The sequence below is a fragment of the Mesorhizobium sp. M0938 genome (genome assembly GCF_040319125.1).
Classification (GTDB): Bacteria; Pseudomonadota; Alphaproteobacteria; order Rhizobiales; family Rhizobiaceae; genus Mesorhizobium; species Mesorhizobium robiniae.
This window is the reverse complement of record NZ_JAMYNS010000002.1, coordinates 222,405-277,106: the sequence shown is the minus strand read 5'-3', so window position 1 is coordinate 277,106 and position 54,702 is coordinate 222,405. Positions and strand designations below refer to the sequence as shown.

The following is a 54,702-nucleotide window of genomic DNA, read 5'->3' as shown; positions in this document are numbered from 1 at the left end:
CGGTCACGTTTGCCTTTACAGCCCTCGCCCAAGCCCGGCCGGACACCCGCACCATGACCTGCCAACAGACGCAGGCGCTGATCCAGAGCCACGGCTCGGCGGTGCTGACCACCGGCCCGAACACCTATGCTCTCTATATCAGCCGCCAGCACAGCAACCTGTGCGACTGGTCGGAAATCCCAGCGGTAGCGTTTGTGCCGACGCGCGACGGCCAGTGCTTGGTTCATCGATGTAGAGAGCCGCTCTTCACTCCTCGCAGCTGACGGTGATGAGCGCCTGCGAAGCGCGTCTCGACGCGTTCATCACGACGTCGGCGTGCCGACCCTAATCAGGGAGCAATCGTGCGATTGGGGCTGACGCCTCGACCTGCCAAATGGGGAAGAAAGCGGGAAGGCTGCCGAAATTCTAAAATTGTTAGTGGAATATGAGAATGGCGGAGAGGGAGGGATTCGAACCCCCGATGGGCTTGCACCCATGCCGCATTTCGAGTGCGGTGCATTCGACCACTCTGCCACCTCTCCGCGGTCATGGTCCGCCGTTGCCGGCGCGGCGCACTAGATAACGGCTGGGCGGACAGGTTACAAGGGCCAATCTGCCCGTCGATCCGGCTTCTTGTCGGACTTGCCGTGCCGCTCCGTGGTGTGGCGCTTGGCTTGAATGCTTTCGTGGCCCGCGTGCCGGCCGCTTGCCTTGACTTGCGCTCAACCTTCGGGTAGGGACAGCGCGCAATCGGCGTGGAGGGTTCTTCCGCGCCGCTTGTTTTTTGAACCCGCAGACTGACAAAAAGACGGCCGAACCGCCTGAAGCGGTTCATCAAGGCCGACCGAACAGCGAAAGGCAAAAAATGTTCGCAGTCATCAAAACGGGCGGCAAGCAGTATCGCGTCGCCGCCAACGATCTCTTGAAGATCGAAAAAGTCGAAGGCCAGGTCGGCGATATCGTCGAGATCGGCCACGTGCTCGCGCATGGCGAGGGCGAGAATGTGACGTTCGGCGCACCGTTCGTCGACGGCGCCTTGGTCACCGCCGAAGTCGTCGAACAGGGCAAGAATCGCACCGTCATCGCCTTCAAGAAGCGCCGCCGGCAGAATTCGCGCCGCAAGATCGGCCATCGCCAGCTTTTGACCACCGTGCGGATCGCCGAGATCCTGCTGGATGGTGCCAAGCCGACGAAGAAGGCCGCGGCCAAGACAGAGGCAAAGGCTGCTCCGAAGAAGGAAGCCAAGGCAGAGGCTGCGCCGAAGGAAACCGAGGCCAAGGCAACCGAGGCCAAGGCAACCGAAACCGCCGCTCCGCTGTTCAAGGCGCCGAAGGGCGAACCGGACGACCTGACCGTGATCAAGGGCATCGGCCCGGTTGCGGCCGGCCAGCTGAACGAGCAGGGCATCACGACCTTTGCCCAGATCGCCAAGCTGTCCGACAAGGATGTCGCCAAGATCGACGAACATATGCCGTTCAGCGCCGACCAGATCACGGACTGGCGCGAGCAGGCCAAGGAATTGGCGAAGAAGTAAAGCGAGCCGGCAATCGTCGCCGGATCGGACTTGAAACGGAACGCGAACGCGTTCATAAGACCTTTTAAGCGCCCTTGCGGCGCATCGGAGTTAGTTACATGGCACACAAGAAAGCTGGCGGTTCGTCGCGCAATGGTCGCGACTCCCATTCCAAGCGGCTCGGCGTGAAGAAGTTCGGCGGCGAAGCCGTGATTCCGGGCAACATCATTATTCGTCAGCGCGGCACGACGTGGCATCCCGGCGTCAATGTCGGCATTGGCACGGATCACACGCTGTTTGCGCTCGAAGCTGGCGCAGTCACCTTCAACAAAAAAGCCAATGGCCGAACCTACGTATCGGTGAACCCGATGACGAAGGCCGCGGAGTAGCCGGTTCCGTACGAGAACACCGGCACCCATCTCGGGAACCGGTGTCTGGCCAAGCCAGGAAATGGATCAGGGGAGATGGGTTTCCATCTCTCCCCTTTTTCTTGTGCCTGGAGGACTGACATGGTTGCCGAAGCGGAAGACACAGACGGTGAAAGTTACGCGATAGATTGCCCGGTCGTGATGACCGAGCGCCTGGTCCTGCGGGCGCCGCGCGAAAGCGATATCGAGCAATTGGTGGTGCTCGCCGACAACCGCCATGTCGCCGAAATGCTGGCCCGCATGCCGCACCCCTACGGCGCGGCCGAGGCACGCGCCTTCCTCGCGATGACGGCATCGCGCCGGGCCGGGATTGCCTATGCCTTGACGCTGGCCGGTACAGAAACCTTCGTCGGCTGCGCCGGCCTCAACACCACCGACCGCGGGCTGGAGCTTGGCTACTGGATCGGCGAGCCCTATTGGAAGCGCGGCTATGCGACGGAGGCAGCACACGCGCTGGTCGACCTCGCCTTCCAGAAGACGTCGATCCAGGTGCTGCATGCCTCGACGCGGGTCATCAATCCGGCCTCGCGCCGGGTCATCCACAAATGCGGCTTCCAATATGCCGGCCAGGGCATGCTGAACTCGATCGTCGCCGGCCAGGTGCCGGTCGAGCGCTACCGTCTCGACCGCAAGACCTGGACGAGCCTGCGGAACTGGGTGCATTTCTAGGCGTGTCGATATTCAGGTGAGGCCGGCCTGCAAATGGCGGTTTCCTGCGCTTCCGGTGCTCACGTACTTGAGTACGCTCCGCTCCGGTTCTCGGAAACCGTCATTTTCGACTCGGCCTCACCTGAATCTCAACACACCTCGGCGCATGGCCTCGAACCAAAGGTTCCGAAAGGATCGTTGTGAATTCGAAAGTCAGTTGCGAACCAAACTCCGGATCAGGCTAACTCGACCCAGACCGGGAGGTGGTCCGAGCCGACCGCATGCCGGTCGACCCACAGGCGCTTCAGCGATTTGGCGAGCGAGGCGCTGGTGAAGACGTAGTCGATGCGCTTGTGGCGGCTGATGTCGTCAGGCCGCTTGGGGTCGACCCAGGTGATGAGATCGGCGCCTGTAGCGGCGAGGCGCGCGGCTGCATCGACGGCAAGATCGGCAGTCACCGGCATGCCGAATTCGTGATCCGGGTGGCCGGCGAGTTCGACATATTCCGGCGATCCGGCCAGCATGTTGAAGTCGCCCATGACGACGAAGGCTTCGGGACAAGGCAGGTCCGGCAGGCCCACCTCGGCGACGCCGGACAGCGCGCCGCCTTCGATTGCATAGTTCAACAGGCGCTGGCGCAGAAACCGGAGCTGGCTCAAGCGTTCGACCGGGCTGCGATGATCGAGATGGGTGGAATAGAAGCGGATGAAACCAAGCGGCGTCTCGATGAGCGCCTCCAGCGCGCCGCGCTGGAAGTTCATCACTTCGAAGCTGCGGCTGCGCGGTAAGAGGAGATTGCGCGACAGATGAACGGGCGTTTTCGACAGCACCATATTGCCGAGTTGGAAGGTGGTGGTGACGGCGCGGCCGTTTTCCAGACGCGAGCCGACATTGGCCTCGAAATTGCTGCCGTAGACGGCGAAGTATTCGGGCAGAGCCTCGCCGAGCTCGGCCACCATGTCACGGCCGCCATTGTTGGGATTGTTGCGCGAAACCTCCTGCAGCGCGATCACGTCGGCGCCGCGCACGGCATCGGCAATGCGGTCGACATCGTAGCGCCCGTCGAGGCCGACGCCGTAGTGGATGTTGTAGGTTACGAGCTTCATTGCGACTCCGGCCATGCCCATAAACAGCCCTCGCCCTTCGCCCCGCCTTGGTTTAGAGCAGTGCCAAAGGTTTAGAGCAATGCCGCAAGGCCACTAGCAGAAACTCAGCAATCCGATGAAATTTCTCGATCAAGCCAAGGTTTATATCCGCTCCGGCGACGGCGGCGCCGGTTCGGTGTCGTTCCGGCGCGAAAAATTTATCGAGTTCGGCGGTCCCGATGGCGGCGACGGCGGCCGCGGCGGCGATGTCTGGGTGGAGGCGGTCGATGGGCTGAACACGCTGATCGACTATCGCTACCAGCAGCATTTCAAGGCCAAGACTGGCACGCACGGCATGGGTCGTAACATGACCGGCGCCAAGGGCGCCGACGTTACGCTGAAAGTGCCGGCGGGAACGCAGGTCTTTGCCGAGGACAATGAGACGCTGATCTGTGACCTGACCGTCGTCGGCCAACGCTTCCTGCTGGCCAAGGGCGGCAATGGCGGCTTCGGCAACCAGCACTTCAAGACCTCGACCAACCAGGCGCCGCGCCGCGCCAACCCCGGGCTGCCGGGCGAAGAGCTCAACATCTGGCTCAGGCTCAAGCTGATCGCCGACGCCGGCCTGGTTGGGCTGCCCAATGCCGGCAAGTCGACTTTTCTGGCCGCCGTGACAGCAGCCAAACCGAAGATCGCCGATTATCCGTTCACCACGCTGCATCCGGGCCTGGGTGTGGCCCGCATCGACGGGCGCGAGTTCGTCATCGCCGACGTTCCGGGCTTGATCGAAGGCGCCCATGAAGGCGTCGGCATCGGCGACCGTTTCCTCGGACATGTCGAACGCACGCGCGTCCTTCTGCACCTGGTCTCCGCGCAGGAAGAAAATCCGGGGAAGGCCTACAAGACCGTGCGCACCGAACTCGACGCCTATGGCCATGGCCTGATCGAGAAGGTCGAGATCGTCGCACTTTCCCAGGTCGACACGCTCGACGCCGACGCACGCAAGAAGAAAGTCGCTTCGCTGAAACGCGCCGCCGGCCGCGCGCCGATGCTGTTGTCCGCGGTCACCGGCGAAGGGGTCGAAGCGGTTCTGCGGGCGCTGATGGCGGTTGTGGCCGAGGCCCGCGAAGCTGCCGCGACGCCGGTCGAGACGCGCTGGAACAGATAGCCATGGCCGCGCAGTCGCTGAGAAAATACCGGCGCATTACCGTCAAGATCGGCTCGGCGCTGCTTGTCGACCGCACGACGGGCCTGAAGCGCGACTGGCTGGCTTCGCTTGCCCAAGACATCGCCGTGCTGGCTGAAGGCGGCGCCGAAATCCTCGTCGTGTCGTCCGGCGCGATTGCGCTGGGCCGCACCATTCTCGGCCTCGGCAAGCGGGCGCTGAAGCTCGAGGAGAGCCAGGCTGCGGCCGCGGTCGGGCAGATCGCGCTGGCCGGCGCCTGGTCGGATGCGCTCGGCAAGGGCGGCCTGAGATCGGGCCAGATCCTGCTGACGCTCGGCGACACCGAAGAGCGCCGCCGCTATCTCAATGCGCGGGCGACGATCTCGACGCTGCTCAAGATGAAGGCGGTGCCGGTCATCAACGAGAACGACACGGTGGCGACCTCCGAAATCCGCTATGGCGACAATGACCGGCTGGCCGCGCGGGTGGCGACGATGATGGGCGCCGACCTCCTGGTGCTGCTCTCCGACATTGACGGGCTGTATACGGCGCCGCCGGCCAAAGACCCCAGCGCAAAGTTCATTCCGGTCGTCGACCGCATCACCCCTGATATCGAGGCGATGGCCGGTGCGGCGGCGTCCGAATTGTCGCGCGGCGGCATGCGGACAAAACTCGACGCCGGCAAAATCGCCACCGCCGCCGGCACTGCCATGATCATCACATCAGGCACACGGTTATCGCCGCTAATGGCGATCGAGCGCGGCGAGCGGGCGACTTTCTTCCGGCCGAGCGCCAATCCGGTCAAAGGCTACAAGACGTGGATCGCCGGGCAGCTCGAACCGGCTGGCCGGCTGACTGTTGACGCCGGCGCCATCGGTGCATTGTTGTCGGGCAAGTCGCTGCTGCCGGCGGGCGTCAAGCTGGTCAGCGGCAATTTCTCGCGCGGCGACACGGTGGCGATCCTGTCGTCCGAAGGTCGCGAGATCGCGCGCGGACTGGTTGCCTACGATGCCGCCGATGCCGTAAGGATCGCTGGCCTGAAGACGGCCGAAATCGAAACCGTGCTTGGCTACGAAGCGCGATCGGCAATGATCCACCGCGACGACCTTGTGGTGAGCCATTCCGGTGACCAAGTACGGGCCGGTGACCAAGTAGGGACCGGTGACCAGGTAATCGGTGACCAGGTACATAGCGGAGGATGAGCCATGCTGAAGCTGCATGAAAAATCCCGGGACGACACTGCCGCGCTGATGGCCGATATCGGCCGTCGTGCCCGCGCTGCTGCCCGACCGCTGGCCATCGCCATGACCGCCGCCAAGAACGTCGCCCTTGCCGCCATGGCGGAGGCGATTATCGCTCGTGAGCAGGATATTCTCGATGCCAATGCCGTCGATATCTCGAACGGCCGCGAGTCGGGGCTTTCCGCCTCGTCCATGGACCGGCTGAGGCTTGATCCAGCGCGGATCCACGCCATGGCCGACGGCATCCGCGAGATCGCCGAACTCAGCGATCCGGTCGGCGACGTCATCGCCGCATGGGATCGCCCGAACGGCTTGAATATCGAGCGCGTGCGCACGCCGCTCGGCGTCGTCGGTGTCATCTATGAGAGCCGGCCAAACGTGACGGCAGATGCCGGCGCGCTCTGCCTCAAGGCCGGCAATCCGGTGATCCTGCGCGGTGGTTCGGATTCGCTCAATTCCTCCGCCGCGATCCATGCCTGCTTGGTCGAGGGGCTGAAGGCGGCCGGTCTGCCGCAGGATGCCATCCAACTGGTGCCAACCGCCGACCGCACCGCCGTCGGCGAAATGCTGAAAGGCCTCGGCGGCAATCTCGACGTGATCATTCCTCGCGGTGGTCGCAGCCTGGTCGAGCGTGTGCAGAACGAAGCTCGGGTGCCGGTCTTTGCCCATCTCGAAGGCATCTGCCATCTCTATGTCGACCGTTCGGCCGATCTCGACATGGCGGTCAAGATCGCCGTCAATGCGAAGATGCGGCGCACCGGAGTCTGCGGTGCGGCCGAAACGCTTTTGGTCGACCGCGCCGTCGCTTCCACCCATCTGGTGCCGATCCTTGACGCATTGCGCGCGGCCGGATGCGAGATCCATGCCGACGCCGAAGTGCTGAAGCTGTTCTTAGACGCCAGTCCGGCAACCGATGCCGACTGGATCACCGAATATCTCGACGCGATCATAGCGGTGAAGCTGGTCGATGGCGTTGCGGGCGCGATCGAGCATGTCGAGACGTTTTCCTCGCACCACACCGAGGCAATCATTGCGGAGGATGCCCAAGCAGTCGAACGTTTCTTCAGCGAGATCGATTCGGCGATCCTTCTGCACAATGCCTCGACGCAATTCGCCGATGGCGGCGAGTTCGGCATGGGCGCCGAGATCGGCATTGCCACCGGCAAGATGCACGCGCGCGGTCCGGTCGGCGTCGAACAGTTGACGTCGTTCAAGTACCGCGTGCGCGGGTCGGGACAGGTGCGGCCTTGACGCTATTTGTCGTTAGAGCCTGAGGCATGCTTTCGCAGTCCGAACAGCTCGTTCCCTCCCGCTACCTCAAAATGCCGCATGCCGAAAAGGGCCTGGCTGTCGGCCTGTTCGGCGGTTCGTTCAATCCGCCGCATGCCGGCCATGCGCTGGTCGCCGAGATTGCGCTCAGGCGCCTGGCGCTCGACCAGCTGTGGTGGATGGTGACGCCGGGCAATCCGCTCAAGAGCGCACGGGAGCTGGCGCCGCTGACTGAGCGGCTTCGCCAGTCCGAGCAGATCGCCAGGAATCCGAAGGTCAAGGTCACCGCCTTCGAGGCGACCCATCACGTCCGCTTCACCGCCGACACGCTGGCCCTGGTCAAGGCGCGCAACCCGGGCGTCGACTTCGTCTGGATCATGGGCGCCGATTCGCTTCGCGATTTCCACCGCTGGCAGCGCTGGCGCCAGATCGTCATGACGTTCCCGATCGCGGTGATCGACCGTCCGGGCGCGACGCTGTCCTTCCTGTCCTCGGTCGTCGCCAAGACCTTCGATTACGCACGTGTCGACGAGGGCGACGCGCCGCGGCTGGCCCGCATGAAGGCGCCGGCCTGGACCTTCATCCACGGCCCGCGCTCGTCGCTGTCGTCGACCGCGATCCGCAAGATGGCGAAGGGATAGGAGTCTCCCTTTTCCCACAACAAGGGGATAGGGGAAGCTCACTGATGTCGCTTTTGCGGCGGCCTTTCGCCGTCGGGTAGGCGATCCTGCGCGGGCATGACGATTATCGAGCAAAACCAGACCAGACCCGATCCGGCGCAGGGCAGCCCACCAGCCCCGATGATCGCCATTGCCAGCGTCGTCCTGTCGATGGCGCTTGTGGCGGTCGGCAACGGACTGATGTTCGCCTATATCCCGGTCCGGCTCGGCGCCGACGGCTTCGATCCGACCTGGGCCGGGCTGATCGTCACCGGCCTTTCGGCTGGCGGTCTGGCGGGCTGCATCCTGACCGGTCCGCTGGTACGGCGCGTCGGCCATGCTCGCGCATTCATGGTGCTGTCGGCGTTGATCGTGTTGTCGAACGCCGCCGTCGGGGCCGGGCCGCACCCGCTGTCGTGGATCGCGGCACGCGCTCTTTATGGCTTTGCCATATGCGGCCTGTTCATCGTCGCGCAGAGCTGGCTAAACGATGCCGTCGCCAACGCCATTCGCGGCAGGGTCATGGCGGTGTTCTATGTCGCCTATGTCGCCGGGCTCGGCGTCGGCTATGCCACGCTGGCACTGATCGACATAAGGGCGGCGGACGCGCCTTTGATCGGCATTGCGTTCACGGCGCTTTCGATCCTTCCGGTTGGACTGACGCGCCTCGCCCAGCCGCCGGCACCGCAAGCGGCATCGGTGGCAATTGTCCGGGCGTGGCGGATTTCGCCGGTGGGCGTTGCCGGCATGCTCGCGGTCGGCGGCCTGTCGATGACCATTTCGGGGTTCGCGCCGATCCATGCCACGGCCAAGGGTTACAGCCAGGCGGATGTGGCGCTGCTTTTGTCGGCGATGCCGGTCGGCACGCTGATCCTGCAGATCCCGCTTGGCTGGATTTCCGATCGCACCGACCGGCGTTATGTGCTGATTGCCGCCTCGGCGCTGGCCCTGGCGGCGGGCCTATTTGCTCTCGGCTTCGACAGCGGTGCGCTGGCGGCGCTCGTCGTCATCTACATAATCTGGGACGGTGCCTCGGAATCGATCTATTCACTGGCCAGCGCGCATGCCGCCGACCGCGCCGGCAAGGACGACATGGTGGCGCTGTCCAGTTCGCTTCTGTTTGCATGGTCGCTGGCGGGCTTCGTCGTGCCCGCCATCGTGACCGGGCTTTCCGCTGTCTATGGAACGCAGGCCTTCATCTTTGTGGCCATTCTCATTGCCGCTGCCTTCTGCCTATTCGTGGTGTGGCGCGTGATGACGACGGTGGCCGTTCCAGCGGCCGAGACCGGCAATTTCGCGCCGATGAGCGCGCAGGCGCCGCTGCCGGTGGAGCTGGCGTTTCCGTCCGAAGAGCAGCGCCGTGCGGACCAATAGACCTACGCTGGGAACAGATCATCTCACTGTCTGGTGGCAACTTCCTGCCGTGGCGCTTCCGGTGGCGGCGCGGGTATAGAAATGCCTTCGCTGTCGAACGCCTGCTTGGCGCGTTTGGTGAGATCGATCTGGGTGGCGAAGAAATCCGCGGCCGAGGTCCAGTAGCGCAAGGTGATGGCGACATTGCTGTCGCCGACGGTCGCCACAAAGGCAATCGGCGCTGGCTGCCGCCTGACGCGTCGTTCGGTGGCGGCAACGCCAAGCATGGTCTTCTGCGCCAGATCGATATCGTTCCAGGAACCGATGGTGAGCGTGATGTCGCCACGGCGGACGCCGTTGCGCGTATAGTTGCGAACCGGCAGGTTCCACAGCGTCGAATTGGGCGCGAGGACGTAGACGCCTTCGACAGTCCGCAGCTGCGTGGCGAAGAGTCCTATTTCCTCGATGGTCCCTGAGATAACGCCGACCTCGACATATTCGCCGATGCGGAATGGCCGTAGCGCCAGCAACATGATGCCGGCGGCAATGTTCTGCAGCGTGCCTTGCAGCGCCAGGCCGATGGCCAAGCCGACGGCGCCGATGGCGGCAATGATCGAGGCCGTCTGGACGCCGAACTGGCCGAGCACCATGATAACGACGAGGATCAGTATTGCGTAGCGGGTGATCCTCGAGAAGAAATGGCGCAGCGTCGCGTCGAAGCCATGGATATGGCCGAGGCCGGCGTAGATCGAGCGCTGCGCGAGGCCGGCAACGATGTAGCCGAGGACCAGCAGGATGACGGCCCCAATGGCCGAGAATGAGTAGGAGACGATCAGCGTACTGAGCTGTGCAAGCCCGGCCTGCACGGTGACAACGGCGTCCTGGGGATCGATCGGCATGGCGGGGGGATCCGATTGGTCAATGCGCCGATAACCCCGGCACGGCGGCAAGAGTTCCGTTTTTTCTTCAACTGCGGAGCAGCAAGAAACGACACTTCGCTGGCCACCGTGCGGTTGCCGTCTTGAAACTGCAACCTAACTCTGCCTATCTAAGGAGTGTCACCTGCTTTGAAGGGTGATTTGGTTGTTCTTGCTGCGAAAGGAAATACACTGAGAACAGCACTTCGGAAGAAGGCCGACATCGTGCCTTCGCCGGCCGGGATCAGCGTAAACGACGCCGTGTCCCGCGCCATCAACACAGTCCTTGTCAGTCTGGAAGACTCCAAGGCCGAAAACATCGTCTCAATCGACATTCAGGGAAAATCGAGCCTCGGTGACTATATGGTCATCGCGTCCGGCCGATCGCACCGTCATGTCTCGGCTGTTGCCGATCATCTCCTCAAGGCGCTCAAGGATGCCGGTCTCGGCACGGCGCGCGTCGAGGGACTGGCCGGCGCCGACTGGGTCCTGATCGATTCGGGCGATATCATCGTCCATGTCTTCCGCCCTGAAGTCCGCGATTTCTACAATCTCGAAAAGATGTGGCAAGCGCCGGACCTCGACGGGGAGACGCTCCACTGAGTCGCATTTGGTTGATGCATGTCGTTTCCCAAGACCGGTGACCACTTTTGGTGACATGCATTAGCGGCTCTTCGAGGCAGGGATGAAAATTACCGTTCATGCCGTGGGCCGGATGAAAGCCGGCCCCGAGAAGCAGCTCGCCGACCGATATTTCGAGCGCTTCGCCAAGAGCGGGCAGGCTGTGGGGCTCGAATTCTCGGGTGTTGTCGAGATTCCGGAGGGCCGCGCCCAGACCGCCAATGAGCGCCGGCGTGAGGAAGGCCAGAAACTGCAGACGCAGTTGCAGCCTGGTACCGCGCTGATGCTGCTGGACGAACGCGGCAGGAACTTTTCCTCCGAGGATTTCGCCGGCCGCATCGGCTTGTTGCGCGACGGCGGCCGCAAGGCACTTGTGATTGCTATCGGCGGTGCCGACGGTCACGACCAGTCGCTGCGCGATCAGTCCGATCTGATGGTGTCGTTCGGCGCGCTGACATGGCCGCACCAGCTGGTCCGTGTCATGTTGGGCGAACAGCTTTACCGGACGGCGACGATCCTGTTGGGCCACCCCTATCATCGCTCGTGAGTTTTGCAGTTTCCAATCCGAAACCGGTGGATCGGCGTGAGCCGCCCGGATTTTCGCCTCAATGCGTCACGAGGCTGTTTGCGGTCGGCGGGGCTCTCGAACATGGTTGATGGTTCGTTAACGAAGCCACACATAGAGTCGGGCTTCAATGTCTGAAGGTTGGAAATCGCGAACGGGCTTTTGGCGCCTGCGCTGCGGCTTGGCAGCGGCGGCGCTTGCGCTGTCGCTCGGTGCCGTGCGGGCACAGGACAGGATCGACATGGCGCCCGATCCGGACCAGAGCCGGGCCGAATACGAACGCGTGTCGAAGGAGATCACGCTGTCGTCCGAGCGGCTGGCCAAGCTTGCCGCCGACATGGCGACCGTCAAGAAGGATCATGCCTCGATTACCGCTGCGCTGATCCAGTCGGCGATGACCGAGCAGAAGCTCGGCCAGGACATCGAGGATATCGGCGCCAAGCTGGAAGGGCTGAAGGGGGAGGAGCAGAAAATCCGCGCGTCGCTGGCCGCGAGACGCGACGTTCTGGCCGAGGTGCTGGCCGCGCTGCAGCGCATGGGGCTCAATCCGCCGCCGGCCATCCTGGTCAAGCCGGAGGACGCTCTGTCCTCGGTGCGCAGCGCCATCCTGCTCGGCGCCGTGGTGCCGGAACTGCGCCAGCAAACCGAGATATTGCTGGCGGATCTCAAGGAGCAGTCGCGGGTGACGGCTTCGATCGAGGCGGAGCGGGGGCGGTTGACGGCTGCGGTCGGCGAGCAGGCGGCGGAAAAGAAGCGGCTCGGCATGCTGCTCGAAGCCAAGCAGAAGCTCGAGGCCGAGACGGAGACGGCGCTGTCCGCTGAAAAGCAGCGGTCCGCAGCTCTGGCGGCAAAGGCCGGCAGTTTGAAGGAACTGATCGCCTCGCTCGAGGCTGACAAGGCCCGCAAGGCGGCGAACGCGGCGAAGGCAGCCGAGCAGAAGGCCGCGGACGCCGACAAGGTCCCGGCACAGGATACCCCGGCACAGACGGAACTGGCGGCCCTGCCGGTCCCGGAAGCCAACCGGCTCACCGCCGCCGCGCCGTTTTCGGCGCTCCAGGGGCAGATCGCACTGCCTGTAATCGGCAAGATCAAGCGGCGGTTCGGGGCCAGCGACAGTAACGGCGCAGTGATGCTCGGTGACATGGTTGCGACACAATCGGGAGCCATCGTCACCGCGCCAGCAGACGGAAATGTGCTTTATGCGGGACCTTTTCGCTCCTATGGTCAACTCTTGATCCTGAACGCGGGTGACGGCTATCATGTCGTTCTGGCGGGGATGAGCAGAATCAGCGTCGCGTCTGGCCAGTCAGTGCTCGCAGGAGAGCCGGTTGGCGCGATGGGAGAGGCCCGGGTGGCGAGCACCTCGGCATCGAAGAATGGAAATGCCACGCCGGAGCTCTATGTTGAGTTCCGCAAGGATGGAAAACCCGTCGATCCGACCCCATGGTGGGCGGACCGTTTCTCTGGAAGGACGTGAGATGATGCGGAAACTGTCGCTTCTGTTTGCCGGTGCGCTGATGGGCGCATCCGCGATGAGCCTGGTCTATGGCGCGCCCGGCTCTACGGCGAACGCTGCGGGCTCCGAGACCTACAAGCAACTGGCGATCTTTGGTGACATCTTCGAGCGGGTGCGGGCCCAGTATGTGACGCCGCCCGACGACAAGTCGCTGGTCGAAAACGCCATCAACGGCATGCTTACCTCGCTCGACCCGCACTCCTCCTACATGAACGCCGAAGAGGCGCAGGATATGCGCGTGCAGACCAAGGGCGAGTTCGGCGGCCTCGGCATCGAGGTCACGATGGAGAACGATCTGGTCAAGGTGATCACGCCGATCGACGATACGCCGGCCGCCAAGGCGGGTGTGCTTGCTGGCGACTATATCGCCAAGATCGACGGCGAGGAGGTTCGCGGCCTGAGCCTCAACGACGCGGTCGAGAAGATGCGCGGACTGGTCAACACGCCGATCAAGCTGACCATCCTGCGCCAGGGCGCCGACAAGCCGATCGAGCTGACGGTGGTGCGCGACATCATCAAGGTCAAGGCTGTCAAGTTCCGGGTCGAGAACGACGTCGGTTACATGAAGATCACCTCCTTCACCGAAAAGACCCATGACGATCTCGAGAACGCAATCGAGACCATCAAGAAGCAGGTGCCGAAGGAAAAGCTCAAGGGCTACGTGCTCGATCTCAGGCTCAATCCGGGCGGGCTGCTCGACCAAGCGGTGAGCGTGTCCGACGCCTTCCTCGACCGTGGCGAAATCGTCTCGACACGCGGCCGCGATCCGAAAGACGTCACCCGCTTCGACGCCCGGCCCGGCGACGACATCGACGGCAAGCCGCTTGTCGTGCTCGTCAATGGCGGCTCGGCTAGTGCGTCCGAAATCGTCGCCGGCGCGCTGCAGGACCTGCGCCGCGCCACGGTGGTCGGCACGCAGTCCTTCGGCAAGGGTTCGGTGCAGACCATCGTCCCGCTCGGCGAGAACGGCGCGCTGCGCCTGACGACGGCGCTCTATTACACGCCGTCCGGCAAGTCGATCCAGGGCAAGGGCATCACCCCCGACATCAAGGTCGATCAGCCGTTGCCGCCGGAACTGCAGGGCAGGGACCTGACGCGCGGCGAGTCGGACCTCAAGGGCCACATCAAGGGCTCCGACGAGGGCGACACCGGTTCGGGCTCGGCAGCCTATGTGCCGCCGGAGCCGAAAGACGACCTGCAGCTCATCTTTGCCGAGCAGTTGCTGCGCGGCGAGAAGACCGATCCGGCGTTCCCGCCAAATCCGGACAAGGCTGTTTTGAACCAGTAAAGGTCGATCAGCCGGACAACAGGTCTGGCTGCCCGATCGAAGCGATGCAATGCTGCCGGGGCCGCAAGGCCTCGGCAGTTTGATTCGGGGGAACCGCGGCTGGGGATGCGGCTTGGCTGACATCGGCAACGACATCGAACGCCCACTCGGGCAAACCGTCCGACCGCAGCATGCGGCCGGCCGGATCAGTGCCGGCACGGTCGCGGCCACTCTCCTGGTGCTGGCCGTGATCGGCGTCTCGGGCGCGATCGCATTGCGTGAAAAGCCGTTTCGAAAGCTGGAAGAAGTCGCCGTTTCGACACCGAAGACGACAGCGATGGTCGAATCCGCGGCGCCGGCCACTGAGCCTGCGCCGCCATCGAAGGCGCAAACTACACCCGAGACGAGCGCGTCCACGACGGGCGGGCCGCAGATCATCCATATGCAGACCGAACAGGACGGGGGTCCACCCAGGGCGGCCATCGTCATCCGCGACCCTTCGACGGTCGGCCAGAACCTGAGGGTCGCGCATATACCCGACAGGGCGCTGATCGAGAACGGCGAGACCGGCCCATTGCCGGTTCGCGCCGCCGACGGAAGGCGGCCGTTCGATGTCTATGCCCGACCGTGGTCCGGCGCGCGCGGCGCGCGCGTGGCGATCGTTATCGGCGGGCTTGCGGTGTCGCAGACCGGCACGCAGGCGGCAATCGCCAAGCTGCCGGCGGAAGTGACGCTGGGCTTTGCGCCGCAGGGCAACAGCATCGGCCGCTGGATGCAGGCGGCGCGGCAGAGGGGCCATGAGATCGTCATGCAGGTGCCGCTCGAACCGTTCGACTATCCGAACGTCAATCCGGGTCGCAACACGCTGACGGTCGCGGCGACGCCGGACGAGAACTTGAAGAATTTGCATTGGGCGCTGTCGCGGACGACCAACTACACGGGCGTCATGAATTATATGGGCGCACGTTTTTCGGCTGATGCGGCGGCGATGGGGCCACTTATGGCCGAGCTTGGCAAGCGCGGCCTGGCTTATGTCGACGACGGTTCGTCGGCGCGCAGCATCGCGCCCGATCTGGCGCTGAAGGACGGCGTGCCCTTCGTTGCCGGCGACACCTCAATCGATGCGGTGCGGGACCGCGGCGCCATACTGAAGAAGCTGGACGAGCTGGAAGCCACCGCGCGGGCGAGAGGCTTTGCTGTCGGTATCGGCTCGGCTTTCGACCTGACGGTCGACACCGTGTCGGCCTGGGTGATCGAGGCCAAGAAACGCGGTATCGAGATCGTGCCGATTTCGGCGGTGGCGGTCGATCCGGAAAAAGGCTAGCAGCTGCCTTGAAACCCGCTCCACGGCTGGAAAGACCGAGTGATGGCAACAAAAAATATCGATCCCGAGACGCTGCCTTATCGTCCCTGTGTCGGACTGATGGTCCTCAACGGCGACGGCCTGGTCTGGGTCGGCCGTCGCATTGCCGAGGCGGATAGCGAATTCGCCGGTACGACACAGCTCTGGCAGATGCCGCAGGGCGGCATCGACAAGGGCGAAGAGCCGCTGCAGGCGGCGGAGCGTGAGCTCTACGAAGAGACCGGCATGCGCAGCGTCTCGTTGCTGGATGAGGCACCGAACTGGATATATTACGACCTGCCGGCCCATCTGGTCGGCATCGCCTTCAAAGGGCGATATCGCGGCCAGACGCAAAAATGGTTTGCCTTCCGCTTTCACGGCGACGAAAGCGAGATCCAGATCAATCCGCCTCCGGGCGGCCATACAGCCGAGTTCGATCAATGGAGCTGGCGGCCGATGCACGAACTGCCCGACCTGATCGTGCCGTTCAAGCGCAAGGTCTATGAGGACGTGGTGGCGGCGTTCCGGCATCTGGCGGCATGACATGCGACCAGACGCCAATGTTGCGACCCGCATGATCTATCCTTACTGATAGGCTGATCCGCCAGAAATCGGGACTGGCCAGAACTCAGGTGCTGGCCAGAATTTAGGGGGTGGCCGGAATTTAGGGACTGGCCGGAATTTAGGGGCTGGGATGAACAGCGCGTCCGGAAAATCGCCGCGTCGAACGGATCAGACCAGTTCGCAGCCCGTCAGCGAAGCGGCGGCGGGCGCCATATTGACCATCGATCTCGGCGCCATCCGCGAGAACTACCGTCGCCTGAAAGCCCAGTTGGGGGGCGCGCGTTGCGCCGGCGTCGTCAAGGCCGACGGATATGGGCTTGGCGCCGGGCAGGTAGCAACGGCGCTGATAGCCGAGGGCTGCGATACTTTCTTTGTTGCGCATCTGACGGAAGGCGCCTTGTTGCGCCAGGCGCTCGGCTCAGCTGTGACGATCTATGTCTTGAATGGCATCCCGCCGGGCGCCGAAGCCGAAGCAGTCGAAGCAGGGCTAGTGGCGGTCATAAATAGCGCCGGCCAGCTCGCCGCCTGGCGGGCGGCGGCTGAGCGTTCAGGCCGCACGCTGATAGCCGCGATCCAGGTCGACAGCGGCATGTCGCGGCTCGGCATGGCGGCGGTGGAGGTGGAAGCCGTCACTGCTGATCCACGGGCTTTCGACGGCATCGACGTCGCTCTCGTGATGAGCCATCTCGCCGGTGCCGACGAGCCCGAGCATCCGGCCAACGAACAGCAGCGGCTTGAGTTTGAACGGCTGCGAAGGGTGCTGCCGAAGGCGCCGGCCTCGCTCGCCAATTCCTCCGGCATCTCTCTTGGCCATCCTTTTTGCTACGACCTCGCCCGGCCCGGTGCGGCGCTCTACGGCATCAATCCGACGCCGGGCAAGCCTAACCCGATGCTGCCGGTGGTGCGGTTGGAAGCCAAGGTAATCCAGACGCGGATGCTGAAGGCCGGCGCCGGCGTCGGCTACGGCCATGCCTTTCATGCGCCGGCCCCGCTGGCTGCCGCGACGATCTCGCTCGGCTATGCCGATGGCTGGCATCGACGCGCCTCGGCGGCGGCGTTTTTCGATGGTGTGCGACTGCCCTTCCTCGGACGCGTATCGATGGACTCGATCATCCTCGACATTTCGGCGCTGCCGCCCGACCGGCTGAAGGCGGGCGACCTCGTCGAACTGATCGGGCCGTCGCAGACGGTCGACCAGGCGGCAGGCCATGCCGGCACCATCGGCTACGAAATCCTGACCAGCCTCGGGCATCGTTTCCACCGGCGCTATGTCGGCGGTTGAGCGGTTTCGCCGCGCTTGACAAGCGAGGGCTTCTCGGCAAGGCTTCGTGCATGAGCAACCTCGCCCATATCAGAAGCTGTTTCAGGGTCTGCCCCATCGCGGGAGCGTAGCCCCGGGACGGCTGCCGTTGGCGGCCGCCTGAATCGGGGCATTTAAATCACGGACATCATCATCGAGCCTTCAGCACATTGCGGCTGCCGGCTCTTCATTCGGCCGTCGCTGACCCGACGGCAGCGCGCATTCGTTCAATGCGCCAAGTTCACGAGGTTTGCCATGCAACATGCAACGACACGGCCTGGTCCGCGAAGCCGGATTGTGGTCAGCGACGCCGATTACGACCGGCTGACCGGCTTGGCCAGAGCCTATCTGGAGCGCGCACCCGCCATGGCCGAAGAGCTGCTGGCGGAAATGGATCGAGCCAGGATCACGAGGGCGGCAGCGATGCCGGCAGGCGTGGTGCGAATGGGTTCGACGGTGACGATCCTCGGAAATGACGGGAGCACGCAACGCATTACGCTGGTCTATCCGGGCGAAGCCGACATTACCGAGAGCAGGATTTCGGTGTTGACGCCGCTCGGGACGGCTCTCATCGGAGCAGCCGCCGGCCAGGTTGTGAGCTGGCGAAGCCGTGACGGCAGAGACCTGTCGGTAACCATCGACGCTGTCGAGGCGCTCTCATCCGCCCGACTGCCTTGATCGGAGATTTTCATGACAAGCATTTCCATGACAGGCACAAGCTGTCGCCTGACGATAAAGGATTTCTCCGTGCTTGAAGCAATTCTGGCACGTCGGCGAGCATTCGCCGACCCGATCGTGCCGATGCTTGAACACAAGCTCTCGCACGCCCGCATCGTCCCGATCGATTCGGTCGAGCCCAATGTCGTGACGCTGAACAGCAGGGTGGTCTTCCGCATCGATTCCGGGCCGTCGGAGACGCGAACGCTGGTGCAAAACGAAATGCGCGGGCCGGTCGGATCCAGCTTGCCGGTTACAACCAGGCGGGGGCTTTGCATGCTCGGCATGGCACAGGGTGAGACTGCGCTTGTCGAGCAGCCGGACGGCAGGCGGGAATTGATGCTGATCGACACCGTGCTTTATCAGCCTGAAGCAGCGCGGCGAGCGGCAGAGGAAAAGCGGATGGGTGGGTGGCGGCCGCACAAACTCACCCTTGTCCATAGCGCCGCAGCCAACGACAGGCCACTTGGCGAAATGGGTAAAATCCGGCAGACAGGGGAGGACGATCCCGGCCCCTCGGCGGCGTGATCGGCCTTTAAGGAGCGAGCGATGAAGATCTTCGTGCTGGGCGGTGGCGTCATCGGGGTGACCACCGCCTACTATCTTGCCGAGGCCGGCCATGAAGTGACCGTCATCGATCGCCAAAAGGGGCCTGCGCTGGAAACCAGCTTTGCCAATGCCGGCGAAATCTCCCCCGGCTACGCCTCGCCCTGGGCCGGCCCCGGCGTCCCGCTGAAGGCGGTCAAATGGCTGTTGATGAAGCATGGTCCGCTGGTGGTGCGACCGACATTCGATCCGCATATGTGGATATGGCTGGTCAGGATGCTGCGCAACTGCACGGCCGAGCGCTATGCGGTGAACAAGGCGCGCATGGTGCCTTTGGCCGAATACAGCCGCGACACGCTGAAAGCGCTGCGCGAGGCGACCGGCATCGCGTATGACGAGCGCGCCAAGGGAACGCTGCAGCTGTTTCGCACGCAGCAGCAGCTTGACGGCACGTCAGGCGATGTCGAGGTGCTGAAGACCTATGGCGTTCCTTACGAGATACTCGATCCCGACGGCTGCATCGCGGCCGAGCCGGGGCTGGCAGGGGTGCGTGAAAAATTCGTCGGCGGCCTGCGGCTGCCGGGTGACGAAACGGGCGACTGCAAGATGTTTACCGACCGCCTGGCGGAGCTCTGCGTGGCGCGCGGCGTTACCTTCGAATACGACACGTTGATCAGGCGCATCATCCGCAAGCGCAACAGTATCGCCAATATCAATACCAACAAGGGTTGGAAGAAAGCCGACGCCTACGTGATGGCGATGGGCAGCTATTCGGCCAAGTTCATGCGCATGCTGAGGCGGTCCATACCGGTCTATCCGGTCAAGGGCTATTCGATCACCCTGCCGATCAAGGATGCTGCCGCAGCACCGGTGTCGACGGTGATGGACGAGACCTACAAGGTGGCGATCACCAGGCTCGGCGACCGCATCCGGGTTGGTGGCACGGCGGAGATTTCCGGCTTCGACATGAGGCTGCATGAATCACGGCGCCGCACGCTCGAACATTCGGTCGGCGATCTTTTTCCCGGCAGCGGCGACATGCGGTCGGCCAGCTTCTGGTGCGGATTGCGGCCGATGACGCCGGACGGGCCGCCGCTGATCGGCCGCACCGAGTTTTCCAACCTCTATCTCAACACCGGCCACGGCACGCTCGGCTGGACCATGGCCTGCGGCTCGGCCAGGGTGCTGGCCGACATCGTCTCCAACCGGGTGCCCGACATCAATGTCCGCGATCTCGGGCCGGAGCGATACCAGCGGTAGAAGGCTTCTTTCATCGAGCCTTTGAAGGCGGTGACTTCGCGCGCCGGTCAGTCTCGTCAGACGAATAATCCCCGTTCCCGTTCCACCGCCTTGGTGATGAAGCTGGCGACGATCTGGACGCGGCGCAGCGGCCTGACCGATTCATGATAGACCAGCCAGTAGGCGCGGCGGATGGGCGCGACGATGTCGACAGCCACCAGTTCGGGCATCGAACGGGCGACGAAGGTGTGCAGGATGCCGATGCCGGCGCCGGAGCGCACCGCTTCGGCCTGGCCGAGTGCCGAGGAGATGGCGAAGCTGGTGCGCCAGTCGGCGCTGAACTCGGCCGCATAGTCGAGCGACGGGCTGACGATGAGGTCCGGCACGTAGCCGATCAGCGTGTGCCGGCCAAGCTCGGCAGGCGTCTCAGGCAGGCCATGCGCGTCGGCATAGGCGCGGGACGCGAACAGGCCGAGCGTGTAGTCGACCAGCTTGCCCGCCACCAGCCGGCCTTCGGTCGGTCGCTCCACGGTAATAGCGATGTCGGCCTCGCGCCGCGACAGCGAAAAGGAACGCGGTACCGGCACCAGCTGGATGGTGAGTTCGCGGTGAAGCGCCGTCAGTGCGCCGAGGCGCTTGGCCAGGAAGGCAACACCGAAACCGTCAGGCGCGCCGATGCGAACGGTGCCGGAGACATCGTCGCCTTCGCCCGCCACGGTCGAGCGCGCGGCGATCATGTCGCCCTCCATGCGCTCCGCGATGTCGAGGAAGCGCTCGCCCGCCGGCGTCAGCTCGCTGCCGGTGGTAAGCCGGCGAAAGAGTTTTGCGCGCAGCACATCCTCGAGCGCAGCGATGCGGCGCGAGACAGTAGCGTGGTTGAGCTCCAACCGCTTGGCCGCGCCGAGGATCTGGCCGGCCCGCGCCACGGCGAGGAAGATGCGGACGTCATCCCAGTTCATGGGGATTGTCCGGATGGCGACGATTACGGAAGCGCTCCACGGCGCCCCCCTCTGTCCTGCCGGACATCTCCCCCTCAAGGGGGGAGATTGGCGGTTTTGCCGCAGGCGTCTCTCTTGCTGCGGTGAAGATTTGCGAAGGCGGGCGTGACAGCCGATCTCCCCCCTTGAGGGGGAGATGTCCGGCAGGACAGAGGGGGGCGGTGAAGGAACTCAATCTCAATCCATGTATCTGCAACCACACCCATTTTGCGAGAATTGATGCGCGGCCGTCAACGGTTATCTATTTTCCGCACAACGGTTGCGTTTTCGCTCGCGTTGCCATTCGTAGCGCAAAGGCGGACAATGCTGCATCACAAATACAGGGAGAGAAACCATGATCGAATACGGTCATTTCATCGGCGGCAAGCGTGTCGCCGGAACCAGCGGCCGCAAGCAGGACGTCATGCAGCCGATGGACGGCACGGTGCGCGGCACGGTGGCGCTGGCTTCGCAGGCGGAACTGCGGGCGGCGGTGGAAAACGCCAAGGCGGCGCAGCCCGGCTGGGCGGCGACCAACCCGCAACGGCGCGTGCGCGTCTTGATGAAATTTCTCGAACTGGTCGCCAGGGAGTATGATTCGCTGGCCGACATTCTGGCGCGTGAGCACGGCAAAACCATCGCCGACGCCAAGGGCGACATCCAGCGCGGGCTGGAAGTGGTCGAGGTCTGCATCGGCGCGCCGCATATGATGAAGGGCGAGTTCACCGACGGCGCCGGCCCCGGCATCGACGTCTATTCGATGCGCCAACCGCTCGGCGTCGTTGCCGGCATCACGCCGTTCAATTTTCCGGCGATGATCCCATTGTGGAAGATCGCGCCGGCCATCGCCTGCGGCAACGCTTTCATCCTGAAGCCTTCGGAGCGCGACCCGGGCGTGCCGCTGCGCATCGCCGAGCTGTTCATCGAGGCCGGCCTGCCGGCGGGCATCCTCAACGTCGTCAACGGCGACAAGGAGGCGGTCGACGCCATCCTCGACGACCCTGATATCAAGGCTATCGGTTTCGTCGGCTCGACGCCGATCGCCCACTATATCTATTCGCGCGGTACCGCCTCGGGCAAGCGCGTGCAGTGCTTCGGCGGCGCCAAGAACCACATGATCATCATGCCCGACGCCGACATGGACCAGACCGTCGACGCGCTGATCGGTGCCGGCTACGGCTCGGCCGGCGAGCGCTGCATGGCGATCTCAGTGGCTGTTCCGGTCGGCAACGACACCGCCAACCGGCTGATGGAAAAGCTGGTGCCGCGTGTCGAAAGCCTGAAAGTCGGTCCGTCGACGGATTCATCCGCCGATTTCGGACCGCTGGTGACGGCGCAGGCGCTGGAGCGGGTCAAGGGTTACGTCGACATTGGCGTCAAGGAGGGCGCCAAGCTGGTCGTCGACGGCCGCGGCTTCTCGATGCAGGGTTACGAGAACGGCTACTATATGGGCGGCTGCCTGTTCGACAACGTGACATCTGACATGCGCATCTACAAGGAAGAGATCTTTGGGCCGGTGCTCTCGGTGGTGCGCGCGCCGACGTACGAGAACGCGATCAAGCTCGCCAACGACCACGAAATGGGCAACGGCGTCGCCATCTTCACCCGCGATGGCGATGCGGCCCGCGATTTCGCCTCGAGGGTCCAGGTCGGCATGGTCGGTGTCAATGTGCCAATCCCGGTGCCGATCGCCTATTATACGTTCGGCGGCTGGAAAGCGTCTTCCTTCGGCGACCTCAACCAGCATGGGCCGGACGCGTTCCGTTTCTACACCAAGACCAAGACGGTGACCTCGCGTTGGCCGTCCGGCGTCAAGGACGGCGCCGAGTTCGTCATCCCGACGATGAATTAGCCGGACGGTTCCTTGTTTGCGCGTCCTCGCCTTTGGCTGCGGGCGCGCGGGCGGGCGTCAAGGACGGCGCCGAGTTCGTCATTGCGACGATGACTTAGCCGCACCATTACTGATCCAGGTTAAGACTGAAAACGGAAAGGTCCGGCCAAAAACCGGGCCTTTTTTGCCGGCCTGTCGTGGCCTGTATATTCCTGAACGCTAATGTGATGGAACCAGGCGGGCAGCGGACGTCTTAACTTGCAATCCTGCCGCGAAGGACGCGCGGCAGATCAACCAACGGCGCTGGCGACAGCTCGGGGGATCGGTCGGCGCAAGGAGGTGTCAGATGACACGTCTTATGGTGACGACACTTTGCGCCGCGGTTGCGGCGTTTTCCGCAGCCCCGGCAATGGCGGCCGAACAATGTGCGGCCCGAGCCGACATGATCAAGGCGCTCGGCGAGAAGTTCCACGAAAGTCCGACCGCGCTCGGTGTCGTCAATCCGAATGTGATCGTTGAAGTCTTCGTGTCCGATCAGGGCACCTGGACCATTCTCGCCAGCGACACGCGCGGTCAAAGCTGCGTGGTTTCGGTGGGTGAAGGCTGGGAGAGCGGACTGACGACAGCGGCGCTGCCAGGTACGTGAGCCGCTTGGAGCGGGACGGGTCCGCATTTCTGCGACGCCAAGTGATTCCACTTGGCTGCAAATGCTAGCGCGTGGCGGCCGTCTCGGCGTGGCCGCGGAGCAGCGCCATCAGGCGCTTGGCATCCTTGGCGGCGGCATCTTCGTCACCGGCGAGGATCGAGCGGATCAGCGCGACGTGGTGCTCGGCCGATTCCGCCAGGCCCGTATCGGCCTTGTAGCGGAACCAGAACCGGCGGCTGTGGGTCTGCAAGGGAGCAGCCAGGCGGGCGGCGAACGGGTTGTCGGCAGCCAGCGCCAGCGCCTCATCGAGAGCCTTGTCGGCCTGGATGAAGGCCAGCACATTGCCTGATATCACCGCTTTTTGCATGGCCAGCGCCGCATCGTGAAACAGGTCGGCGGCCTCGCGGGTGACGAAGCGGGCGGCCGAGCGGGCAAGAACCACCTCGATGCCACGCCGTGCATCGAGAACGCGCAACCAGTCGCCGGGATGGAGCGGGGCAATGGCGATGCCGGCACGCGGCCGGACGTCGAGCAGCCCCTCCCAAGCCAGCCGTTGGATCGCTTCGCGCACCGGCGTGCGGCCAAGTCCCAGCCTGTCGATCAGTGAGCCCTCGGTGATGAAGCTTGCAGGCGCCAGTTCGAGCGTCACGATCATATGCTCGAGCACGCGGTAGGCTTTTGCCGTCACGGGCTCAGGGCGAGATATATCTTCCAACAGGGCCATCGGTGCCTCCTGATATATTTTGCATATATCATAGCGGATTCCGCGTTGACAGTCCGTTTCTTAACAAATATACGACTGATATATCAGTTGGAGCGACCGCTATGTGGACCGGAGTTTTCCCCGCCGTCACGACTAAATTCACCGAGGACGACCACCTCGACTACGCCGAGATGGAGCGTTGTTTTGCCCTACAGATGGAGGCCGGCTGCGACGGCATCATCGTCTGCGGCTCGCTCGGCGAGGGGCCGATGCTGTCGCATGACGAGAAGATCGAGGTGCTGAAGGCGGCACAGAAGATCGCCGGCAACAAGCCGGTTCTGCTGACGGTCAACGAAGCCGGCACGCGCGAGGCGGCGGCAATCGCGCGCCGCGCCGCGAAAGAGGGCGCCAATGGGTTGATGGTGGTGCCGAGCCCGATCTACCATACCAATGCGGAGGAAACGGTCGCCGCGCTGCGCGCTGTCGCCGAGGCCGGTGACCTGCCGGTCATGATCTATTCGAACCGGCTTGCCTACCGCGTCGATGTCACCATCGATCAGATGGAGGAACTGGCGAAGGACACGCGTTTTGTCGCCATCAAGGAATCTTCCGACGACATCCGCCGCTCGACCGAAATCATCAATCGCTTCGGCGACCGCTACGATTTGTTCACCGGCGTCGACAATCTGGCATTCGAGGCGCTGTCGGTCGGCGCCATCGGCTGGGTGGCGGGGCTGGTCACCGCATTTCCGCGCGAGACGGTCGCCATCTACCAGTTGATGAAGCAGGGCCGCCGCGAGGAGGCGCTGAAAATCTACCGCTGGTTCCGGCCGCTGCTCGACCTCGACGTGTCGACCTATCTGGTTCAGAACATCAAGCTCGCGGAAGTCTTGGCGATCAATACCAACGATCGCGTGCGCATGCCGCGCCAGCCGCTGTCGGGCGAGCGCCGCAGGGCCGTCGAAAAGATTGTCAGGGATGCGCTGGCAGTGCGGCCGACACTGCCGACGTTTTGAGGCAGGTTGTATGCCGTCTCGGGTCTATCTCAAGCGCCTCGAAAATGATGGAGATTGGGCGGCATATCACCGTATTCGCAGACGGGTTCTTTGGGAGGACCGGGGCTTGGATGGCTATGACGAACGGCATCCCAACGACCGTCTTGCGAGCAATCACCCACTGCTCCTCATGCACGAAGGCACTCCAGTAGGCACTGCCAGACTGGACGTTACTGGTCCGCGCCTCGGCGTTGTCAGGCTTGTCGCCATTGAAGCGAATCTGCAGCGGCGTGGCCTGGGCCGGATTCTCATGCAGGAAGTCGAGAGCTATGCCCGCCGCGTTGTTTGGAGCAGCTTGAGGTCAATGCCGCCAAGGAGGCAGAAGGATTCTATCAAAGCCTCGGCTGGGTGGCCGTTCGGTCCGACCGGAAAAACCCATTGATGACAAAGTCGCTCAGCCCTGGAGAAATCCAATAGTGGCGACGCCAAACCGGACATTGGACATCGCCATTGTCGGCGGCGGCATTATCGGCGTCTGTGTCGCCGTCTGTCTGGCGGAGGCGGGACGAGACGTCACGATTTTCGACCGGACGGGCATTTGCGAGGAGACAAGTTCCGGCAATGCCGCCGCCCTAGCTTTTTCCGATGTGCTGCCGCTGGCCCATAAGGGGATGATCAAGCATCTGCCGAAATGGCTTGCCGATCCGCTCGGCCCGCTCAGTATACCGCCCGCCTATCTGCCGACGCTGCTGCCCTGGCTTGTCCGCTTCTGGCGCGCCGGGCGAAGCGACCGCTACGAGGCCAGCCTCGCGGCGCAGGCAGGCATGATGCGGCTCGCCGAGGCCGAATGGGCCGGGCTGATGGCGCGCTCGGGCACGACAAACATGCTGCGCGAGGACGGCTCGCTCGAACTTTACGAGAGCGAGGCCGAATTCAGGGCGTCGCTCGCGGGCTGGACGGCGAGGCAGCGGTTCGGCATCGGCTTCAGCCATGTCGAGGGCGATGCTCTCGCCGCCTTGCAGCCGGGCTTATCGCCGCGTTTCGTCAAAGGCACTTTCGTGCCGGGATGGAAGACCGTCGCCGACCCCAAGCTGCTTGGCAAGGCGATCTGGGCCTATGCCGAGGCCAAGGGTGCGCGTTTCGAAAGAGCTGGGGTCGACCATGTCGGAGCGGCGCAGGACGGCGCGACATTGACACTGGCCGACGGCACGGTGCGGCAAGCAAAGCACCTCGTCATCGCCGCTGGCGCGTGGTCGCATCTCCTGGCAAAACATCTCGGCGACCGCATCCCGCTCGAAACCGAGCGCGGCTACAACACGACGCTGCCGAAGAGCGCCTTCGACGTGAAGCGGCAGCTAATCTTCTCCGGGCATGGCTTCGTCATCACGCCGCTTGAAACCGGTGTGCGCGTCGGCGGCGCAGTCGAGCTCGGCGGCATTAAGCGGCCGCCGAACTATAACAGGTCGAAAGCGCTGCTCGACAAGGCACAACAATTCCTGCCGGGGCTTGATCCGGCCGGCGGCCGCGAATGGATGGGGTATCGGCCGTCGCTGCCGGACTCGCTGCCGGTGATCGGCGGCGCCAGGCGGGCCGGCACGATTGTCTATGCCTTCGGCCACGGCCATCTTGGCCTGACCCAGGCGGCTGCGACGGGGCGCTTGATCCGCGATCTCATTCTCGGCCAAAATTCGGTGTTTGATCTTTCTCCGTTTTCTCCGAACCGCTTCTGACGGGATCTCTAGAATGGCGCGCCACTCCTTCTTCTGCATAGACGGTCACACCTGCGGCAATCCGGTACGGCTTGTCGCCGGCGGCGGACCGTTGCTCCAAGGCGCGACGATGATGGAGCGGCGCGCGCATTTCCTGGCCGAGTATGACTGGATCCGCACCGGGCTGATGTTCGAGCCGCGCGGCCACGACGTGATGTCCGGTTCGATCCTCTATCCGCCGACAAGGCCTGACTGCGACATCGCCATCCTGTTCATCGAAACGTCGGGCTGTCTGCCAATGTGCGGTCACGGCACCATCGGCACGGTGACGATGGCCATCGAGCACGGGCTGATCAAGCCGAAGACACCTGGCATGCTCAGGCTGGACACGCCGGCCGGCGTGGTCACCGCCGAATACAAGCAGGTCGGCGACCATGTCGAGGAGGTGCGCATTACCAACGTGCCGTCCTTCCTCCATGCCGAGGGGCTGACCGTCGAATGCCCAGAGCTCGGCGAGATCAGTGTCGATGTCGCCTATGGCGGCAATTTCTACGCCATCGTCGAACCGCAGAAGAACTATCGCGACATGGCCGACCATTCCGCCGGCGACCTCATCGCCTGGAGCCCGGTGGTGCGGCAGCGGCTCAACGAGAAATACTCTTTCGTGCATCCGGAGAATCCCGGCATCGGCCGGTTGTCGCATATGCTGTGGACGGGTGCGCCGACCGACAGCCAGGCGGATGCGCGCAACGCCGTCTTTTATGGCGACAAAGCGATCGACCGCTCGCCTTGCGGCACCGGCACCTCGGCCCGGATGGCGCAGCTTCACGCCAAGGGCAAGCTTAGGGCCGGCGAGGATTTCGTCCATGAATCGATCATCGGCTCGCTGTTCAAGGGCAGGGTCGAGAAGGAGGTCACGGTGGCAGGCAAGCCGGCGATCATTCCTTCGATCGGCGGCTGGGCGCGCATGACCGGATTGAACACGATCTTCATCGACGACCGCGATCCGTTCGCGCACGGATTCATCGTCAAATAGAGGCGATCCTGACCCAGGGGAAAGCAAAGGAATGCAAAGATCGACCGCCTCGGTGGCGCAATGATCCCGCTCTTCAACTTATTTTGACGACGATTCCTTCGAAAAGGGGTGCATATCGACGCCGAATCGTCAAAGACATTGCGTTATGCCAATGATAGGTTCCGCGATAGTCCAGAGGCCGGAAGGGAAAAGAACGGGCAATCCGATTGCGTGCTTCAAAATCACGCATGACGATTAAAAAATCACGTTGCAATCCGGGCTCGAAACTTTACGACTAGGGGAAATACGAAAAGGAATGCGTCTGCATGGGCGACATTCCAGGGGAGCAACGACAGCATGCAGTATTTTGTCCAGCAGCTTATCAACGGGCTGACGCTGGGATCGATCTATGGGCTGATAGCGATCGGCTATACGATGGTCTACGGCATCATCGGCATGATCAATTTCGCCCATGGCGACATCTTCATGATCGGCGCCTTCACTGCCCTCATCGTTTTCCTCATCCTCGGTGCGTTGTTCTATTCTGTGCCGGTGGTGATCGCGCTCCTGGTGATGATGATCGTCGCGATGCTGTTGACCAGCCTCTATAACTGGACGATCGAGAAGGTGGCCTACCGGCCCTTGCGCGGTTCGTTCCGGCTGGCGCCGCTGATCACCGCGATCGGCATGTCCATCGCATTGTCGAACTTCGTCCAGGTGACGCAGGGTCCGCGCAACAAGCCGATCCCGCCGATGGTCAGCCAAGTCTACAACATCAACGGCATCAGCGTGTCGCTGAAGCAGATCATCATTGTCGTCGTCACAGCGCTGCTGCTGGCGCTGTTCTGGTACCTGGTCAACAAGACGTCGCTTGGTCGGGCGCAAAGAGCCTGCGAGCAGGACCGCAAGATGGCGGCGCTGCTCGGCATCGACGTCGACCGCACCATCTCGATCACCTTCGTCATGGGAGCGGCCCTTGCCGCCGTCGCCGGCACGCTGTTCCTGATGTATTACGGCGTCATCGCCTTCTCCGACGGTTTCACACCAGGCGTGAAGGCTTTCACGGCGGCCGTGCTCGGCGGCATCGGCTCGCTGCCCGGCGCCGTGCTCGGCGGGTTGATGATCGGCTTCATCGAGAGCATGTGGTCGGCCTATTTCTCGATCGACTACAAGGACGTCGCCGCCTTCTCCATCCTGGCGATCGTGCTGATCTTCCTGCCTTCCGGCATTCTGGGCCGGCCAGAAGTCGAAAAGGTCTGAAATCATGGCCGGCACCCTATCTCCAGAGCGCGAAATCGTCGCCACCCCTGTGCAGCGCGCCACGCGCGAGGCGCTTTATGCCGGCGCCATCGCGCTTGGCCTGTTCGTGCTGTTCATCGGCCTGAGGACCGATCAGAACATCTCGAACGAACTGATCCTTGTGCAACGCTGGTGGCTTCTCTTTACCGTGGTTGTGCTGACCATGGTCGGACGCTTTGTCTATGTCGCCTATGGCCAGCCCTTCCTGGCCAAACAGAAGATCGCCGACATCGCCACCGGCCTGTTGCCGGACAGTGTGGCGACGCGATTCTTCCGGTTGCCATATTTCATCGCAGCCATCGCGGTAGTGGCGGTGCTGGCTGTTCTGGCCGGCTCCCTCGATGGTTTGCTGGGCCCTGGTCTTGCCGGTTATGCGCGGTTTGCGCGAGCGCTGGCGATCATCTATGCCCTCGCCTCGGTGCTGTTCTATTTCCGCAGCTTCATCCATGCCCACTTCTCGGCATTGGGCATCGCCGCACTGGCGATTTATCCTGTCGTCGTCGTGCTGGTGCTGGCGCTGTACAGCGGATCGATGGCTGGTGGCTTTCAGGGCTCACTGAAATGGGTCGATAATTTCGGTATCCAGATCCTGATCTATGTGATGCTGGCGTGGGGATTGAATATCGTCGTCGGCCTCGCCGGCCTGCTCGATCTCGGCTATGTCGCCTTCTACGCCGTCGGCGCTTATGCCTATGCGCTGCTCGGCACGCATTTTGGCCTGTCGTTCTGGATCCTGCTGCCGGCCGCCGGCGCCATGGCTGCCTTCTGGGGCGTGCTTCTGGGCTTTCCGGTGCTGCGCCTGCGAGGCGATTATCTGGCGATCGTGACGCTGGCCTTCGGCGAGATCATTCGCCTCGTGCTGATCAACTGGCGTGAGGTCACCAATGGTTCGGCCGGCATCTCCGGCATCCCGAAGGTCACCTTCTTCGGGCTGATGTCGTTCAACGTCTCGGATCCTAACTATATCGCCAAGGTGTTGGACATCGCCACCTCGAGCGCCTACTACAAGATATTCCTCTACTACCTGATCCTCGGGCTCTGCCTGCTCACCGCCTTCGTTACGATAAGGCTCAGGCGCATGCCCGTCGGCCGCGCCTGGGAAGCGCTGCGAGAGGACGAGATCGCCTGCCGCTCGCTCGGCATCAACACCACCACCACCAAGCTCACGGCTTTTGCCACCGGCGCCATGTTCGGCGGCTTCGCCGGCTCGTTCTTCGCCGCGCGGCAAGGTTTCGTCAGCCCGGAATCCTTCATCTTCCTGGAATCGGCGATCATCCTCGCCATCGTCGTGCTCGGCGGCATGGGCTCGCTGGTTGGCATTGCCGTCGCCGCCATGGTGATGATCGGCGGCACCGAGGTGCTACGCGAACTCGATTTCCTGAAGCAGGTGTTCGGTCCGGATTTCACGCCGGAACTCTACCGCATGCTGCTGTTCGGCATGGCCATGGTCATCGTCATGGTTTGGAAACCGCGCGGGTTCGTCGGCAGCCGTGAACCGACCGCCTTCCTCAAGGAGCGCAGGGCTGTATCCGGCTCCTTCACCAAGGAGGGCCACGGCTGATGAGTGATGCGAGCTCGATTCAGAAAGCCAACCCGGGCATGAACGATGCCATCCTGCAGGTCGACCATCTGTCGATGAAGTTCGGCGGTCTGGTCGCCATCGGTGATCTGTCCTTCCAGGCCAGGCGCGGCGAGATCACCGCGCTGATCGGGCCGAACGGCGCCGGCAAAACCACCGTGTTCAACTGCATCACCGGTTTCTACAAACCGTCGGAAGGCATGATCACGCTCAATCGGCGCGACGGCTCGAGCTATCTGCTCGAACGCCTGCCTAACCACGAGATTCCGGCGCGCGCCAAGGTGGCACGCACCTTCCAGAACATCCGCCTGTTCTCGGGCATGACGCTGCTGGAGAATCTGCTGGTGGCGCAGCACAACAAGCTGATGAAGGCGTCCGGCTATACCATTCTCGGCCTGTTCGGCTTCAGCGGCTACCGAGCCGCGTCGGCCGAGTCGATCGATCTCGCCAAGCATTGGCTGGAAAAGGCCGATCTCCTCGATCGAGCCGACGATCCGGCCGGCGACCTGCCCTATGGCGCGCAGCGGCGTCTGGAGATCGCGCGGGCCATGTGCACGGGTCCGGAACTGCTCTGCCTCGACGAACCGGCCGCCGGTCTCAATCCGAAAGAATCGATGGCGCTCAACGCGCTGCTGATGGACATCAAGGACAACACGGGCACCTCGATCCTGCTCATCGAGCACGACATGGCGGTGGTCATGCAGATTTCCGACCATGTCGTGGTGCTCGAATACGGGCGCAAGATTTCCGATGGCAGTCCGCAGGCGGTACGCACCGATCCGCGTGTCATCGCCGCCTATCTCGGGGTCGAGGATGAGGAAGTCGAGACGGTGCTGACCGAAGTCGGCGACGAAGACGTCATCGAGCAGCTGGATACGGGTCCGGATTCGGCGCACGGCCCGGGCACGTCATCGTCCTATTTCGCCGGACCGGTGACCGACACGGTCGGCCATAGCGAGGGCGAACGCGTAACGGTGTCGAAGGGCGCCTCGAAAGCCGGGCAGTTCGATGCGAGGTCGAGTGCGGCAGCAAGCAAGGCGGCCTCCCCGGCGGCAGCCAAGCCCAGCGCGAAATCTTCTGCCGCAAAACCCTCCGCGGCAAAGCCAAGCACCAAAGCGCCGGCCAGGTCCAAGGCCGCCGGCGTTTCGAACCGGCTCGCGGCACCGCGTGGCGGAAAGGCCGACAATCTGACCCGCATCAAGGGCATTGGCACGGTCAACGAGAAGAAGCTCAACCAGCACGGCATCTTTCATTTCGACCAGATCGCGGCATGGAAGAAAGCCGACGTTGAGGCCGTCGAGGCTTATCTCGCCTTCGACGGACGGATTGCGCGCGAGGACTGGATTGGCCAGGCCAAGCTTCTTGCCGCCGGCAAGGAGACGGAATTTTCGCGCCGCGTCGACGCCGGGACGGTGGAGACGAGCCATCCCTCCGGCCGTGCTTCCGGGAAGACTGGCAAAGCAGATGCGCCTGCGGCGGGCAAGCGCGGAGGGCGTAAATGATGGCCGGTACAACGCTGCTCGATATCAAGGGCGTCCAGACCTATTACGGCAACATCAGGGCGCTGAACGGCGTCGATGTCACCGTCAAGGAAGGGGAGATCGTGGCGCTGATCGGCGCCAACGGCGCCGGCAAGTCGACGCTGATGATGACCATTTTCGGTGCGCCACGGGCGCGGGCGGGCACCATCACTTTCGCCGGCACCGACATCACCCAATTGCCGACCCATGAGATCGCGCGCATGCGCATCGCCCAGTCGCCGGAGGGAAGGCGCATCTTCCCGCGTATGACGGTGATGGAAAACCTGCAGATGGGCGCCAGCCTCGACAACCTCAAGCATTACGACGAGGACGTCGAAAAAGTGTTCACGCTGTTTCCGCGCTTGAAGGAGCGCATTGCCCAGCGCGGCGGCACGCTGTCGGGCGGTGAGCAGCAGATGCTGTCGATCGCACGTGCGCTGATGGCGCGGCCGAAGCTGCTCCTGCTCGACGAGCCGTCGCTGGGCCTGGCGCCGCTGATCGTCAAGCAGATTTTCGACGCCATTCGCGAGCTGAACCGCACGCAAGGACTAACCGTGTTCCTGGTCGAGCAGAACGCCTTTGGCGCGCTGAAGCTCGCCACGCGCGGCTATGTCATGGTCAACGGCAATGTGACGATGAGCGGCACCGGCAAGGAGCTGCTCGCCGATCCGGACGTGCGCGCCGCTTATCTCGAAGGCGGCCATCACTGAGTTCAGGAGACATCAATTATGCAGGGCATTCTCTATGAGGAACCCTCGGTCTGGCAGTTCTTCTTCGTCACCTGCCTGCTCGGCGGTTGGGCGGCATGGATGACGGGCAAGGCCTGCGCCCAGACGTGGCGCAGCCTCATCCAATTGTTTGCCTATCTGCTCGGCCTCGGCATCGTCGTAAGATTCATCCATCACGCGCTGTTCGAGGGCACGATGTTCTCGTTGCAGTACTACATAGTCGACACCATCGTCCTGATGATATTAGGCTTCATCGGCTATCAATACACACGCACCAATCAGATGGTGACACAGTATAATTGGCTCTACGAAAGAGCATCGCTTTTGAGCTGGAAACCAAAAGGTTGATGTTCATCATTAACGTCGTTTCGGGGATGAATCGGCGTGACAAGTGCCTGAAAATCGGCAAAGTACCCTTTCTGCGAGTAAAAGTGGGCATCGCATGAAAGCATCATTCACGCCCACTCTGTAAATGGGAGCGTTTTACATGAGAAAATCACTTTTGTCCGCCGTCGCCCTGACCGCGCTCGTCGCGTTCAGCGGCAGCGCGTGGGCTGACATATTGGTCGGCGTCGCCGGTCCGATCACCGGTCCGAACGCCGCCTTTGGCGCGCAGCTGCAGAAGGGCGCCGAACAGGCGGTCGCCGATATCAATGCGGCGGGCGGCATCAATGGCGAGCAGATCAAGCTCTCCGTTGGCGACGACGTCTCCGATCCGAAGCAGGGCATCTCGGTCGCCAACAAGTTCGTCGGCGACGGTGTCAAGTTCGTGGTCGGCCACTTCAACTCGGGCGTTTCGATCCCGGCATCGGAAGTCTACGCGGAAAACGGAATCCTCGAGATCACGCCGGCCGCGACCAACCCGCAGTTCACCGAGCGTGGCCTGTGGAACACGTTCCGTACCTGCGGACGCGACGACCAGCAGGGCAGCATCGCCGGCGCCTATCTCGCGGCAAACTTCAAGGACGCCAAGGTTGCGGTCATCCATGACAAGACGACCTATGGTCAGGGTCTTGCCGACGAAACCAAGAAGGCGATGAATGCCGCCGGCGTGACGGAAGTTATGTATGAAGGCGTCAATGTCGGCGACAAGGACTTCTCGGCGCTGATCGCCAAGATGAAGGAAGCCGGCGTTTCCATCATCTATTGGGGCGGCCTGCACACCGAAGCCGGCCTGATCATCCGCCAGGCGGCTGACCAGGGCCTCAAGGCGACGCTGGTTTCCGGCGACGGCATCGTGTCGAACGAGCTTGCCTCGATCGCCGGCGATGCGGTCGCGGGCACGTTGAACACGTTCGGCCCGGATCCGCGTCTGATCCCGACGAACAAGGAACTCGTCGAGAAGTTCCGTGCGCAGGGCTTCGAGCCGGAGGCCTACACGCTGTACTCCTACGCCGCCATGCAGGCGATCGCGGCAGCCGCGACGGCCGCCAAGTCGAACGATCCGCAGGAAGTCGCCAAGGCTCTCAAGGCCAGCGGCCCATTCAAGACTGTGCTCGGCGACCTTTCTTATGACGCGAAGGGCGATCCGACGCTGCCTGGCTACGTCATGTACGAATGGAAGAAGGGCGACGACGGCAAGTACACCTACATCCAGAAAATGTAAGCCTGTCGACGACGACAATTTCGGAATGCCCGGCGCTTCGCGCCGGGCATTTTTTCGTTGAAATTCTGTTCGACGGCCAAAAGTGATTTAAATCGGTTTAAACGCCGCCCGATTTTGTTTGCGCTGCAGCATTTTCGCGTTAATCATGGCGCCAGTTCCCTTCCCCGTCAGCGTCTGGAGCCTTGTCCTTGGCAATTACGAAGATCCTTGTCGCCAACCGGTCCGAAATCGCCATCCGCGTCTTCCGCGCGGCCAACGAACTCGGGCTCAAAACCGTGGCGATCTGGGCGGAGGAGGACAAATACTCGCTGCACCGCTTCAAGGCCGACGAAAGCTATCAGGTCGGGCGCGGGCCGCATCTGACCAGAGACATGGGGCCGATCGAAAGCTATCTATCGATCGAGGAAGTGATCCGCGTCGCCAGGCTTTCGGGTGCCGATGCCATTCATCCGGGTTACGGGCTGTTGTCGGAAAGTCCTGAATTCGCCGAAGCCTGCGCCAAGGCCGGCATCATCTTCATCGGGCCGAAGCCGGATACGATGCGCAGGCTGGGCAACAAGGTCGCCGCGCGCAACCTGGCGATCGAGGTCGGGGTGCCGGTGATCCCCGCCACCGATCCGTTGCCCGATGACATGGAGACGGTCAAGAAACTGGCCAAGGAGGTCGGCTATCCAGTGATGCTGAAGGCGTCATGGGGCGGCGGCGGCCGCGGCATGCGCGCCATCCGCTCCGAGGCCGACCTTGCCCGCGAGGTGACGGAGGGCAAGCGCGAGGCGAAAGCCGCCTTCGGCAAGGACGAGGTTTATCTCGAAAAGCTGATCGAGCGCGCCCGTCATATCGAGGTGCAGGTGTTAGGAGACACACATGGCAATGCCGTGCACCTGTTCGAGCGCGATTGCTCCATCCAGCGCCGCAACCAGAAGGTGGTCGAACGCGCGCCGGCGCCGTACCTCGAAATGTCATTGCGCAAAGAGCTTTGCGATTACGCGCTGAAAATCGCCCGCGAGACGGACTATATCGGCGCCGGAACGGTCGAATTCCTGCAGGACGCCGACACCGGAAAATTCTACTTCATCGAGGTCAATCCGCGTATCCAGGTCGAGCACACCGTCACCGAGCAGGTGACCGGCATCGACATCGTCAAGGCGCAGATCCACATCCTCGATGGGTTCGCCATCGGCACGGCGGAATCGGGTGTGCCAGCGCAGAAGGATATCAGGCTCAACGGCCATGCGCTGCAGTGCCGCATCACCACGGAAGATCCCGAGCATAATTTCATTCCCGACTATGGCCGTATCACCGCCTACCGTGGCGCCACCGGTTTCGGCATCCGCCTCGACGGCGGCACCGCTTATTCGGGCGCGGTCATCACCCGCTTCTACGACCCGCTGCTGGAGAAGGTGACGGCCTGGGCGCCGACGCCGGCCGAAACCATCGCCCGCATGAACCGGGCGCTACGCGAGTTCCGTATCCGCGGCGTGGCGACCAACCTTACCTTCCTCGAGGCGATCATCAATCACCCGAGTTTCGCCGACAATTCCTACACGACCAAGTTCATCGATACGACGCCGGAACTGTTCGCGAGCGTGAAGCGGCAGGACCGCGCGACCAAGCTGCTCAACTACCTGGCCGACGTCAGCGTCAACGGCCATCCCGAGACGCGCGGCCGGCCGCAGCCGAAGGCGGATGCGGCGGCGCCCATGGTGCCGTATCTCAACGGCAATGTGCCTGATGGCAGCAAGCAGAAGCTCGACGCGCTGGGGCCGACGAAATTTGCGGCTTGGATGCGCGCGCAAAAAGAGGTGCTGGTCACCGACACGACGATGCGCGACGGGCACCAATCCCTGCTCGCGACGCGCGTGCGCACATATGACATCGCCGGCATTGCGGGCACCTATGCGCGCGCTCTGCCGCAGCTTTTGTCTCTGGAATGCTGGGGCGGAGCGACGTTCGACGTCGCCATGCGCTTCCTCACCGAAGACCCGTGGGAACGGCTGTCGCTGGTGCGCGAGGCAGCGCCCAATTTGTTGCTGCAAATGCTTTTGCGCGGCGCCAACGGCGTCGGCTACACGAACTATCCCGACAATGTCGTCCAGCATTTCGTCAAACAGGCCGCCGCCGGCGGCATCGACCTGTTCCGCGTCTTCGACTGTTTGAACTGGGTCGACAACATGCGTGTCGCCATGGATGCGGTCGGCGCCGAGGGCAGACTGATCGAAGCGGCGATCTGCTACACCGGCGACATACTCGACCCGGCCCGAGCCAAATACGACCTCAGATACTATGTCGCGCTGGCCAAGGAGTTGCAGGCGGCCGGCGCCCATATCATCGCGGTCAAGGACATGGCCGGGTTGCTCAAGCCGAGTGCTGCCCGCGTCTTGTTCAAGGCGCTGCGCGATGCGACCGATCTGCCGATCCATTTCCATACCCACGACACTTCAGGCCTGTCGGCGGCGACGGTGCTTGCGGCGGTGGACAGCGGCGTCGATGCAATCGATGCCGCGATGGACTCGCTGTCTGGCAACACCTCGCAGCCTTGCCTAGGCTCGATCGTCGAGGCGCTGAAGGGCACCGAGCGGGATCCGGGCCTCGACCCGCAATGGATCAGGAATATCTCGTTCTACTGGGAGGCGGTGCGCAACCAGTATGCCGCCTTCGAAAGCGACCTGAAAGGGCCGGCCTCGGAGGTTTACCTGCACGAGATGCCGGGTGGGCAGTTCACCAACCTCAAGGAACAGGCGCGCTCGCTCGGTCTGGAGACGCGCTGGCACGAAGTGGCGCAGACCTATCATGACGTCAATCTGATGTTCGGCGACATCGTCAAGGTGACGCCGTCGTCCAAGGTTGTCGGCGACATGGCGCTGATGATGGTAAGCCAGGACCTGACGGTTGCCGATGTCGAAAATCCGGCCAAAGATATCGCCTTCCCGGACTCGGTCGTTTCCATGCTGCGCGGCGATCTCGGCCAGTCGCCCGGCGGTTGGCCGGAGGCGCTGCAGAAGAAGGTGCTGAAGGGCGACAAGCCGATCACCGTGCGACCTGGCTCTCTGTTGAAAGCAGCCAATCTCAAGGCCAGCCGCAAGGAGATCGAGGACAACGTCGAGCGCAAGCTTAGCGAATTCGAATTCGCCTCGTGGCTGATGTATCCGAAGGTCTTCTCCGACTTCGCCGCAGCCCAGGAAACCTACGGGCCAGTCAGCGTGCTGCCGACGCCGACCTATTTCTACGGCATGAAGCCGGAAGACGAGATCTTCGTCGACATCGAGAAAGGCAAGACGCTGGTGGTGCGCTGCCTGGCCATCGGCGATGTCGACGAGAAGGGCATGGTGACCGTGTTCTTCGAACTCAATGGCCAGCCGCGTCGCGTCAAGGTGCCGGACCGTGCCCATGGTGCCTCCGCCGCCAAGGCGCGCCGCAAGGCCGAGCCCGGCAATGAGGCACATGTCGGCGCGCCGATGCCGGGCGTGGTCTCGGCGCTTGCCGTTGCCGCCGGCCAGGCGGTCAAGGCCGGCGACGTGCTTTTGTCGATCGAGGCGATGAAGATGGAGACGGCATTGCATGCCGAGCGTGATGGGGTCATCGCCGAAGTGCTGGTGAGTGCCGGCGACCAGATCGACGCCAAGGATCTGCTGATCGCCTTCGGGTAAGGTAGAAATGTTGCCCAGGTAGAGTTGGCGGCAACCCTTCATGCCGCATCGATAACAGCTTGACCGGTCGCCCCCGGTCGGGCATCGAACCGCTGCAAATTCGCCGCGATAGTTCCTGAGTCGCGGCATGGAAAAACGACGCGGAGAAAAAATGGCCGACGACATCACCGAAACCAGCCAGACTGTTGCCGCCGGCCAGCTGCGAGCCTTCATCGAGCGTATCGAGCGGCTCGAGGAAGAGAAGAAGACCATTGCCGACGACATCAAGGAAGTGTTCGCCGAGGCCAAGGGCACCGGCTTCGACACCAAGGCGATGCGGTCCATCATCCGGCTGCGCAAGAAGGATCAGGCTGAGCGGCAAGAGGAAGAATCGATCCTCGATCTCTACAAAGCCGCACTCGGCATGGTGTAAGGCTGATAACAGCCCTGGGCGCCGGTCGCGGCGCGCTCAACGGGTCGAGCCATGAGCGAATTCGACTTTGGCGTCCGCCGCGCCTCTGAATTCCGCCAACGCGGCTTCTGGACGCTGTTCGCGGAACGGCATCCGGAAGAAAGGGATCTGATGGCGCGGCGCGGACCCTGGTTCTGGCAGCGCGGGCTGCCCGATTTCGCATTGGTCCTTTCCATGTATGTCGCGCCGGCGCAGAACCATGTCGGCGTCTTCTTCGGCCGCAACGAGAAGTTCGGTGCCACGGGAGCCTGGTCGCGATTGAAGCCGTTCCAGCCGGCGATCGAAGACAGGTTGAAGCTCAGGCCGGAACAGAGTTGCGAGGGCCTCGGCATCAATTCGCTGTGGCGGGTGAACTGCTATGCCGAGGACAATTGGCCAGCCATGGCCGACTGGCTGGTGACGGAAGCATCGCGTTTTGAACGCGCCGTCGCCGAAGTTCTGGGCGACGGTGGCGAAGCCGATTCGTGAATTTGCGTCGCAGCGGCCTGAGCCTAGAGCAATTCCAGGAAAAATGCGTAGCGCTTTCCCTGAGGAATTGCGTAAAAACAAATACTTAGAGCGGTTCGGCGTTTCCGTGAAACGATGAGCCGCCCTAGTTCGGCTCCGGCGTGTCGCGGCCAATCGCATCGAGATGCTGTTGCAGCGCCAAATGGTCGAGTGCATCCACCCGCAGATTGGTGAAAAGCGAGATGCGGTTGTTCAGCATGCGATAGGCGTCAGCGAAAGCAAGGTGCAGTTCGGCTTCGGTGCCGCCTGCCTTGGCTGGGTCCGGTATCGACCAGAGCGCCGTCATTGGATGACCCGGCCAGATCGGGCAGGATTCGTTGGCGGTGCTGTCGCAAAGCGTGAAGATGAAATTCATTTCAGGCGCGTCGGGCTCGGCAAACTCGTCCCAGCCTTTCGAACGAGCGAAGCTCGTATCGTAGTTGAGGCTTTCGAGCAGCTGCAGCGCGTAGGGATTGACCTCGCCTTTCGGTTGCGAACCGGCGGAAAAGGCCTTGAACCTGCCGGCACCGATCCGATTGAGGATGGCTTCTCCCATGATGGAGCGCGCCGAATTGGCGTTGCAAAGAAACAGCACGTTGTAGACATTATCGCTCATCTCAAGACCTCCTTGGCAGGCGACTGGATGATGGGGCGGCAGGTTGCGGCAAGGTGTCTTTGCCGAGATGCCAACAAGGGCGACGTAGAAAGGTTTCACGACCGTTTGATGACAATCTGCCAAATCATACGCTTGCGTGCCGATGATCGACCTGCGTTGACAGGCTTGCAGCTTTGGACATCTCTGCGGCGCTCGAACGAGAAGCCGCATCGATGAGTGCGCCAGAAACCTTCAAAGGCGAAGACGGCAAGGCAAGCGACGCTTCGGGCTTCTTCCGCTCGCGCTGGCGAGGCACGGCCCCGCTCGACCGGCTGTTCTGGCGCGATCTTGTCCTTGTCGGCACGGCGATCAACATCGCATTTTCGGTGCTGGCGCTGATCCTGCTCGGGCTGAAGCTGCCGCTCGCTCTCGCTCTGGCGGTGCATTTCGCGCCGGTACCGTATAATTTCTTTCTGACGTTTGCCGTGTGGCGGACCGCCGAGCATACCGGCGGCATCAAGGCTTCGCTGATGACGCTGGGCGCTGTGCTGTGGCTGATAATGGTGGTGGTGATCTGACGCCCGCAAAGGGCGGCCGAAGCCGTCCTTTGCCACCGTCGAATTGCAATCAGGCAGCCGGCTCGAATTTCAGCGCGACGCCATTGATGCAATAGCGCAGGCCGGTTGGCGGCGGGCCATCTTCGAAGACATGGCCGAGATGGCTGCCGCAGCGGGCGCAGTGGCATTCGGTACGGACCATGCCGTAGCTGCGATCGACGGTCGTCTCGACCGAACCCGGCACCGGGTCGTTGAAACTCGGCCAACCGGTGCCGCTCTCGAATTTCAGCTTGGATTCGAACAGGGGCTGGTCGCAGCCGACGCAGGAAAAGGTGCCGGCGCGCTTCTCGTGAAGCAAGGCGCAGCTGCCTGGCCGCTCGGTGCCGTGGTTGCGCATCACCGCATATTGCTCTGGCGTCAGCCGCGCGCGCCATTCGGCATCAGTGCGGGTGACGGGGTAGGTGTGGCTATCCATATTTTTGCCTCTTAGCTCATGCCGCTACTTGGGTTTGCCTTCCCAACTTCGCTTAAAATAGGCATTCGTTACAGCGTTTGCCCGTATTTTCGATGCTGCGAAGAATTCCTCAGGTGATCGCTGCGAGGTACCGCTTAACCGAAGCTGTAAATGCCGTCTTTGCATCTCCGATGACGTTCTGATTCCACCATGCGCCATAGATGTGGTCGAACTCGAAAGGCTCCAACGCAGCCTTGATGCCGCGCACTTTCGCCGCATTGAGCGGGATGTAGTTCGGATAGCTGTACATGAAACTGACATGGCGGCGGGTCGGCGTCACCTGCAAGATGTCGCCGGCCAGGATGGCGTCGCCGTCGTCGCGCTTCCAGTGCAGCACCTGGCCGCCGGCAAAGTGACCGCCACAACGGATAAGTGTCAGCGAGGGATTTAGGGCGCGCGTCTCGCCCTCCCAGCTGATAACAGCCGGATGCGGTCGCATGATCCACTTGCGATCGTCGGTGTGCAGGTAAATCGGCACCCCGCCAAACGCGTCGCTCCACTCGACCATTGCCGAATAATAATGGCAGTGCGAGATGGCGATCGCCGCCAGACCGCCCCGCCGGTTGATTTCTGCCACCGCCTCGTTGCTGACCATCGAGATACAATCCCACAGCACATTGCCGTGCGGCGTTTGCGCCAGCAACGCCCGCTGACCGATGGCGAAGCGCGGCTCGACGCCGAAGGCGAGCACGCCGGCGTCGTCTTTCATCACGATCCGATGCCCGGCGGCGAGCTCTTCCGGCGTGATCCAGGCCTGGCCCTCCCAACGCACATATTGCCGCTCGTCCTCACAAATCGGGCAGTGGTCCGGCGGCGCGGCTGCCTCCGCGAACTGGACGCCACATTGCAGGCAGAGGAAACAGGTCATTAGCCTTCCTGTCTTGCGTTCCGAAAATCCACTCAGTGCTTCCTTGAAAGCTGTTTCGTCGCGGCTTCGAGCCCTGCGAGCGTCAGCGGAAACATGCGGCCGACGAAGATGTCGCGGATCATGGCGATCGAATGAGTATAGCCCCAGTGTTTCTCATTTTCCGGGTTGAGCCATACCGCGTTCGGCCATTGCTGCAGCAAACGGCCGAGCCAGACGACGCCGGCCTCCGGATTCCAGTGCTCGACCGAGCCACCGGGATGCGCGATCTCATAAGGGCTCATCGAGGCATCGCCGACGACGATCACCTTGTAGTCCGGACCGTATTTGTGGAGGAGATCGAAGGTCGGAATTACCTCCGCATGGCGGCGGCGATTATCTTTCCACACGCCTTCGTAAAGGCAGTTGTGGAAGTAGAAATATTCGAGCTGGCGGAATTCGGCGCGGGCAGCCGAAAATAGCTCTTCGACGCTTTTGATGTGATCGTCCATCGAGCCGCCGACATCGAAGAACATCAGCAGCTTCACGGCATTGCGCCGCTCGGGCCGTGTCTGCACGTCGAGATAGCCATGTTCAGCCGTGGCGTGGATGGTGCCGGGCAGATCGAACTCCTCCTCGGCGCCTTCGCGCACCCAGCGGCGCAGGCGCTTCAGCGCGATCTTGATGTTGCGGGTGCCGAGCTCGACGGCATCGTCGAAATTCCTGAACTCGCGCTTGTCCCAGACTTTCACCGCTCGGCGGTTGCGGCTCTCATGCTGGCCGATACGAACGCCTTCGGGATTGTAGCCATAGGCGCCGAAAGGCGAGGTGCCGCCGGTGCCGATCCACTTCGAGCCGCCCTGGTGGCGGCCCTTCTGTTCTTCCAGCCGCTGCTTCAGCGTTTCCATCAGCCTTTCGAAACCGCCGAGCGCCTCGACCAGCTTTTTCTCCTCATCGGTCAGGTGCTTTTCGGCAAGCCGGCGCAGCCATTCCTCCGGAATGTTTTCGACATCGACCGCGCTTTCGCCAGCCAGCGCTTCGACGCCTTTGAAGACGTGCGAAAAGACTTGGTCGAAGCGGTCGATGTGGCGCTCGTCCTTCACCAGTGCTGAGCGGGCGAGATAGTAAAACCCTTCGACGTCGTAGTCGACCAGCCCCGCCTCCAGCCCTTCCAGCAGCGACAGATATTCCCGGAGCGAGACCGGAACCCGCGCAGCCTTCAGTTCGAGGAAGAAAGGGATGAACATGCACCATCTATAGCAGATCATACTCGATGAAGCCGGTCCGCCGCGCCACGTGGTCGTAGAGCTTGCGCGCGGTGGTGTTGGTCTCGTGGGTCATCCAGTAGACGTTCTTGACACCGATCTTGCCGGCTTCCTGCTTCACCGCCTCGATCAGGGCGGCGCCGACGCCCTTGCCGCGCACATCCGCGTCGGCGAACAGGTCCTGGAGATAGCAGTTGTTTACCTGGGACCAGCAGGAGCGATGGTAGAGGTAGTGCGTCAGGCCGACCGCCTTGCCGTTGAGGGTGGCGATGAAACCTTTCGGCTCGAACTCGCCTGCCGTGAACAGGCGCTTCCAGGTCACGGCGTAGACGTCCTCCGGCAGCTTGGTTTCGTAAAAGGTGAGGTAGGCGGTCCACAGACGCTGCCAATCGGCATGGTCGGATTGTGCAAGTGGGCGGACGGTGATCTCGGTCATTTCAGTTCCCTCTGAGGTCTGCAGCCCGATCCATCCAACAGAATCGGGATCAGGAATATCTTTGCCTATCCTGCCGGCAAATTATACTCGCGAAAAGCGGTCGCGAGCATGCGCAGTGCCTCTCGTGCCCGCGGCGCCAAAGCGTGCGAGTGCAAAACGATCTCCGAAGACGGAATTGGCGGCAGGCCGAGTTTGCGGCCCACGTCGACAAGGCCGGGGGGAACGACACGGTGGGCGAGGGCGGCAATGGCGAAGCCGGCCGATACCGCGACGTTGACGGCCGCGCCGCCACCGCCCACGAAAGCCTCACTCCAGGCGATGCCTGCCCTATCCAGCGCCTCGACCGCCCTCAGGCGGTCCGGGCAGTTGCATACGGTGCTTAAAAGAGCCAGACGCAATGGCGTTCCGGGCCGCCATTCGAAGGCAGGGGCCGCGAACCAGCCATAATGGGTGCGCGACAAGGCTTCGCCGCGTCGACTGTCATCTTCCTGGTGCACGATCACCGCGTCGAGCTCGCCGCGATCGAACGCTCCTTCCAGCATGGAGCTGGTGTCGATCCTGATGTTGAGCGCGAGCGACGGATCATGGGCATGAAGCTGGGCTATGAGTGTGGAAAGCTTAGGCCCCGCGACATGATCGACAAAACCGAGAGCAAGCCGACACGGCGCTGCGGAAAATTCCGCGACGGCGCGTTCATGGGCGGCAAGGAATTCACGGGCCGCGGGAAAGAAGACCGCTCCCCTTGCAGATAGAGCCACACGGCGCGGGGTTCGTTCAATCAAACGCGCGCCGAGCTTTTCTTCGAGCCGGCGCAGCTTGACGCTGATCGTCGCCTGGGTGCTCCCCATCGCGGCAGCTGCCCGGGTGAAGCTCTGCAGGTCGGCCACCATGAGGAAGGTGCGCACGGCGTCGACATCAAGGCTGGTCATTACCACCATTCCATTTTGTCATTTCTGAAATAGAAACGCATAGCCTTTTTTCATAGTCAAGCCTCGTCTATGTCATGTCGGCCGCAGTTTGAAGGGCGCCGCTCGCAGCCCCTCTGAATGCTCCGATGGAAAGTGATCGATATGACGTTTCAAATTGACCGAAACACCGTTGCACTCGCAGGCGCCTGCCTTGCCTCGCTGCTGTTTGGCCTTGAAATCTCCAGTGTCCCGGTGATCCTTCCGAAACTGGAAAGCGTGCTCGCCGCCGACTTCAAGGATCTGCAATGGATCATGAACGCCTACACCATTGCCTGCACGACGGTGTTGATGGCGACGGGGACATTGGCCGACCGTTTCGGCCGCAAGCGCGTGATGGTAATCACCACCGTCGCCTTCGGCTTCGCCTCTCTGCTATGCGGTCTCGCACCGAGCGCTCCACTTCTGATCGTCGCGCGCTTTCTGCAAGGCCTTGCAGGCGGCGCGATGTTCACCTGCAGCGTGGCGGTGCTGTCCCACCAGTTCCAAGACGGCAGTGAACGCGGCAAGGCCTTCGTTGCGTGGAGCGTCGTCTCGGGCATCGGGCTTGGTTTTGGTCCCGCCATTGGCGGAATGATCGTAACGCTGTCGAGCTGGCAGTGGGTGTTCCTCATCCACGTGCCACTCGCCATCCTTGCCCTGGTTTTCATTGGCGCCGGTGTCACCGAATCGCGCGACCGTAACGCCCAGAAGCTTGACCGGACCGGCATCCTGACGCTCTCGCTTGCAGTGTTCGGCTTCTCCTATCTGATCACGCAAGGGGCCGATCTCGGCTCTGGCGCCCGCATCGGTGTGACAAGCGCGGCCGTGCTGGCCTTCATCGCGTTCCTTGTTGCCGAAAAGATCAATCCCTATCCGATGTTCGATTTCTCGGTATTCCGCATTCGCCAGTTTTCGGGAGCGATCATGGGCGGCATCGGCATGAATTTCAGCTACTGGCCGTTCATCATCTATCTGCCGATCTATTTTTCGGGAGTCCTCGGCTATGACAGCACCACGACCGGCTTGTTGCTGCTCGTCTACACGCTTCCCCTGATGCTGATGTCCTCGATCGCCGAGCGCTTGCGCGCCCGCTATCAGGCGCGGGTGGCGATCCCGCTCGGGTTGTTGACACTGGGGATCGGCTTTATCGCCATGTGGATAGGTTCCGGGCTCGACGGAGCCAACTGGCTGACCATGCTGCCCGGCACGCTGATTGCCGGCATTGGCATCGGCCTGACCAATTCGCCGACCACCAACACCACGACCGGCTCAGTGTCGCCGGATCGTGCCGGCATGGCTTCGGGCATCGATATCAGCGCGCGCTTGATCACGCTCGCCATCAATATCGCGGTGCTGGGTCTGCTGTTGACGCAGGGGATTGTTTCTTATCTGCGGGACGCATTGGGCTCGGCCTTGGACCTGAATGAACTGCGCGCGCTGGCGGAAAAGATAGCCGCCGGAAATCTCGACGGCCTCTCGCAACACTCGCCCAAGCTCGCGACCCTCGATCCGTCCGGCGCCATCGTGCATGCCGCTCTGGTCAACGGTTTTGGCTGGGTCATGCTCTATAGCGGGATCGGCGTTCTTGCTCTTGCCGTCATCAGCTTCATCATCTTCGGCCCCAAAAATGTCGCGCTGCAGGAGGCCAGAGGCCATCATCCTGCTCAGAGCGCAGGCGAAGCCCGCTCATAGGAGCGCCTTCCAGCTCGGCGTCAGAGGCCGAATTTCTGCGGCTCAGGATGACCGTTCCTCACCCCTGCCTTCGCGCCATGAAAGCCAGCCGCTCGAACAGATGCACGTCCTGTTCGTTCTTCAAAAGCGCACCGTGCAGCTTGGGCAACGCGTTCTTCGGGTCGGCGCGCAGATCCTCCGGCGCGATATCGTCGGCGACCAAGAGCCTGATCCAGTCGAGTGCCTCGGAGGTCGACGGCTTCTTCTTCAGGCCCGGCACATCGCGGATCTCATAGAACTGGGTCAGTGCTGCACGCACCAGGTTCTGCTTGATACCGGGATAGTGCACGTCGACTATTCTGTGCAGCGTCTCGACGTCGGGGAAGCGGATATAGTGGAAGAAGCAGCGGCGCAGGAATGCGTCCGGCAGTTCCTTCTCGTTGTTGGAGGTGATGATGACGATCGGGCGCACGGCGGCGCGGATCGTCTCGCCAGTCTCGTAGACGAAGAACTCCATTCGATCGAGTTCCTGCAACAGATCGTTGGGGAACTCGATGTCTGCCTTGTCGATCTCGTCGATCAAAAGCACCACCTTCTTGTCGGCGGCAAAGGCGTCCCACAGCTTGCCGCGTTTGATGTAGTTCCTGATGTCGTTGAACCTGATATCGCCGAGCTGGCTGTCGCGCAGCCGCGAGACGGCGTCATACTCGTAGAGGCCTTGCTGCGCCCTTGTCGTCGATTTGACATGCCATTCGATCAGCTCGAGGCCGAGCGCCGCCGCCACTTGCCTGGCCAGTTCGGTCTTGCCGGTGCCGGGCTCGCCCTTGACCAGCAGTGGCCGCTCCAGCGCGATCGCCGCGTTGACCGCCACCATCAGATCCTTGTCGGCGACATAGGCCGCCGTGCCTTCGAAACGCATTCTTGCTCCTCAGTGTTCATGCCAACCGTAAGGAGACAGCCCAGCCTGTGCAAGGCGCAGCGGCGAGGGCTCGGCAAAACCTCATGCCGACGCAGTTCCCAAGCAGGCCGTCGTGACGAATTAAGCCGCCGAACATGGCTGTCTCTCTGGCGCTTGGCCGACTGCCGGCCTATATTGGTTGCGACGGTCTGCGCTTCCCGGCAGGAGAACATTTTCCCCGGGGCCTTAATGATCCCTAGGGAGCTGTCCCTGGGAAGACCCGTGGGTTTTCTCATACGGCGCCCACCTACTTTGTAGGTTCCCGGGATCGCTCTCTCCACCGGTTGTGTGGATCGTCACTCGACCCAAAGGATCCACTCGCGTTTCGGTGGATCATGCGGTGGAAAACGTCGCTCCCAAAACTTCAACCAGATCCGACCTTTTCTACCTTGGCTCCATGATTTCTCCCAAAGAACTGAAAAAAAATTTGCGACGCGAAGCACTCGGGCGCCGCGACGCGCTCGATCCGTTCTGGCGGGTGGAAGCGGCGCTCGAAATGGCCGAGACGGCACGGGATAGCATCGCCATAGAGCCGGGCCAGATCGTCTCCGGCTTCTGGCCGATGCGCTCGGAGGTCGACGTCCGGCCGCTGATGTTCGCCCTGCGCGAGAAGGGTGCAAGGCTCTGCCTGCCGGCCATACTCGACAAGACCACCATCGTCTTTCGCGAACTGGTGCGCGGCGCGCCGATGATCGAGATGGGCTTCGGCACGGTCGGACCACATGAGGCGGCCGAGGTGCTCGATCCCCAGGTGATGATGGTGCCGCTCGCGGCTTTCGACGCGCGCGGACACCGCATCGGCTACGGCGCCGGCTACTATGACCGCGCGATTGCACGTCTTGCCGACAAGGGGCAGCCGCCCCGGCTGATCGGCATTGCTTTCGACTGCCAGGAGGTGGCGCTGGTGCCGGACGAGCCGCACGATGTGATCATTCCAGAAATACTCACCGAGAGCGGGTTGCGCCGGTTCGCGCCGAAATTGTAGATAAGTTCCTGGACGCATGGTCTTTTCCGAAAGTCATGCAGCTTTTTGCTTTGCTGACCTTTGGGTCTGGATCATGTTTAGATGAGACTTCTCTTCCTCGGCGATATGGTCGGCAAGACGGGACGCACGGCGGTGTGGGAACAACTGCCCGGCTTGATCTCGGATTTCAAACTCGACTTCGTTATCGTCAATGGCGAGAACGCCGCAGGCGGCTTCGGCATCACAGAAGAGATCTTTCGCGAGACGATTTCGGCGGGCGCCGATGTCGTCACCACCGGCAACCATGTCTGGGACCAGCGGGATGCGCTGGCTTTCGCGCCGCGCGAGGAACGGTTCCTGCGTCCGTCCAATTTCCCCAAGGGCACGCCGGGGCGCGGCTCCGGCGTCTACATCGCCAGGAACGGCGCGCGCGTTCTGGTCGCCAACATCATGGGTCGGGTGTTCATGCATCCCGAACTCGACGATCCGTTCCAAGCCGGTGAGCGCGAGCTTGCCGCCTGCCCGCTCGGCGAGCAGGCCGATGCGGTGGTCATCGATTTCCATGCCGAGGCGACCTCTGAAAAAATGTGCTTTGCGCATTTCGTCGATGGCCGCGCCAGCCTGGTCGTCGGCACCCACACGCACCAGCCGACCGGCGACCATCATATCCTCAATGGCGGCACCGGCTACATCTCCGACGCGGGCATGTGCGGCGACTATGATTCATCGCTCGGCATGGACAAAGAGGAGCCGCTCAACCGGTTTTTGTCGAAGGTGCCGAAAGGACGCTTCGAGGCCGCGACCGGCCCGGCGACATTGTGCGGCGTCGGCGTCGACATTTCGGATCGCAGCGGGCTGACCGAGCGGATTGCGCCGTTTCGCCGCGGGCCGCGGCTCGAGGAAACGGCGCCATCTTTCTGGTCGTGATATTGATATGAACGCCTGCGATACCTAACTGCCGGCGACACTGCTCTAGATCGTAAGAGGGGACGACCTCCATGCAGCTCATCGAATTCCTGGCGCCACATTTCGCCTTTGTCTCCGATCCGACCGCATGGGTCGCGTTGCTGACCCTGATCGTGCTGGAGGTCGTGCTCGGCATCGACAATCTGATCTTCATCTCGATCCTGACCAACAAACTGCCGGAGGCACAAAGAGCCCGCGCCCGGCGGCTCGGCATTTCTGCCGCGCTGATCATGCGGCTGGTGCTGCTTGCAACCATCTCGATCATCGTCCAGTTGACGGCGCCGGTATTCACCGCTTTCGGCCATGGTTTTTCCTGGCGCGATCTGATCCTGATCGCCGGCGGCCTGTTCCTCGTCTGGAAGGCGACCAAGGAGATCCACCACACGGTCGACCTCGAGGATCACCAGGATACGATGATGGGCGAGACGCTGCAGCTTTCGCTGGCCGGCGCGATTTTCCAGATCCTGCTGCTCGACCTCGTCTTCTCGATCGATTCGATCATCACAGCGGTCGGCATGACCGACGAGATCGCCATCATGTATATCGCCGTCATCGTGGCGGTCACCGTGATGATGTTGGCGGCCGGACCGCTCGCCGAGTTCATCGCCAAGAACCCGAGCATCGTCATGCTGGCGCTCAGCTTCCTGCTGATGATCGGCATGACGCTGATCGCCGACGGCATGGGCTTCCATGTGCCGAAGGGCTACATCTACGCCGCCATGGGTTTTTCCGCCCTTGTCGAGGGCCTGAATATGCTGGCGCGACGTCGGAGAAAGGCAAAGTCCGGCGCGGGGCATTAAACACGGTCCGAAAAGCGACGCCGCATGAAAGGAAGCACTGTGAGCAGGAGGGGGCTTAGCCGTGATGTGCAACCAGCTGTCCAGGCTGGCTGATCTGCCTGACGATCAAATTGATACTTCCGACATTCAGGAAGCTCCGATCGAGAACTGGATTCATGCTCGCCGCGGGCATCTTTGCCGGCCGCTCAAGCAGCCGGTGAAAAGCGGCGATCCCGAACGCTCCAACTAACCGGTCGGCACGCCCTTCGGATGACGGTCGCCGATCAGGCCAAGCGTCAGGCCTTGCTCCAGCCACGCCTTGGCGCCGGCGAGCACCAGCGCGAAGCCATCGGTCGAGCCGATCGCCTGCTTGACCTGCTCGTCGGCACTGCCGGCAAAGCCGAAATTGCGAACCTCGATAAAGGTCGTGCCGCCGGGCATCTCGGTAAAGGTCCAGACCACGGTGGTCGGCGGATCGCTCCATTGCATGACGATCCTTTCGTTCCTGACGAGTTCGCCGACCGTGACCGGCGTCGAGACACCGTACATGCGCCACTCCCAGCGAACCTCCTTGCCGCTGTCCAGCCTGTTGCTGCCATGGGTGAACCAGAATTTCGTCGTGATCGCCGGATCGACGATGGCCTCGAACACGTCTGCGACCGGTCGCCGGATCAGCATGCCGGCTTCGGCGACCGGTGCCTCACGGATTTCCATATCGTCCTCCTTTCCGAACGGGCTTCTGTCACCAGGCGTCGGGTTCGCGCACCATGTGAACGATGTTGGCCGGATTGGTGATCCAGCCGCCGCGGAAACCGTCGCCCAGCGCCTCAATGGCGTCGCAGCGCACGATACCGGCCTTGGCAAGATGACCGGCTGCGGCCGGAAAATCATCGGTGAACAGCTCCAGCCAGATCTCGGCCTGGCTCAGCATCGGCGCTTCGTCGATCCATAGGCGATTAGGGCCGAGTTCGAAGCCGGTAGCGGGAGCCTTGGCCGTGAACGGTTTCAGGCCAACGACGTCGCGATAGAAGGCGATCGTCTGCTGGTATTGGTGGGGCGGCACTTTCATGGCGATGTTGATGCCGCCGGTGATCTTCGCAGTCATTCTTTCCTCCGTCTTCTCAGATGTTGTCTTCACTTGCAGGCTCCCCCTTCATCTCGCTGCGGTAATAGCCGTCGCGCAGATTGATGCCGTATTCGACATAGGCCTTCATGCAGGCCAGCATCTGCGACCAGCCCTCGCAATTGAGGTAAGACTTCTTCAGACCGACGGCGTCCTCGTGCCAGCCGGTCTCGGCGATGGTGACGAAGGTGCCGCCATCGTCCAGCGGTTCGAAATTCATCTCGATGCGCGTCTTGTAGGCCGGCTTGCCCTCGGCGTCGGTTGCGTCCCAGCGCAGCACGATGCGGCTGTCTTTCTCCACCTCGTCAACCTCGACCGGAACCTTGCCCCACCAGACGACGCCGGCACCCGCCACCAGCGGCGCGCTGGCGCCGCCGATCGTGGTGAAATAGCCGCTGAGCTTCTTCGGATTGACGACCGCATCGAAGACTTCTGCGACCGGTTTGCCGATGCGGCCCGAAATCCTGAATCCAAAAGACATATCCACAGCTCCTTCCTTGATCAGATCGATATTATGTTATAAAAACATAACATGTCAAGCAAAGCGCAGGACGACGATGTTTTCAAGGCGCTGGCGCATCCACGCCGGCGTGCGCTGCTGGACGAACTGAAGGACGCGCCGCGGACCACCGGCATGTTGTGCGATGCCTTTCCCGACATGGACCGCTGCACCGTCATGCTGCATCTGAAAGTGCTGGAAGATGCCGACCTGGTCGTGGCGCGGCGCGAGGGCCGCGAACGCTGGAACCATCTCAATGCGTTGCCGATCAAGCAGATCCACGATCGCTGGATCAGCCAGTACGCCACGCACGCGGTCAGCATTCTCGACCGCCTGAAATCCGATCTGGAAGGGTGAATGACTGCCGGAATGCAGCTGGCGGGCGCGTTGCGCACCACCCTTACGGCGCGGCTGGACGAATTGAGCCGATTTATCTATAAGCCGGCCATTCCGAGATAGAGCGCCGTACGTCCTTCCGGACGCACCAGGGACGTTCTGAAATTTTGAATTCGAGCATTTTGGCTAGGGCGAGTTGATAACCTCGCTGCAGGATGCTCTGCCAAGAAGACGACAGGGGTGCCATGGCTGGCCATTCACAGTTCAAGAACATCATGCACCGCAAGGGCCGGCAGGACGCGGTGCGGTCGAAAATGTTTTCCAAGCTGGCGCGCGAAATAACCGTCGCCGCCAAGAGCGGCACGCCGGATCCGTCGATGAACCCGCGCCTGCGCTTGGCCGTACAGAACGCCAAGGCGGTGTCGATGCCGAAGGACAACATCCAGCGCGCCATCAACAAGGCATCGATGGGCGACGCCGAGACTTACGAAGCCGTGCGCTACGAGGGCTACGGGCCAGGTGGCGTCGCGCTGATCGTCGAGGCGCTGACCGACAATCGCAACCGCTCGGCGTCGAATGTGCGTGCCGCCTTCACCAAGGCCGGTGGAGCGATGGGCGAAACCGGCTCGGTGTCGTTCATGTGGGACCGTGTCGGCGAAATTTTTTATCCGGTATCGGTCGGCAGTGCCGAGAAGGTCATGGATGCGGCGATCGAGGCTGGCGCCGACGACGTCCAGTCGGACGAGGAAGGCCACACGATCTACTGCGCTTTCGAGAATCTCGGCGAAGTGTCGAAGGCGCTGGAAGGCGCGCTCGGCGAAGCAGAATCGGTGAAGCCGATCTGGAAGCCGCAGACCAACATTGCGGTCGACGAGGAGCGGGCACAGTCGCTGATGAAGCTGGTTGCCACGCTCGAGGACGATGACGACGTGCAGAGCGTCTACGCCAATTTCGAGGTCGACGAAGAGACCATGGCGAAGCTCAGCGCGGCATGAGCACGGCATCAGCGGAGCTCAATCTGACATGACCGAACAAGCTCTGCCCACCATCCGCATCACCTATTGCACGCAATGCCAGTGGCTGCTGCGAGCCGGCTGGATGGCGCAGGAGCTGCTCTCGACTTTCGGAACGGATCTGGGCGAGGTGACGCTGGTGCCCGGCACCGGCGGCATTTTCACCATTTCCTGCAACGACACGCTGGTCTGGGACCGCAAGCGCGACGGCGGCTTTCCCGATGCCGCAAAGCTCAAGCAGCTGGTTCGCGACGTGATCGATCCGGACCGCGATCTCGGCCATGCCGATCGCAAGGGCCACAAGTCAAAAGATTCCACATCAAGGGACCCTGCCTGACGCGGGGTCTTTTGCTTTTCTGCGCCGCATTCATCGCCACGCCACGATGAAGCAGCCCAGCGCCACGATGGCGGTAATGGTGCGGACGTGGTTCCACATCACCCAGTCCCTGAGATAGGTGGTCCACAAAGCGGCGCCGTTGGCGCTCGCCGGATCGACGGCGGCCAGCGCGTTGTTGAGCGGCACGTTGAAAAGCATGGTCACGATCAGGTTACCGACGAGATAGATCAGGGCGCCGGCGAGAAGCCAGAACGAACCTGGCTGGTTCCAGCCGAAGATAGCACCGACGACGAGGATGAGGCAGATCAGCCCGGTGCCGAAAAGCGCGGTCATGAACATCGGCGTCACCGCAGTGACGTTGATCGAATTCATCGCGGCGATGCCGCCCGCGGCAGGCATGCGGGCGAGGCCCGGCATGACGAAGCTGGAAAAGGCGAAGAAGACACCAGCGACGACGCCGGAGCCGAGCGCCGCGATGAAGGTGAGGGTGGGAAGCAGTTTCATGATCATGTCAGTTGCTCCAGATGCCCGTAGCGGCGGTTTCGGTTACATAGGCGGAAAAGTCCTTTGGGGCGCGGCCGAGCACGCGCTGGACGCCGTCGGTCAGCGTTTCATTGCGGCCGTCGAGCACCTCGGTGAACAGCTCGTTGAGCAGCCAGGCGAACTCGGCCGGCAACTCGTACCCGGCTACAGCTGCGGTGAACTCGGCATGCGAAATCCTGATGAACCGGATGTCACGGCCGCTTGCCTTGCCAATCTCGGCGACCGCCTCGGCGAAGCTCAGCAGCCGCGGCCCGGTCAGTTCGTAAAGCTGGCCGATATGGCCTTGCTGGGTAAGCACCGTAACGGCGGCGTCGGCAATGTCGTCGGCGTCGACGAACGGTTCTCCGACATTGCCGACTGGTAGTGCCACTTCACCGGCGAGCAGCGGATCGAGCAAAAAACTCTCGCTGAAGTTCTGGGCAAACCAGGCACAGCGCAGGATCGTCCAGTCGGCGCCTGAGGCTTTCAGCATCTCTTCGGCTCGTTGCGCTTCGGCTTCGCCACGCCCCGACAGCAACACCAGCCGGCGCACACCGCGCTTCACGGCAAGATTGGCGAAGGCGCCGACCGTTTCGGCCGCACCGGGCACCGCAAGATCAGGATAGTAGCTGATGTAGACGGCGCCGACCCCATCGAGTGCAGGTTCCCAGGTGGTGTTGTTTTCCCAGTCGAAAGGCGGCGCGCCCGAGCGCGAGCCGATCCGCACCGGCAGGCCCTGCGCCGTCAGTCTGTCCGAGAGACGGCGGCCGGTCTTGCCGGTGCCGCCGAGGATCAAAGTCGGTTTCCTTACGGTGTCGTTCATAGTGGTCTCCTTGCTTGAAAATATGAGGAATCCTCATATTTGCAAAACGTGATAAACCCTCGTATTTTGTGAGTCAAGCCAGTTTGTTAGCCAATTTGTTGGATCATTCGCCGGGAGAAAGTGATGGAAGCATCGACCGTATCGGGTTCACAGGATGGCCAGATCGCATCGCCGCGCCGGGCGCCGAGCCAGCAGCGCAGCCGCGAGCGGGTCGAGCGGATGCTTGCCGCCGCCTCCGCGCTGATCGCCGAACAAGGCAGCGACGCCATGCGCATGGGGGAGGTGGCGGAACGGGCCGGCGTGTCGATCGGTTCGCTCTACCAGTTCTTTCCTGACAAGCGCGCGATCATCTGGGCGCTGGCCGAACGCTACACCGTTCAAAGCCAGGCTTGCATCTCAGCGGCACTTGCGGATGTCAGCGACGCCG

The 54,702-nt window shown here is 62.5% G+C and carries 59 protein-coding genes, 1 tRNA gene and 1 other RNA gene (2 of these 61 running past the window's edge); 44 read left to right on the top strand and 17 right to left on the bottom strand.

From position 1 onward, the window contains the following. Positions 1-263, top strand: partial view of a hypothetical protein gene (locus NKH73_RS04045; protein WP_352928338.1) — the 3' portion only. The gene continues 34 nt to the left of window position 1, outside the view; only the last 263 of its 297 coding nucleotides appear in the window; the start codon falls outside the window, past its left edge; its stop codon occupies positions 261-263. Between the two features lie 168 nt (positions 264-431). Here the strand turns inward: NKH73_RS04045 and NKH73_RS04040 are convergent. Beyond that, positions 432-521 (bottom strand) — tRNA-Ser (locus NKH73_RS04040). Positions 522-844: 323 nt separating this feature from the next. Here NKH73_RS04040 and NKH73_RS04035 point away from each other — a divergent pair. The 3 genes from NKH73_RS04035 to NKH73_RS04025 all read left to right on the top strand — a co-directional run bounded on the left by NKH73_RS04035 (position 845) and on the right by NKH73_RS04025 (position 2,589). After that, on the top strand, positions 845-1,513 hold the full coding sequence (locus NKH73_RS04035) for a 50S ribosomal protein L21 (protein WP_352928336.1): 669 nt from the start codon (positions 845-847) through the stop codon (positions 1,511-1,513). Between the two features lie 98 nt (positions 1,514-1,611). Beyond that, positions 1,612-1,881, top strand: a complete 270-nt coding sequence (rpmA, locus tag NKH73_RS04030) for a 50S ribosomal protein L27 (RefSeq protein WP_095487526.1) — start codon at positions 1,612-1,614, stop codon at positions 1,879-1,881. Positions 1,882-2,001: 120 nt separating this feature from the next. After that, positions 2,002-2,589, top strand: coding sequence for a GNAT family N-acetyltransferase (locus NKH73_RS04025; protein WP_352928334.1), 588 nt, complete (start codon positions 2,002-2,004; stop codon positions 2,587-2,589). A 215-nt stretch (positions 2,590-2,804) separates the two neighbouring features. Here the strand turns inward: NKH73_RS04025 and NKH73_RS04020 are convergent, their stop codons facing one another. Next, a complete protein-coding gene (locus NKH73_RS04020; RefSeq protein ID WP_352928332.1) occupies positions 2,805-3,674 on the bottom strand; it encodes an endonuclease/exonuclease/phosphatase family protein in 870 nt (289 codons plus the stop codon). 115 nt (positions 3,675-3,789) lie between these two features. On the opposite strand from NKH73_RS04020, the gene obgE reads away from it, so the two are divergent. From obgE to NKH73_RS03995, 5 genes are all read left to right on the top strand, one after another. Next, positions 3,790-4,821: a GTPase ObgE gene (obgE, locus tag NKH73_RS04015; RefSeq protein WP_352928330.1), complete on the top strand. Its 1,032-nt coding sequence runs from the start codon at positions 3,790-3,792 to the stop codon at positions 4,819-4,821. A 2-nt stretch (positions 4,822-4,823) separates the two neighbouring features. Continuing rightward, entirely contained in the window at positions 4,824-6,020 is a 1,197-nt protein-coding gene (gene proB / locus NKH73_RS04010) for a glutamate 5-kinase (RefSeq protein ID WP_352928329.1), read from the top strand. A gap of 3 nt (positions 6,021-6,023) precedes the next feature. Then, positions 6,024-7,310 (top strand): glutamate-5-semialdehyde dehydrogenase, encoded by a 1,287-nt coding sequence (locus tag NKH73_RS04005; RefSeq protein WP_352928327.1) that lies wholly within the window; start codon positions 6,024-6,026, stop codon positions 7,308-7,310. 71 nt (positions 7,311-7,381) lie between these two features. Further along, positions 7,382-7,969, top strand: coding sequence for a nicotinate-nucleotide adenylyltransferase (locus tag NKH73_RS04000; RefSeq protein ID WP_352928769.1), 588 nt, complete (start codon positions 7,382-7,384; stop codon positions 7,967-7,969). A gap of 96 nt (positions 7,970-8,065) precedes the next feature. Continuing rightward, the gene (locus NKH73_RS03995; protein ID WP_352928325.1) at positions 8,066-9,361 is read left to right on the top strand and encodes an MFS transporter; all 1,296 of its coding nucleotides are present in this window, start codon (positions 8,066-8,068) and stop codon (positions 9,359-9,361) included. Positions 9,362-9,384: 23 nt separating this feature from the next. Here NKH73_RS03995 and NKH73_RS03990 read toward each other — a convergent pair whose 3' ends face one another. After that, on the bottom strand, positions 9,385-10,239 hold the full coding sequence (locus NKH73_RS03990; protein WP_352928324.1) for a mechanosensitive ion channel family protein: 855 nt from the start codon (positions 10,237-10,239) through the stop codon (positions 9,385-9,387). A gap of 243 nt (positions 10,240-10,482) precedes the next feature. Here NKH73_RS03990 and rsfS point away from each other — a divergent pair, with 243 nt between their 5' ends. From rsfS to NKH73_RS03940, 10 genes are all read left to right on the top strand, one after another. Further along, the gene (gene rsfS, locus NKH73_RS03985) at positions 10,483-10,860 is read left to right on the top strand and encodes a ribosome silencing factor (RefSeq protein ID WP_352928322.1); all 378 of its coding nucleotides are present in this window, start codon (positions 10,483-10,485) and stop codon (positions 10,858-10,860) included. An 82-nt stretch (positions 10,861-10,942) separates the two neighbouring features. Next, complete coding sequence (gene rlmH / locus NKH73_RS03980; protein ID WP_352928320.1) at positions 10,943-11,425, top strand: 23S rRNA (pseudouridine(1915)-N(3))-methyltransferase RlmH; 483 nt, start codon at positions 10,943-10,945, stop codon at positions 11,423-11,425. 148 nt (positions 11,426-11,573) lie between these two features. After that, a complete protein-coding gene (locus NKH73_RS03975; protein WP_352928318.1) occupies positions 11,574-12,920 on the top strand; it encodes a murein hydrolase activator EnvC family protein in 1,347 nt (448 codons plus the stop codon). A gap of 1 nt (position 12,921) precedes the next feature. Then, a complete protein-coding gene (locus NKH73_RS03970; protein ID WP_352928316.1) occupies positions 12,922-14,247 on the top strand; it encodes a S41 family peptidase in 1,326 nt (441 codons plus the stop codon). Positions 14,248-14,359: 112 nt separating this feature from the next. Further along, positions 14,360-15,550 carry a divergent polysaccharide deacetylase family protein gene (locus NKH73_RS03965; protein ID WP_352928314.1) on the top strand — a complete coding sequence of 397 codons (1,191 nt, stop codon included), beginning with the start codon at positions 14,360-14,362 and terminating at the stop codon, positions 15,548-15,550. Positions 15,551-15,592: 42 nt separating this feature from the next. Then, entirely contained in the window at positions 15,593-16,111 is a 519-nt protein-coding gene (locus NKH73_RS03960) for an RNA pyrophosphohydrolase (RefSeq protein ID WP_502893882.1), read from the top strand. Positions 16,112-16,262: 151 nt separating this feature from the next. Further along, complete coding sequence (gene alr, locus NKH73_RS03955) at positions 16,263-17,414, top strand: alanine racemase (RefSeq protein ID WP_352928311.1); 1,152 nt, start codon at positions 16,263-16,265, stop codon at positions 17,412-17,414. 273 nt (positions 17,415-17,687) lie between these two features. Next, a complete protein-coding gene (gene rnk, locus NKH73_RS03950; protein ID WP_352928309.1) occupies positions 17,688-18,110 on the top strand; it encodes a nucleoside diphosphate kinase regulator in 423 nt (140 codons plus the stop codon). A 12-nt stretch (positions 18,111-18,122) separates the two neighbouring features. Further along, entirely contained in the window at positions 18,123-18,677 is a 555-nt protein-coding gene (locus NKH73_RS03945; protein WP_352928307.1) for a GreA/GreB family elongation factor, read from the top strand. A gap of 21 nt (positions 18,678-18,698) precedes the next feature. Then, complete coding sequence (locus NKH73_RS03940; RefSeq protein WP_352928305.1) at positions 18,699-19,955, top strand: D-amino acid dehydrogenase; 1,257 nt, start codon at positions 18,699-18,701, stop codon at positions 19,953-19,955. A gap of 56 nt (positions 19,956-20,011) precedes the next feature. Here NKH73_RS03940 and NKH73_RS03935 read toward each other — a convergent pair whose 3' ends face one another. Beyond that, positions 20,012-20,893, bottom strand: coding sequence for a LysR family transcriptional regulator (locus tag NKH73_RS03935; protein ID WP_352928303.1), 882 nt, complete (start codon positions 20,891-20,893; stop codon positions 20,012-20,014). A 373-nt stretch (positions 20,894-21,266) separates the two neighbouring features. Between NKH73_RS03935 and NKH73_RS03930 the strand changes: the two genes are divergently transcribed. Both NKH73_RS03930 and NKH73_RS03925 read left to right on the top strand, forming a co-directional pair. Continuing rightward, on the top strand, positions 21,267-22,763 hold the full coding sequence (locus tag NKH73_RS03930) for a CoA-acylating methylmalonate-semialdehyde dehydrogenase (RefSeq protein ID WP_352928301.1): 1,497 nt from the start codon (positions 21,267-21,269) through the stop codon (positions 22,761-22,763). Between the two features lie 325 nt (positions 22,764-23,088). Then, the gene (locus NKH73_RS03925) at positions 23,089-23,388 is read left to right on the top strand and encodes a hypothetical protein (RefSeq protein WP_352928299.1); all 300 of its coding nucleotides are present in this window, start codon (positions 23,089-23,091) and stop codon (positions 23,386-23,388) included. Between the two features lie 64 nt (positions 23,389-23,452). Here the strand turns inward: NKH73_RS03925 and NKH73_RS03920 are convergent, their stop codons facing one another. Continuing rightward, a complete protein-coding gene (locus tag NKH73_RS03920) occupies positions 23,453-24,112 on the bottom strand; it encodes a GntR family transcriptional regulator (protein ID WP_352928297.1) in 660 nt (219 codons plus the stop codon). Positions 24,113-24,213: 101 nt separating this feature from the next. Between NKH73_RS03920 and NKH73_RS03915 the strand changes: the two genes are divergently transcribed. The 13 genes from NKH73_RS03915 (at position 24,214) to NKH73_RS03855 (ending at position 39,108) form a co-directional block, all read left to right on the top strand. Beyond that, positions 24,214-25,107: a dihydrodipicolinate synthase family protein gene (locus NKH73_RS03915; protein WP_352928295.1), complete on the top strand. Its 894-nt coding sequence runs from the start codon at positions 24,214-24,216 to the stop codon at positions 25,105-25,107. Then, positions 25,070-25,528: a GNAT family N-acetyltransferase gene (locus tag NKH73_RS03910; RefSeq protein ID WP_352928293.1), complete on the top strand. Its 459-nt coding sequence runs from the start codon at positions 25,070-25,072 to the stop codon at positions 25,526-25,528. The genes NKH73_RS03915 and NKH73_RS03910 overlap by 38 nt, the downstream gene beginning before the upstream one ends. Positions 25,529-25,562: 34 nt before the next feature. Beyond that, positions 25,563-26,816 (top strand): NAD(P)/FAD-dependent oxidoreductase, encoded by a 1,254-nt coding sequence (locus NKH73_RS03905; RefSeq protein ID WP_502893883.1) that lies wholly within the window; start codon positions 25,563-25,565, stop codon positions 26,814-26,816. Between the two features lie 13 nt (positions 26,817-26,829). Beyond that, entirely contained in the window at positions 26,830-27,831 is a 1,002-nt protein-coding gene (locus tag NKH73_RS03900) for a 4-hydroxyproline epimerase (protein WP_352928292.1), read from the top strand. 336 nt (positions 27,832-28,167) lie between these two features. Then, on the top strand, positions 28,168-29,070 hold the full coding sequence (locus NKH73_RS03895; protein ID WP_352928290.1) for a branched-chain amino acid ABC transporter permease: 903 nt from the start codon (positions 28,168-28,170) through the stop codon (positions 29,068-29,070). 4 nt (positions 29,071-29,074) lie between these two features. Continuing rightward, positions 29,075-30,670, top strand: a complete 1,596-nt coding sequence (gene livM / locus NKH73_RS03890; protein WP_352928289.1) for a high-affinity branched-chain amino acid ABC transporter permease LivM — start codon at positions 29,075-29,077, stop codon at positions 30,668-30,670. Continuing rightward, positions 30,670-32,190: an ATP-binding cassette domain-containing protein gene (locus NKH73_RS03885; RefSeq protein ID WP_352928287.1), complete on the top strand. Its 1,521-nt coding sequence runs from the start codon at positions 30,670-30,672 to the stop codon at positions 32,188-32,190. The genes livM and NKH73_RS03885 overlap by 1 nt, the downstream gene beginning before the upstream one ends. Next, a complete protein-coding gene (locus tag NKH73_RS03880) occupies positions 32,190-32,918 on the top strand; it encodes an ABC transporter ATP-binding protein (RefSeq protein ID WP_352928765.1) in 729 nt (242 codons plus the stop codon). The genes NKH73_RS03885 and NKH73_RS03880 overlap by 1 nt, the downstream gene beginning before the upstream one ends. Before the next feature lie 18 nt (positions 32,919-32,936). Next, a complete protein-coding gene (locus NKH73_RS03875; protein ID WP_352928285.1) occupies positions 32,937-33,284 on the top strand; it encodes a DUF6867 family protein in 348 nt (115 codons plus the stop codon). Between the two features lie 139 nt (positions 33,285-33,423). Further along, positions 33,424-34,542 carry a branched-chain amino acid ABC transporter substrate-binding protein gene (locus NKH73_RS03870; RefSeq protein WP_352928283.1) on the top strand — a complete coding sequence of 373 codons (1,119 nt, stop codon included), beginning with the start codon at positions 33,424-33,426 and terminating at the stop codon, positions 34,540-34,542. Between the two features lie 188 nt (positions 34,543-34,730). Beyond that, positions 34,731-38,189, top strand: a complete 3,459-nt coding sequence (gene pyc, locus NKH73_RS03865) for a pyruvate carboxylase (RefSeq protein WP_352928281.1) — start codon at positions 34,731-34,733, stop codon at positions 38,187-38,189. Between the two features lie 151 nt (positions 38,190-38,340). Next, on the top strand, positions 38,341-38,601 hold the full coding sequence (locus tag NKH73_RS03860; RefSeq protein ID WP_023719653.1) for a DUF2312 domain-containing protein: 261 nt from the start codon (positions 38,341-38,343) through the stop codon (positions 38,599-38,601). 51 nt (positions 38,602-38,652) lie between these two features. After that, a complete protein-coding gene (locus NKH73_RS03855; RefSeq protein ID WP_352928279.1) occupies positions 38,653-39,108 on the top strand; it encodes a hypothetical protein in 456 nt (151 codons plus the stop codon). A gap of 124 nt (positions 39,109-39,232) precedes the next feature. On the opposite strand, the gene NKH73_RS03850 is transcribed toward NKH73_RS03855, so the two are convergent. Then, complete coding sequence (locus tag NKH73_RS03850; RefSeq protein WP_352928277.1) at positions 39,233-39,742, bottom strand: arsenate reductase ArsC; 510 nt, start codon at positions 39,740-39,742, stop codon at positions 39,233-39,235. Between the two features lie 212 nt (positions 39,743-39,954). Between NKH73_RS03850 and NKH73_RS03845 the strand changes: the two genes are divergently transcribed. Further along, positions 39,955-40,299, top strand: coding sequence for a hypothetical protein (locus NKH73_RS03845; protein WP_352928275.1), 345 nt, complete (start codon positions 39,955-39,957; stop codon positions 40,297-40,299). 49 nt (positions 40,300-40,348) lie between these two features. Here the strand turns inward: NKH73_RS03845 and msrB are convergent, their stop codons facing one another. From msrB to NKH73_RS03820, 5 genes are all read right to left on the bottom strand, one after another. After that, on the bottom strand, positions 40,349-40,753 hold the full coding sequence (gene msrB, locus NKH73_RS03840; RefSeq protein WP_027152870.1) for a peptide-methionine (R)-S-oxide reductase MsrB: 405 nt from the start codon (positions 40,751-40,753) through the stop codon (positions 40,349-40,351). Positions 40,754-40,862: 109 nt separating this feature from the next. After that, complete coding sequence (locus tag NKH73_RS03835) at positions 40,863-41,660, bottom strand: MBL fold metallo-hydrolase (RefSeq protein WP_352928273.1); 798 nt, start codon at positions 41,658-41,660, stop codon at positions 40,863-40,865. Positions 41,661-41,692: 32 nt separating this feature from the next. After that, positions 41,693-42,883: a vWA domain-containing protein gene (locus tag NKH73_RS03830; protein ID WP_352928271.1), complete on the bottom strand. Its 1,191-nt coding sequence runs from the start codon at positions 42,881-42,883 to the stop codon at positions 41,693-41,695. Between the two features lie 7 nt (positions 42,884-42,890). Then, a complete protein-coding gene (locus tag NKH73_RS03825) occupies positions 42,891-43,337 on the bottom strand; it encodes a GNAT family N-acetyltransferase (RefSeq protein ID WP_095487457.1) in 447 nt (148 codons plus the stop codon). Positions 43,338-43,402: 65 nt separating this feature from the next. Beyond that, on the bottom strand, positions 43,403-44,266 hold the full coding sequence (locus NKH73_RS03820; RefSeq protein WP_352928269.1) for a LysR family transcriptional regulator: 864 nt from the start codon (positions 44,264-44,266) through the stop codon (positions 43,403-43,405). A 141-nt stretch (positions 44,267-44,407) separates the two neighbouring features. Between NKH73_RS03820 and NKH73_RS03815 the strand changes: the two genes are divergently transcribed. Further along, positions 44,408-45,976, top strand: a complete 1,569-nt coding sequence (locus NKH73_RS03815) for an MFS transporter (protein ID WP_352928267.1) — start codon at positions 44,408-44,410, stop codon at positions 45,974-45,976. 58 nt (positions 45,977-46,034) lie between these two features. On the opposite strand, the gene NKH73_RS03810 is transcribed toward NKH73_RS03815, so the two are convergent. Beyond that, a complete protein-coding gene (locus tag NKH73_RS03810) occupies positions 46,035-46,874 on the bottom strand; it encodes an AAA family ATPase (protein WP_352928265.1) in 840 nt (279 codons plus the stop codon). 182 nt (positions 46,875-47,056) lie between these two features. Here NKH73_RS03810 and ssrS point away from each other — a divergent pair. The 4 genes from ssrS (at position 47,057) to NKH73_RS03790 (ending at position 49,643) form a co-directional block, all read left to right on the top strand. Then, positions 47,057-47,212: non-coding RNA, 6S RNA (gene ssrS, locus NKH73_RS03805), on the top strand. 98 nt (positions 47,213-47,310) lie between these two features. Next, a complete protein-coding gene (locus tag NKH73_RS03800; protein WP_352928263.1) occupies positions 47,311-47,898 on the top strand; it encodes a 5-formyltetrahydrofolate cyclo-ligase in 588 nt (195 codons plus the stop codon). A gap of 81 nt (positions 47,899-47,979) precedes the next feature. Further along, positions 47,980-48,804, top strand: coding sequence for a TIGR00282 family metallophosphoesterase (locus tag NKH73_RS03795; RefSeq protein ID WP_095495408.1), 825 nt, complete (start codon positions 47,980-47,982; stop codon positions 48,802-48,804). Positions 48,805-48,875: 71 nt separating this feature from the next. After that, positions 48,876-49,643 carry a TerC family protein gene (locus NKH73_RS03790; protein ID WP_352928260.1) on the top strand — a complete coding sequence of 256 codons (768 nt, stop codon included), beginning with the start codon at positions 48,876-48,878 and terminating at the stop codon, positions 49,641-49,643. A gap of 225 nt (positions 49,644-49,868) precedes the next feature. Here the strand turns inward: NKH73_RS03790 and NKH73_RS03785 are convergent, their stop codons facing one another. Genes NKH73_RS03785 through NKH73_RS03775 form a run of 3 tightly spaced genes read right to left on the bottom strand, consistent with a single transcriptional unit; the run spans position 49,869 to position 51,226 of the window. Then, positions 49,869-50,336 (bottom strand): SRPBCC family protein, encoded by a 468-nt coding sequence (locus NKH73_RS03785; RefSeq protein ID WP_352928258.1) that lies wholly within the window; start codon positions 50,334-50,336, stop codon positions 49,869-49,871. Between the two features lie 28 nt (positions 50,337-50,364). Beyond that, complete coding sequence (locus NKH73_RS03780) at positions 50,365-50,727, bottom strand: hypothetical protein (protein ID WP_352928256.1); 363 nt, start codon at positions 50,725-50,727, stop codon at positions 50,365-50,367. 16 nt (positions 50,728-50,743) lie between these two features. Then, the gene (locus tag NKH73_RS03775) at positions 50,744-51,226 is read right to left on the bottom strand and encodes an SRPBCC domain-containing protein (RefSeq protein ID WP_352928254.1); all 483 of its coding nucleotides are present in this window, start codon (positions 51,224-51,226) and stop codon (positions 50,744-50,746) included. Between the two features lie 51 nt (positions 51,227-51,277). On the opposite strand from NKH73_RS03775, the gene NKH73_RS03770 reads away from it, so the two are divergent. The 3 genes from NKH73_RS03770 to NKH73_RS03760 all read left to right on the top strand — a co-directional run bounded on the left by NKH73_RS03770 (position 51,278) and on the right by NKH73_RS03760 (position 52,930). Next, the gene (locus NKH73_RS03770) at positions 51,278-51,601 is read left to right on the top strand and encodes an ArsR/SmtB family transcription factor (protein ID WP_352928252.1); all 324 of its coding nucleotides are present in this window, start codon (positions 51,278-51,280) and stop codon (positions 51,599-51,601) included. Positions 51,602-51,825: 224 nt separating this feature from the next. Continuing rightward, positions 51,826-52,575 (top strand): YebC/PmpR family DNA-binding transcriptional regulator, encoded by a 750-nt coding sequence (locus tag NKH73_RS03765; protein ID WP_352928250.1) that lies wholly within the window; start codon positions 51,826-51,828, stop codon positions 52,573-52,575. A 28-nt stretch (positions 52,576-52,603) separates the two neighbouring features. After that, on the top strand, positions 52,604-52,930 hold the full coding sequence (locus tag NKH73_RS03760; RefSeq protein ID WP_352928248.1) for an Rdx family protein: 327 nt from the start codon (positions 52,604-52,606) through the stop codon (positions 52,928-52,930). Positions 52,931-52,960: 30 nt separating this feature from the next. Here the strand turns inward: NKH73_RS03760 and NKH73_RS03755 are convergent, their stop codons facing one another. Both NKH73_RS03755 and NKH73_RS03750 read right to left on the bottom strand, forming a co-directional pair. Then, complete coding sequence (locus tag NKH73_RS03755) at positions 52,961-53,440, bottom strand: anthrone oxygenase family protein (protein ID WP_352928246.1); 480 nt, start codon at positions 53,438-53,440, stop codon at positions 52,961-52,963. 1 nt (position 53,441) lies between these two features. Further along, entirely contained in the window at positions 53,442-54,275 is an 834-nt protein-coding gene (locus NKH73_RS03750) for an NAD(P)H-binding protein (RefSeq protein ID WP_352928244.1), read from the bottom strand. A gap of 123 nt (positions 54,276-54,398) precedes the next feature. Here NKH73_RS03750 and NKH73_RS03745 point away from each other — a divergent pair, with 123 nt between their 5' ends. After that, positions 54,399-54,702, top strand: the 5' portion of a protein-coding gene (locus NKH73_RS03745) for a TetR/AcrR family transcriptional regulator (protein WP_352928241.1). 338 nt of this gene lie beyond the right edge of the window; the window shows 304 of its 642 coding nt (coding positions 1-304); the start codon lies at positions 54,399-54,401; the stop codon falls past the right edge of the window.

What these genes read in the sequence shown, in the direction of transcription:
- NKH73_RS04035 (WP_352928336.1), top strand. Translation starts at nt 845, where the DNA reads ATGTTCGCAGTCATCAAAACGGGCGGCAAGCAGTATCGCGTCGCCGCC.
- rpmA (WP_095487526.1), top strand. Translation starts at nt 1,612, where the DNA reads ATGGCACACAAGAAAGCTGGCGGTTCGTCGCGCAATGGTCGCGACTCC.
- NKH73_RS04025 (WP_352928334.1), top strand. Translation starts at nt 2,002, where the DNA reads ATGGTTGCCGAAGCGGAAGACACAGACGGTGAAAGTTACGCGATAGAT.
- NKH73_RS04020 (WP_352928332.1), bottom strand. Translation starts at nt 3,674, where the DNA reads ATGAAGCTCGTAACCTACAACATCCACTACGGCGTCGGCCTCGACGGG.
- obgE (WP_352928330.1), top strand. Translation starts at nt 3,790, where the DNA reads ATGAAATTTCTCGATCAAGCCAAGGTTTATATCCGCTCCGGCGACGGC.
- proB (WP_352928329.1), top strand. Translation starts at nt 4,824, where the DNA reads ATGGCCGCGCAGTCGCTGAGAAAATACCGGCGCATTACCGTCAAGATC.
- NKH73_RS04005 (WP_352928327.1), top strand. Translation starts at nt 6,024, where the DNA reads ATGCTGAAGCTGCATGAAAAATCCCGGGACGACACTGCCGCGCTGATG.
- NKH73_RS04000 (WP_352928769.1), top strand. Translation starts at nt 7,382, where the DNA reads ATGCCGCATGCCGAAAAGGGCCTGGCTGTCGGCCTGTTCGGCGGTTCG.
- NKH73_RS03995 (WP_352928325.1), top strand. Translation starts at nt 8,066, where the DNA reads ATGACGATTATCGAGCAAAACCAGACCAGACCCGATCCGGCGCAGGGC.
- NKH73_RS03990 (WP_352928324.1), bottom strand. Translation starts at nt 10,239, where the DNA reads ATGCCGATCGATCCCCAGGACGCCGTTGTCACCGTGCAGGCCGGGCTT.
- rlmH (WP_352928320.1), top strand. Translation starts at nt 10,943, where the DNA reads ATGAAAATTACCGTTCATGCCGTGGGCCGGATGAAAGCCGGCCCCGAG.
- NKH73_RS03975 (WP_352928318.1), top strand. Translation starts at nt 11,574, where the DNA reads ATGTCTGAAGGTTGGAAATCGCGAACGGGCTTTTGGCGCCTGCGCTGC.
- NKH73_RS03970 (WP_352928316.1), top strand. Translation starts at nt 12,922, where the DNA reads ATGATGCGGAAACTGTCGCTTCTGTTTGCCGGTGCGCTGATGGGCGCA.
- NKH73_RS03960 (WP_502893882.1), top strand. Translation starts at nt 15,593, where the DNA reads ATGGCAACAAAAAATATCGATCCCGAGACGCTGCCTTATCGTCCCTGT.
- alr (WP_352928311.1), top strand. Translation starts at nt 16,263, where the DNA reads ATGAACAGCGCGTCCGGAAAATCGCCGCGTCGAACGGATCAGACCAGT.
- rnk (WP_352928309.1), top strand. Translation starts at nt 17,688, where the DNA reads ATGCAACATGCAACGACACGGCCTGGTCCGCGAAGCCGGATTGTGGTC.
- NKH73_RS03945 (WP_352928307.1), top strand. Translation starts at nt 18,123, where the DNA reads ATGACAAGCATTTCCATGACAGGCACAAGCTGTCGCCTGACGATAAAG.
- NKH73_RS03940 (WP_352928305.1), top strand. Translation starts at nt 18,699, where the DNA reads ATGAAGATCTTCGTGCTGGGCGGTGGCGTCATCGGGGTGACCACCGCC.
- NKH73_RS03935 (WP_352928303.1), bottom strand. Translation starts at nt 20,893, where the DNA reads ATGAACTGGGATGACGTCCGCATCTTCCTCGCCGTGGCGCGGGCCGGC.
- NKH73_RS03930 (WP_352928301.1), top strand. Translation starts at nt 21,267, where the DNA reads ATGATCGAATACGGTCATTTCATCGGCGGCAAGCGTGTCGCCGGAACC.
- NKH73_RS03925 (WP_352928299.1), top strand. Translation starts at nt 23,089, where the DNA reads ATGACACGTCTTATGGTGACGACACTTTGCGCCGCGGTTGCGGCGTTT.
- NKH73_RS03920 (WP_352928297.1), bottom strand. Translation starts at nt 24,112, where the DNA reads ATGGCCCTGTTGGAAGATATATCTCGCCCTGAGCCCGTGACGGCAAAA.
- NKH73_RS03915 (WP_352928295.1), top strand. Translation starts at nt 24,214, where the DNA reads ATGTGGACCGGAGTTTTCCCCGCCGTCACGACTAAATTCACCGAGGAC.
- NKH73_RS03910 (WP_352928293.1), top strand. Translation starts at nt 25,070, where the DNA reads ATGCGCTGGCAGTGCGGCCGACACTGCCGACGTTTTGAGGCAGGTTGT.
- NKH73_RS03900 (WP_352928292.1), top strand. Translation starts at nt 26,830, where the DNA reads ATGGCGCGCCACTCCTTCTTCTGCATAGACGGTCACACCTGCGGCAAT.
- NKH73_RS03895 (WP_352928290.1), top strand. Translation starts at nt 28,168, where the DNA reads ATGCAGTATTTTGTCCAGCAGCTTATCAACGGGCTGACGCTGGGATCG.
- livM (WP_352928289.1), top strand. Translation starts at nt 29,075, where the DNA reads ATGGCCGGCACCCTATCTCCAGAGCGCGAAATCGTCGCCACCCCTGTG.
- NKH73_RS03885 (WP_352928287.1), top strand. Translation starts at nt 30,670, where the DNA reads ATGAGTGATGCGAGCTCGATTCAGAAAGCCAACCCGGGCATGAACGAT.
- NKH73_RS03880 (WP_352928765.1), top strand. Translation starts at nt 32,190, where the DNA reads ATGGCCGGTACAACGCTGCTCGATATCAAGGGCGTCCAGACCTATTAC.
- NKH73_RS03875 (WP_352928285.1), top strand. Translation starts at nt 32,937, where the DNA reads ATGCAGGGCATTCTCTATGAGGAACCCTCGGTCTGGCAGTTCTTCTTC.
- NKH73_RS03870 (WP_352928283.1), top strand. Translation starts at nt 33,424, where the DNA reads ATGAGAAAATCACTTTTGTCCGCCGTCGCCCTGACCGCGCTCGTCGCG.
- NKH73_RS03860 (WP_023719653.1), top strand. Translation starts at nt 38,341, where the DNA reads ATGGCCGACGACATCACCGAAACCAGCCAGACTGTTGCCGCCGGCCAG.
- NKH73_RS03855 (WP_352928279.1), top strand. Translation starts at nt 38,653, where the DNA reads ATGAGCGAATTCGACTTTGGCGTCCGCCGCGCCTCTGAATTCCGCCAA.
- NKH73_RS03850 (WP_352928277.1), bottom strand. Translation starts at nt 39,742, where the DNA reads ATGAGCGATAATGTCTACAACGTGCTGTTTCTTTGCAACGCCAATTCG.
- NKH73_RS03845 (WP_352928275.1), top strand. Translation starts at nt 39,955, where the DNA reads ATGAGTGCGCCAGAAACCTTCAAAGGCGAAGACGGCAAGGCAAGCGAC.
- msrB (WP_027152870.1), bottom strand. Translation starts at nt 40,753, where the DNA reads ATGGATAGCCACACCTACCCCGTCACCCGCACTGATGCCGAATGGCGC.
- NKH73_RS03835 (WP_352928273.1), bottom strand. Translation starts at nt 41,660, where the DNA reads ATGACCTGTTTCCTCTGCCTGCAATGTGGCGTCCAGTTCGCGGAGGCA.
- NKH73_RS03830 (WP_352928271.1), bottom strand. Translation starts at nt 42,883, where the DNA reads ATGTTCATCCCTTTCTTCCTCGAACTGAAGGCTGCGCGGGTTCCGGTC.
- NKH73_RS03825 (WP_095487457.1), bottom strand. Translation starts at nt 43,337, where the DNA reads ATGACCGAGATCACCGTCCGCCCACTTGCACAATCCGACCATGCCGAT.
- NKH73_RS03820 (WP_352928269.1), bottom strand. Translation starts at nt 44,266, where the DNA reads ATGACCAGCCTTGATGTCGACGCCGTGCGCACCTTCCTCATGGTGGCC.
- NKH73_RS03815 (WP_352928267.1), top strand. Translation starts at nt 44,408, where the DNA reads ATGACGTTTCAAATTGACCGAAACACCGTTGCACTCGCAGGCGCCTGC.
- NKH73_RS03810 (WP_352928265.1), bottom strand. Translation starts at nt 46,874, where the DNA reads ATGCGTTTCGAAGGCACGGCGGCCTATGTCGCCGACAAGGATCTGATG.
- NKH73_RS03800 (WP_352928263.1), top strand. Translation starts at nt 47,311, where the DNA reads ATGATTTCTCCCAAAGAACTGAAAAAAAATTTGCGACGCGAAGCACTC.
- NKH73_RS03795 (WP_095495408.1), top strand. Translation starts at nt 47,980, where the DNA reads ATGAGACTTCTCTTCCTCGGCGATATGGTCGGCAAGACGGGACGCACG.
- NKH73_RS03790 (WP_352928260.1), top strand. Translation starts at nt 48,876, where the DNA reads ATGCAGCTCATCGAATTCCTGGCGCCACATTTCGCCTTTGTCTCCGAT.
- NKH73_RS03785 (WP_352928258.1), bottom strand. Translation starts at nt 50,336, where the DNA reads ATGGAAATCCGTGAGGCACCGGTCGCCGAAGCCGGCATGCTGATCCGG.
- NKH73_RS03780 (WP_352928256.1), bottom strand. Translation starts at nt 50,727, where the DNA reads ATGACTGCGAAGATCACCGGCGGCATCAACATCGCCATGAAAGTGCCG.
- NKH73_RS03775 (WP_352928254.1), bottom strand. Translation starts at nt 51,226, where the DNA reads ATGTCTTTTGGATTCAGGATTTCGGGCCGCATCGGCAAACCGGTCGCA.
- NKH73_RS03770 (WP_352928252.1), top strand. Translation starts at nt 51,278, where the DNA reads ATGTCAAGCAAAGCGCAGGACGACGATGTTTTCAAGGCGCTGGCGCAT.
- NKH73_RS03765 (WP_352928250.1), top strand. Translation starts at nt 51,826, where the DNA reads ATGGCTGGCCATTCACAGTTCAAGAACATCATGCACCGCAAGGGCCGG.
- NKH73_RS03760 (WP_352928248.1), top strand. Translation starts at nt 52,604, where the DNA reads ATGACCGAACAAGCTCTGCCCACCATCCGCATCACCTATTGCACGCAA.
- NKH73_RS03755 (WP_352928246.1), bottom strand. Translation starts at nt 53,440, where the DNA reads ATGATCATGAAACTGCTTCCCACCCTCACCTTCATCGCGGCGCTCGGC.
- NKH73_RS03750 (WP_352928244.1), bottom strand. Translation starts at nt 54,275, where the DNA reads ATGAACGACACCGTAAGGAAACCGACTTTGATCCTCGGCGGCACCGGC.